Source organism: Bacillus sp. AFS040349, from assembly GCF_002577655.1.
Taxonomy (GTDB): Bacteria; Bacillota; Bacilli; order Bacillales; family Bacillaceae; genus Metabacillus.
In genome coordinates, this window is sequence record NZ_NUMC01000144.1 from 1 (window position 1) to 44,963 (window position 44,963).

Below are 44,963 nucleotides of genomic sequence, written 5' to 3' on the forward strand. Positions count from 1 at the left end.
AGAAGTTTTGACAATACGTATTTAATAAAGGAGGGGAAGAAATGAATTGGAGAACAAGAGTAACTGATGTTTTGGGGATTCAATATCCAATTATTCAGGGGGGGTTAGCGTATTTAGCCTATTCAGATTTAGCTGCAGCTGTTTCAAATGCTGGTGGGTTAGGGCAAATTACAGCTATGTCACTTGGAACAACCGATGCACTCCGTAATGAAATTAAAAAGATACGTGATAAAACATCAAAACCGTTTGGCGTGAATTTTGCAATCGGCCAACACGGAAAAGGGTATGAAGAGCTAGTACAAGTAGCGATTGAGGAAGATGTTCCAGTGATCTCTATGACAGGTGGAAATCCCAGTCCTATTTTTGATTTACTTAAAGGCACGGAAATAAAAAAACTGGTCTTAGTAGCAGCAAAACGGCAGGCAATCAAAGCTGAAGAGTTGGGTGCAGATGCTGTAATGGTAGTAGGACAAGAAGGCGGAGGACATCTTGGAAGAACAGATGTAGGTACTATGGTGTTAGTTCCTCAAGTAGTCGACGCTGTCAATATACCTGTTATTGCTTCAGGTGGGATTGCTGATGGTAGAGGGCTAATGGCTGCTTTAAGCTTAGGAGCTGAAGGAATTGAAATGGGCACTAGATTTATTGCTACGAAAGAATGCATTCATGCACACCCTGTTTATAAGAAAGCATTAATTGATGGAGATGAAAACAGTACAGTTGTTATTAAAAAGTCACTTGGAGCAACTGCTCGGGCAATTGCTAATGAATGGACGGACAGAATCTTAGAAATTGAAAAGAATTCTGGTGGGTATGAAGAATTAAGAACTTATATTAGTGGGGGAGCTAACAAAAGATACATATATGATGGTAAGATAAATGATGGGTTTGCATGGGCAGGGCAAGTAATGGGGTTAATATCAGACATACCTTCTGTACAAGAGCTGGTTAGTCGAATTATTAAAGAGGCGGAAACAATCCGTAAAGAATGGACATAATGTTCATAGACACAGTGGAAGTGAGGCATTATACATGGAATATCAATATCCTATTTCTCTAGACTGGAACACAGAGGAAACAGTTGATGTGATTCATTTTTTTGAATGTATTGAGAAAGCATATGAAAATGGAATCGATCGGACAGTACTAATGACAGCATATCGAAGATTTAAAGAGATTGTGCCAAGTAAGGCGGAAGAAAAGACAATATGCAATGAGTTTGAAGAAGTGAGCGGTTATTCATCTTATCGCGTGATCAAAAAAGCAAAAGATGCTGAAGAAGTTCACTTATTGAAAATGTAAGAACAAAACGTCCAAAGTAGTAAAAGTACTTTGGACGTTTTGTTATCACAAACGATTTGTTTTTTTTATTTATCGAACGACAGCTTATAAAGAGGAAGTAATGTCTCATATGTTTCACGAATGACTTCATATAGCTTATCTCCGTCTCGTACAATTGGGTCTTCCGCCCGGAAATGACGACCAATAAGAAATTCCGCTTTTTTTACATCTCTAAATCTTTCTAAAGCTTTTTTTAAATCAGTTTCCTGAAGTGGCTTAGCATCTTTTTTTGTATGATCTAAAGAAACATAGTATTCTTCTGGTGTAATATCTACAACTTTATCAAGATGTTCTAAGAATTTTTTTGCAATATTTTCCTTGTTTGGTAATTCATAAATAAATGCCAGCCAAATAAAAAGATGGTCATCAAATAATCCAACCTGAAAGTGAGGATGCTGTTTATATCCACGTTTATTATCCGCAATAGCCAACCATGTATCTTTAGGTGGATTTACCGTTCTTCTTGCATGCTTTGCTATATGTAAAAACATTTCTTTTTGCAGCAAAGAAGCAAGATCATCTGTTAAAGCTTGTCCTAACTCATGGAATTTTGGTTGAATACGTCCTCGAATTGCTTCCATCCGTTCATCCAGACCATCTATTGTAAATGTTTCAAAATCTTCATTTGTGAACCCATTAAACTTCATCGATCAAAGTTCCTCCTAGTTTATATCTAATTTTAATTTATAATTATTATAAACAATTTCCGTCCTCTTTCCCAGTTATATGTCTTCCTTAAGTTTACCTTAAAAACGATTGATTATTTACTAGTTAAAACTACCCGAACATACATTCTTGATACTCTCTTTTTAAAGTTTTAAAAAATAATTTGGTGGTATAGATTAGGTAAATACACAATTTTGTCTAATTGGTTCCAACTTTTTTTACGATCACATATTATATAAAAAAACTATTAAAACATTAAATGATTCTTTGAAATCGCTTTGTTGGTTACCTTGTTATAAAAAAGATGAAATGAAAGGGGCGGTAAAAAATGAAACAAATAGTTAAAACGAGTGGTCAGAAAATGATTAACAATCGTATTGGGGTGTTAAGACTCGAACTCGATTACGAATTAGCCTCCCTTTACGAAGCTATGCAGAATAAAGATCAAAAGAAAAAAATAGAGTGTAAGCAAAAACTAGAAAAGTTAAGAAAAGAGTGGATGAAACTTCAAGCTTAGTAGAGAAGAATATCTACAAACGAACCTTAGGTTAGGTTCGTTTTTATCTGCGCGACAAAGTGTCAGATACTTGATTTCCGTTAATTCCATACAGTATGCTTAATATAGAAATGGTGATTTATTACATAGAAATGAGGTTGCTTAATGACGAACTGGAAGGAATTAGATCAAAGGGCAAAACAGTGGGTGGAAGAAGCCGGTGAATTAATTAGAAACTCTTTTGATTCTGCCCTTTCTATACAGTACAAGTCAAACCCAAATGATTTGGTTACAAATATGGATAAAGAAGTAGAACAATATTTAATAAGTAAAATTCAAGAAACCTACCCTGATCACAAAATCCTTGGTGAAGAGGGATATGGTGATAAGGTGGAAAGTTTAGACGGAGTCGTGTGGATTATTGATCCAATTGATGGCACGATGAATTTTGTCCATCAGCAAAGAAACTTCGCTATATCTGTAGGAGTATATGGAGATGGTGTTGGTTACATAGGGTTAATCTATGATGTTGTACATAAAGAGCTTTATCATGCTTTTAGAGGAGAGGGTGCTTATATGAATGAGTTACCTTTGCCTAAACGTGATGAAGTGAAAATCGAGCAAGCTATATTAAGTGTAAGTCCGATGTGGGTAACAGAGAATAAACGGTTCGATCACCAATTAATTACCCCTATTGTTAAAAGGGTACGTGGTACAAGGTCTTATGGATCAGCAGCGCTTGAATGTGCATATGTTGCAGCGGGACGTTTAGATGCTTATATGACGATGAGATTGGCACCTTGGGACTTTGCGGCGGGTTTGGTTCTGCTAGAGGAAGTTGGTGCAAACGCATCAACATTATCAGGAGAAAAACTTGATCTATTAAATAAGAATAGCTTTTTTATTGGTGAACAATCATTACATCAATATATCCTTAAAGAATTTTTGGTAAAATGACAAAATTAACATCTCGTATACTTGAAACTAGTGATTATCCATTTTTCATGGATTTAGTTAGGACAAGTCTAGAATGGCAAGAGGAAGAATGTAAAGTCGAAGACATTACTGAATACCTATCATCATACAAAATGTACAACGGTGATTGGAGGGTATGGTTGGATGAAAATCACCTTATAGGTATATCATATGTTTTGGAATGGTCTCCAGCTAACGAGAAGCCTTGGATTGGTACGATTATTGTTCATGAAAACTTTAGAGGAAAAGGATATGGAAAAGCCATACTGAATGAAATCGGAATGGTTTTAAGTGATAATGGCCATAAAGCAATATTTGCGGGGTGTCCTATTCAGAGAGATTCCTGGCTTCTATTTCTTGGGAAATGTGGATTTGAGCAATTTAAGGTTGAAGAGGATGATACAACTCATAAAAAATTTATGATCTCTGTTAAGCCATTATAAAGAAAACTCGCCGAAGGTGGCGAGTTTCTTTAATTTCTAGAGAAAAGGAGAGGATCTTATATTAAGCCTTTTTCTCTCATTCTTTTTTTCATAATAAAACCAGTAGCCATTACAGCATTTAGACCAATGATGGCTAAAATAATTCCCAGGATGCTTCGTTCACCAACGGCCACTCCAATTCCAATCATAAAAAGGGCTGCTAATACAGCTAATACAAGAAAAATCCATTTACCTTGTTTCATTAAAAATGACAGCTCCCAACCATGGCTTTGCCTAATTTTTGATTACTTCTTATAGTTTACTTAAAATCATTCGGCTTTTCTAGATTGTTTATGGTATAATATCGAAGGTGATTTTGAAATAATGAAAGTATTAACTCAGAATACTACAGGAATGAGCATTTTAAAACCATTTAGATAGCCTCTCATTCTTTGGTTATTATATATTTTTAGGAGATGAAATTGTGAAACTTCGAAATGATATTCGCAACATTGCTATTATTGCCCACGTTGACCACGGTAAAACAACTTTGGTTGACCAACTTTTACATCAGTCTGGAACATTCCGTACGAACGAGCAAGTTGCTGAACGTGCAATGGATTCAAACGACCTTGAGCGTGAGCGTGGAATTACAATCCTTGCAAAAAACACAGCAATAAACTATAAAGACAAACGTATTAACATTATGGATACGCCAGGACATGCTGACTTCGGTGGAGAAGTTGAACGTATTATGAAAATGGTTGACGGTGTATTACTTGTTGTTGATGCTTATGAAGGGTGTATGCCACAAACACGCTTCGTATTAAAGAAAGCATTAGAGCAAAACTTAACACCGATTGTTGTCGTAAACAAGATTGACCGTGATTTTGCACGTCCATCAGAAGTAGTCGATGAAGTGTTAGATTTATTCATCGAGCTTGATGCAAATGAAGATCAATTAGAATTCCCGGTAGTGTTTGCTTCAGCTATTAATGGTACAGCAAGTACAAGTCCTGACCCAGCTGAACAAGAAGAAAACATGGCTTCATTATTTGATGCTATTGTAGATCATATTCCTGCACCAGTTGATAACAAAGAAGAGCCTCTTCAATTCCAAGTAGCTTTGTTAGATTACAATGACTACGTAGGTCGTATCGGGATTGGACGCGTATTCCGTGGAACAATGAAGGTTGGACAACAAGTTTCATTAATGAAAGTTGATGGTTCAATTAAAAACTTCCGTGTATCAAAGATTTTTGGTTTCCAAGGATTAAAACGTGTTGAAGTAGAACAAGCTGTCGCAGGGGACCTTGTTGCAGTATCAGGTATGGAAGATATCAATGTTGGTGAGACAGTATGTCCAGCTGAACATCAGGAAGCTCTTCCTATTCTACGTATAGATGAGCCTACATTACAAATGACTTTTGCTGTAAATAACAGTCCGTTTGCTGGTCGTGAAGGTAAATTTGTTACAGCACGTAAAATTGAAGAGCGTTTATTAGCTCAATTACAAACAGATGTAAGTTTACGTGTTGATCCAACAGATTCACCAGATGCATGGGTTGTTTCTGGTCGTGGAGAGCTTCATTTATCAATCTTAATTGAAAACATGCGTCGTGAAGGATATGAATTACAAGTATCCAAACCAGAGGTTATTGTTAAGGAAATTGATGGAGTAAGATGTGAACCAGTAGAACGTGTACAAATTGATGTTCCTGAAGAGCACACTGGTTCTGTTATGGAATCTATCGGAGCTCGTAAAGGTGAAATGCTTGATATGATAAATAACGGTAATGGTCAAGTACGTTTAATATTTAATGTACCTGCTCGAGGATTAATTGGATATTCAACTGAGTTCATGTCTTTAACTCGTGGATTTGGTATCATTAACCACACATTCGACAGCTACCAGCCAATGCAACCTGGTAAAGTAGGAGGACGTCGCCAAGGTGTTCTTGTTTCAATGGAGAATGGCAAGTCTACAACTTACGGTATTCAAGGTGTTGAGGACCGTGGAGTGATCTTCGTTGAAGCTGGTGTTGATGTATATGAAGGTATGATTGTTGGAGAACACACTCGTGAAAATGACCTTGTTGTTAATATTTGTAAGATGAAACAACAAACAAATATTCGTTCTGCTACTAAAGATCAAACGAGTACAATGAAAAAACCTCGTATTATGTCATTAGAAGAAGCCCTTGAGTATTTAAATGATGATGAATATTGTGAGTTAACTCCTGAATCGATTCGATTGAGAAAGAAAATTCTTGATAAAAATGAACGTGAAAAAGCAGCTAAAAAGAAAAAACTAGCTGGCATGTAATTTGAAAGCTAATTTGAAAGGCTGATTCTATTGTGTAGAATCAGCCTTTCACTTAAAGTAATGTTCATAGTTCAATTTGTGGATGGATGGTAACCTAACATAACTAGACTCCAATTTACTAAAATGATGTAACAATTTATGTGTTAGTATATAATTAGAGTTTTTATACAGTTAGTAACTAGCAAGTAAACTTGTGAGGAGGGGACATGATGGATGTTTCAGAAAGACTTTCGTTTTTTCCTAGCCTGTACCAAGTTGTCGATAACCCGAAGCTTGGGATGTGGATGTTATATTTAACAATCTTATTTTTATCGATTCTTGTTTACAAACTTGGGTTTGCTAAAAAACTTCCAATTTTAAAATCGGCTGTTATTTATACCTTTTTAGCCTTTGGTAGTACGGTATTAACATTTTTAGGAATATTTTTACCAGTTGCAGAAGGTCTAGTAGTTGCAGCACTTATTTTAATTATTTATAAAATCAGGCTATATCAGTCAAAAAAACAAGAAGCAGAAGAAGTAAAATAAAGGTTCTGACAAAAGTCAGAACCTTTATTTTATGGTTAATTTAAAAAGTCGTAGTGGAATTGGTAGGATTAAGGCGTATAGTAAGTGTCCTAATGTCCACCAAAGTATAGCTGTAAAGTCAAGTAACTCAGGTGTTTCTTTTATGGAAAGTATTGTTAAAGGGAAATATAAAAAAACAGTTGGTATAGTTAAAAAACATGAGAGAAGAACTTGCTGCTTCACCTTTACTAGCTTAAGGAAATGAGTTAAAAAAACAAAGATTATACCGATCATAACAGATACTGCTAGATGAACAATAAATTCTAAGATTTCAGGAATATAACCAATATAAATAAAATCAATATTTAGCAATAGTGTGTAAACCTTTAGATTTGTTATTGTTTCGACTAATTTTAAAAACAAGCCCAATACTGTTCCGCTTATAAGTCCGGTAACGGCTCCTTGAAAAATTCTCACCAGGTGTCTTCAGTCTTTTTATCTTGATAAAGCCGAAACTTACCGGTTGCAATTCGCTCATTTGTTTTTTCTGTAATTCTGTTTTGACAAGGATTACACATATATGTATGAATTGGACGGTTTCTAAGTCGTTTTGCAACTAATGTTTCATCGTCAATGTTTTCCACTGTATCACAGATAACACACTTTACTCTCATTTGGCACCTCTTTATTATATTAATATCTTTTACTAATTCTATTGGTCATATTATAACATAAGCCTTTAAAAGAATAGAGAAGGAATGTTTTTAGTTGGAACCTTTTAGAAAAAAAGGTATGATATTTGTATATAAAATGGAAAGGGAGGATTCAGATGGCAAATAAAGTTGAACCAGTGTTAATTGAGCCCTTATTTAATGCTTTGCAGCAAGAGCGGTATGTAACTTTGGCAACAATTGATAATGAAACGGGTTCTCCAAACATAAGTGCCATTTCTTGGGTTTTTGCTCCGGAAACTAATCGAATATTATTAGCAGTAGATGAACGCTCACGAATCATCGACAATATAAAGAAACATCCTGCAATTGTTTTAAATTTAATCGCTAACGAATCTACATACTCCATTAACGGAAATGCACATGTTAAAGGGGGAAGGTTGGAAGAAGTTCCGCTGAAACTTGCTTTAATTGAACTATCTATAATCGAAGTTCGTGATGTTATGTTCTATGGTTCAAAAATTTCAGCCGAACCAAAATATGAAAAAACGTATGATGAAAAAGCGGCATCAAAGTTAGATAAACAAGTATTAGAGGCCTTAAAAAAACATCATTGAAAAGTGAATATATTATAGTCGGATTAGAAAAAAGACTGCTTGAAACAAGATGACCCTAACACCGCTAACTCGTATTAGGTATTCATAAATTGTTCCAGGCAGTCTTGTTTTAATTTAAAAAAGTAACTGATTTACTTATCGTTTAAATGACCATTCGATTGATCTTGCTGTACTTTTTCTAACGACTTTTCTTCTTGCTCATTTAGTTGATTTTTACCTTGCTCTGTTGGTTGTTTTTGCTGGTTATCTAAGATTTCAGACGGTACTTCTGGTACGACACGTCCTACAATGGCTGCTAACTCGTCTAAGATACCAACAACTGGTCGTCCTTTCTGAATTTCGTTGGCCATTTCACGTAGTCTAACGTTTGTATCTGCATCTGCAATGACGATTGCTCTTGCTCCATATGGATCATGCATTAAGCTTTCTGCAACTGTATATTTTATTGTTTCTACTTTATTACGATCAAGCTTTGAATTAACGTCAATACCAATAACTGCAAATTGTCCAAGCACAACAGCTGTTGCATCGTTAACTTCAGGTATTTGAGTTGCGAGCTCCACAAGATGCTTTGAGATTTCTTGTCCTGTTTTACGATCAACATGCTCTTCTACGCTGTTTTTAACATTTATTGGTGTTTCGTTTCCGCCATTTTTTTGCGTATCATTGGCACCCTGGTCTTGATTGCAACCGGTTATGATGAGGAACGATAACAAAAGAATTGTAATGAATTTCATGAGATCACTCCTTAAGATTTTTTAGAATTTAGTGTTATTCATTGAATTTAATTGTTCATTTGACATCAGAATTTCAGTTGAAAAGAAGTTTTTTTACTGCTTTTTAATTTTATTGTCTAATAAACCTTCTATCTTTATTCATTCTTTCATATATTTTAGCAACGCTTCATTCACAGCTTGACTTTTTTTCACCACCTAATTGTATAAACTCCATAAAAAAATAGGAACGGAGTAGGAGGCGGAGGTTTGAGGAAGATTTATGTTTTAGACACAAATGTATTATTGCAAGATCCGAATTCAATTTTTTCTTTTGAAGAAAATGAAGTAGTAATTCCAGCAGTGGTTTTAGAAGAGGTTGATTCAAAGAAGCGGTATATGGATGAAATAGGTAGAAATGCAAGACAAGTTTCAAAATTGATTGATCAGCTTAGAGAAACAGGCAAACTTCATGAGAAAATTCCTTTACCAAATGGTGGGTCATTAAGGATAGAATTAAATCATCGGTCTTTTCACCAATTACAAGAAATTTTTGTTGAAAAAACAAATGATAACCGAATACTTGCAGTTGCAAAGAATTTATCTTTAGAGGAACAAACGAAAGAAAATGGCCGAGCAGTTATTTTAGTAAGTAAGGACACGCTCGTTCGAGTAAAGGCTGATGCGATCGGTTTAATAGCTGAGGATTTTTTAAGTGATCGAGTAGTTGAAATTGATCACATCTATTCAGGCTTTCTCGACTTGTATATTAGCAATGAAAATTTAAATCGTTTTTATGAAAAAAATGAGTTAATATTATCAGAAATAACGAATCATCCTTTTTATCCAAATCAATTTGTGATCATGAAAGATGCACTTGGAGGTTCTTCATCTGCGATTGGTAAGGTGGATCATTCAGGTAAAAAAATCCAAAGACTTGTATTTGATCATGACCACATTTGGGGAATTAAACCTAGAAATGTTCAGCAAACGATGGCTATGGAGCTTTTACTTAGAACGGACTTGCCTTTAGTTACATTAATTGGAAAAGCAGGAACTGGAAAAACATTACTTGCTTTAGCGGCAGGCCTTATGCAAACTGAAGATCTTGGTTCTTACAAAAAGTTACTTGTTGCAAGACCGATCGTACCTGTTGGAAAAGATTTAGGATTTTTACCTGGTGAGAAAGAAGAAAAGCTTAGACCGTGGATGCAGCCAATATTTGATAACCTTGAATATCTCTTTAATACCAAAAAGCCAGGTGAGCTTGATGCGATATTAGCTGGTATGGGGTCAATTGAAGTAGAAGCTTTAACGTATATTCGTGGGAGAAGTATACCTGAGCAAATTATTATTATTGATGAAGCACAAAATTTAACAAAACATGAAGTGAAAACAATTCTTACGCGTGTTGGTGAGAGAAGTAAAATTGTTCTAATGGGGGATCCTGAACAAATAGATCATCCTTATTTAGATGAATATAATAATGGACTAACCTATGTTGTGGAAAAGTTTAAAGATCAGCCTATAGCCGGTCATGTAAGGCTGGTAAAAGGAGAAAGATCTGGGTTAGCTCAGCTTGCGGCTGACTTACTATAGTGCTCTACAATTAGTCAAAAAGAAAAGGGCTTTGATCAGCCCTTTTCTTAACTCATTAAGAAACTATAATTTCCTTTACATGTTTTATTGGTGAATCAACATTTGATCCATCACCATAATAAACGTGAATAGGACCATCTTCTTTAAGAGGTTTTCCTTTCTTGCTAAACCCTAAGATCATCTCTGAAGCATCTCCAAGTGAAACGATGTATTTCTGATCTTTTGTAATAAATTGAACCTCTTTTGCATCATCTTGGGTCTCTGCATTTTGAAGGAAGGGTTTAAAAGGAATTCCAAAGGTTCCGTTCAAAATTTTTTCTTTTTCATATGTACGTTCTGTCTTAAGTGTTGGAGGGTAAATAGCTCCTTCACGAATTTCACGTTCCCAGTGTTTAGATACCGCTTTCGTATACTCTTCTAACTCATCTTTTGATTCCTGTTCCGTATGAAAATATGTTGTTAAATCAACTTTTCTATCATCGAAAATCCAAACTCCTGGATCTAAGGTAACTTGATAATTTACCTTTCCTTTTATAATAATAATTGAATTCATTATGAACACCCCTTTACAACGCTAGTATAAGCTTTTATGGAAAATTTGTCACATGTTAAGAAAGCAATCCTTTCAATGAGGTTTACAATTAATTCCATTGCGAAAGTGAACATCATTTGTGTAAAAATACATTGGCTTTAACTTATAAAAATCTAATTCCATTATGATAATATTTAAGAATTAGCAAATAGGCTTAAATTTTAGAGGATTATTTAATCTTTAGTCTGTTTGTCCTTGCTTTTTTCTTTCAATGGATTTAATATTAATACATAGAATAGGGTAATCGCTCGGAAACGGAGGGATTAAATTGGCGTCTGAGATTGCTGTTAATCATCGAGAAAAGGCACTTGCGGTACTTAAGGCAGATGCTGATAAAATCATGAAATTAATCAAGGTTCAAATGGATAATTTAACGATGCCTCAATGTCCACTTTATGAAGAGGTTTTAGATACACAAATGTTTGGTTTATCTAGAGAAATAGACTTCGCTGTAAGGCTTGGTTTAGTTGAGGAACGTGAAGGAAAAGAACTTCTTGATTCGCTTGAAAGAGAGTTGTCTGCATTACACGATGCATTTACAACAAAATAGTTGACTAAAAACTCAAACTCACATGTAATAGTTTGAGTTTTTTTAGTTTATTGATAAAAATATGATGATTTTAAAGGATTTTCCTCTATAAAAAGCGAAGATATAGTAAAATAAAGGTACAACTAGATTTACTTCATGTTTTTAAGTAAGGAAGAGATAATTATGATGAAAAAAATAATAAAATCATATGATTATTCATTAATATTGGCTGTTATCCTGTTATGTTCATTTGGACTTGTTATGGTTTATAGTTCTAGTATGATCACAGCAGTTGCACGATATGGCTTTGAGCCAGATCATTTTTTTCAAAGGCAAAAAATGGCTCTTATTGGAGGCGGTCTTGCATTTATTGTAATGATGATTTTTCCTTACAGAGCATTTTTAAATAGTAAAATTTTGAAATTTATTGTCTTTGGATCTATTGGACTCTTAGTCTCTTTATTTTTCATCGGGCATGTAGCAGGTAACGCTCAAAGTTGGATCAAGTTGGGGGGTTTCAGCCTTCAGCCTGGGGAGTTTGTGAAGCTAAGTGTAATCATTTATCTTGCAGCTGTTTATGATAAGAAGCAGTCTTATATAGATGAATTTGGACGAGGTGTTCTTCCTCCGCTTATTTTCACAGGACTTATTTGCTTTTTTGTTGTCATTCAACCTGATTTTGGAACTGCTTTTATAATTGGGATGATTGCTATTTGTATGATTGTCTGCTCAGGAATGGCGATAAAAAGTATGTTAAAGCTAATATCTCTATTCGGGCTGTTTTGCTTATTGATGCTGCCGTATATCATTCTTAAAGGATTTTTTAGCGATGAACAGATGAGTCGTTTTACTGGTGTGCTAGATCCTTTCGGAAACGAAGGGGGAGCTGGATATCAACTTGTAAATTCTCTTTATGCAATTGGTTCCGGTGGCTTGACAGGATTAGGTTTGGGACAAAGTGTTCAAAAGTATGGATACTTACCTGAATCACATACTGATTTTATAATGTCTATCATTGCTGAGGAATTAGGAATTTTAGGAGTCCTATTTGTATTGATTCTACTATCATTTATTGTAATAAAAGGGTTCTATATTGCAAGGAAATGTCAAGATCCTTTTGGTACCTTGCTTGCCGTTGGTATTTCAAGTATGATTGCCATTCAATCTATGATTAATTTAGGCGGGTTAACGGGAATGCTACCGATTACAGGTGTTCCTTTACCGTTTATAAGCTACGGAGGTTCTTCTATTCTTTTGCTCCTTATTTCTATGGGGCTACTTATAAATGTTTCAATGTTTACAACATACCGTGATACGTATAAGAAGCCTGTTAAAGTGGATAATCAACCATTACAAGAAATCAAGCCTATTCAAACAACAAAGAATACTTCAATAAGATAAAATTTACTTAAATACCCATCAGTCACAAATGTCTGTCTGACGGGTATTTTATTTATATTCTGAAGATAACTACCTGCTGTGTTAGTCTAAAAGGCCAAATAGCCATTGATTTTCTGTATAACATTTTTATTCAATGTGTTATACTAATTGCAAACTAATTGTTTGTTTTAGGAGGGGAAATGATTTAATGGGTAAAGTGAATAAGCTTTTAGTTGCAAACAGAGGGGAAATAGCGATTCGGGTTTTTCGGGCATGTACAGAGTTGAATATTAGGACAGTAGCGATTTATTCGAAAGAAGATACAGGATCATATCATCGCTATAAAGCTGATGAAGCTTATTTAGTAGGAGAAGGAAAGAAACCAATTGATGCCTATCTTGATATCGAAGGAATCATTGAGATCGCAAAAAATAATCAGGTTGATGCAATACATCCAGGTTATGGTTTTTTATCTGAGAATATTCATTTTGCTAGAAGATGCGAGGAAGAAGGAATCATTTTTGTCGGTCCTAAATCTGAGCATTTAGATATGTTTGGAGATAAGGTAAAGGCAAGAAAACAAGCAGAACTAGCTAATATACCTGTTATTCCGGGGAGTGATGGTCCTGTAGCAAACCTTGATGAAGTGATTGAATTTGGAGATACATACGATTATCCTTTTATGATTAAGGCCTCACTAGGAGGCGGTGGAAGAGGTATGAGAATTGTAAGAAGTAAAGAAAGCTTACAAGAATCATATGAACGAGCAAAATCTGAAGCGAAAGCAGCTTTTGGGAACGATGAGGTTTATGTAGAAAAATTTATTGAGAATCCTAAACATATTGAAGTTCAAATATTTGGAGATCATGACGGGAAAACTGTTCACCTTTATGAAAGAGATTGTTCTGTCCAGAGACGTCATCAAAAGGTTGTTGAGGTAGCACCTAGTGTTTCTTTATCGGAGGACCTTCGTATTAGGATTTGCGATGATGCTGTAAAGCTTATGGATAATGTGAAATATTTAAATGCAGGAACAGTTGAATTTTTAGTTTCAGGAGATCACTATTATTTCATTGAAGTAAATCCACGTGTACAGGTTGAACATACGATAACTGAAATGATAACAGGAATTGATATTGTCCAAACTCAAATTCTAATAGCTCAGGGTCATAATCTGGCAAGTAAAGAGATTGGCATTCTATCTCAAGATCAAATTAAAGTAAATGGTTATGCAATTCAATCAAGGGTAACGACAGAAGATCCTTTAAATAACTTTATGCCTGATACCGGTAAAATTATGGCATACCGATCTGGTGGCGGCTTTGGTGTTCGTTTAGATGCAGGTAATGGGTTTCAAGGGGCTGTTATTACTCCTCACTATGATTCATTACTAGTAAAGCTTTCGACTTGGGCTTTAACATTTGAACAAGCTGCATCTAAAATGGTCAGAAATTTAAGGGAATTTAGAATAAGAGGAATTAAAACAAATATCCCTTTCTTAGAAAATGTAGTAAAGCATGAGGACTTCTTAAGTGGAAAATATAATACATCCTTTATCGACTCATCACCGGAGTTATTTGTTTTTCCAAAAAGGAAAGACAGGGGAACAAAAATGCTTTCATACATTGGAACTCTTACTGTAAATGGATTCCCTGGAATAGATAAACAAAAGAAGCCTGTGTTTGAGAAACCTGTTGTTCCAAAAGTCAAGTACTCTGAACAAAAATTAAATGGAACGAAACAAATTTTAGACAAACAAGGAGCTTCAGGGCTTATTAAGTGGATAAAGGATCAAAATCAAGTGCTGTTAACAGATACAACATTTAGAGATGGACACCAATCCTTACTTGCAACACGAGTGCGAACAAATGACTTAAAGAATATAGCTGAACCAACTTCGCAATTGTTACCTCATTTATTTTCTTTGGAAATGTGGGGCGGGGCAACTTTTGATGTTTCTTACCGTTTTTTAAAAGAAGATCCTTGGGATCGTTTATTAACAATTCGTGATAAAGTGCCAAACGTATTGTTACAGATGCTACTGCGAGCATCAAATGCAGTTGGGTATAAAAATTATCCTGATAATGTCATAAAGGAATTTGTTGAAAAATCAGCATATGCAGGTATTGATGTTTTTAGAATTTTTGACAGTTTGAACTGGGTTAAAGGAATGACATTGGCAATTGATGAGGTAGGTAAATCTGGGAAAATTGCAGAAGCTGCTATTTGCTATACAGGAGATATATTGGATTCAAGCAGACCTAAATATAATCTGGAATATTATAAAAATATGGCAAAAGAGCTTGAGCGAGCTGGTGCGCATATTCTAGCGATTAAGGATATGGCAGGTTTACTTAAACCTAAAGCAGCCTATGAACTCATATCTACCCTTAAAGATGCAGTTGATCTCCCAATCCACCTTCATACCCATGATACAAGTGGTAATGGAATTTTTACCTATTCAAAAGCAATTGAGGCTGGGGTAGATATAGTTGATGTAGCGGTAAGTTCAATGGCAGGGCTTACCTCACAACCAAGTGCGAATTCCCTTTATTATGCTTTAGAAGGATATGAGCGACAACCAAATATAGATATACAGTCATTAGAACAGCTTTCACAATATTGGGAGAATGTTAGGAAATATTATGTTAACTTTGAGAGTGGTATGAACGCACCACATTCAGAAATTTATATGCACGAAATGCCAGGAGGTCAATATAGTAATCTTCAGCAACAAGCAAAGGCTGTTGGACTAGGTGATGAATGGGATAAAGTAAAAGAGATGTACCGCAGAGTAAATGATCTATTCGGTGACATAGTCAAAGTTACCCCTTCGTCTAAGGTTGTTGGCGACATGGCACTATTCATGGTTCAAAATAAACTAAATGAAGATGATATTTTTGAAAAGGGCGAAACTCTGGATTTTCCTGATTCAGTTATTGAATTGTTTGAGGGGTATTTAGGGCAACCGCATGGAGGGTTTCCTAAAGAATTACAACGAATCATTTTAAAAGGTCGCACTCCTATAACCGAGCGACCTGGTGAAAAACTTGAACCAGTAAATTTTCAAGCTATGAAAGAAGAGCTATTTCATAGTTTGGGAAGACCTGTAACTAATTTTGAACTAATTTCTAATGCTCTTTACCCTAAAGTCTTTTCTGAATATATTAAAACATGTGATATGTATGGTGATATTTCTGTCCTTGATACCCCAACTTTTTTATATGGAATGAGGTTGGGTGAGGAGATAGAGGTTGAGATTGAACAAGGTAAAACATTAATAGTGAAACTTGTTTCAATTGGTGAACCTCAAGCTGATGGACATAGAGTTGTTTATTTTGAATTAAATGGTCAGCCCCGTGAAGTGTTGATTAAAGACGAAAACATACAATCTACGGTAGTGTCAAAGCTTAAAGCTGATAAAAGCAATGGAGAACATATTGGTGCGACTATGCCGGGAACAGTTATTAAGGTGTTAGTTGTAAAAGGTGAAAAAGTGAACAAAGGTGATCATTTAATTATTACAGAAGCTATGAAAATGGAAACTACAGTTCAAGCTCCCTTTACAGGAGTTGTTAAAAGTATTCATGTTACTAATGGTGAGGGAATTCAATCTGGTGATTTGTTAATAGAAATTTCTAAAGGGTAATCTACCAATACTTTAGAGAAAATAAAAAAGAGGCGAAGGCCTCTTTTTTTATTTGGAAAATGAATGTTCAGTTGTTGAACTAACCTCAGTATTTAAATTACTACGACTAACTAATAAAAGGAAATAGCTGAATAGTCCAAACAAACATGAAATTATAAGTGCATGAGCTAACGATACAAAAAGATTTAACCCTGATAAAACAACAAATGCTCCGGATGTTACCTGCATACATACTAAAATAAAGGCAATCATCCAACCTTTATAAATAATTTTTTGATGTTTGTGATACTTAAATGCACGCCATGCGGTATATGTTATCCAAATAAAAATAATGCCCGCAGCCATTCGATGTCCCATTTGAATCCATTCATGCAGTGTAGTCGGCAGTTCACCTGCTCGTCCGCTGCACATCGGCCATTCTGGACAGGCTAGACTTGCACCTTTATGTCTAACATATGCGCCAGTGTAAACGACAACATATGAATAGACGATAATGCCAACCATATGAAATTTCATAGTCTTATCAATTATTAATGTCTTTGAGTCAAATTTCTTATCAAATTCAAATATTAATAGTGTTAATAACAATACAGATGCAAAGGAAATAAGCGATATACCGAAATGAAGAGCAAGAACGGCATCTGATTGGCCCCACATAACAGCAGCAGCTCCAATTAAGGCCTGCAATACTAGAAAAAACATTGATAGTATAGCTAAAAACTTTGTTTCTCTTACATGACCTATTTGTTTCCAGGACCATATTGAGAGAATTAACACAGCTATACCAGCAAGTCCACTAACCAAACGATGACTAAGTTCTATAACGAGTTCAAAAGTGATTTCACTCGGTACAAGCTCGCCGTGACATAGCGGCCAAGAATCTCCACATCCTGCACCTGACTCAGTTTTCGTAACAAGAGCTCCGCCAATTAAAACACACAACATAATCACTGTTGTCAAAACGGCGAACCATTTAAGAGCACGTTGCAACATGTTCACCTACTTAAGTATAGTCAATTGAGATAAATATTAGAAAAAAATACTCCACCGTATCGTACACAATGTATAAGAAAAAGACAATAAATAACGTAAAATGTTCACAAAGTTCTTAAGTTTTATGAAAAGGGTGTCAAATATAGTCGTCACAATTTATTGCTCCGTTAAAGGGGTTGAATATGTATTAGGAGTTTACTAGAAAAATAGAAGGTACCATTATTTTTATTACAATAACTATTTTTTCCTAAGAATTGAAATGGAAATTATGATAAAATAGGAAGGCTTGGTATAGTAGTATAGTTCAAGGGAGATGTATCGCTTCACAATTTCGACAAAAATACTTCATAAATTATTCACAATTTAAGAAAGAATTATGTTTTAATATCAAGTAGACCGTTTTTAAATGTTTATTTTTTTAGTATGATAAGATATAGAAAATTAGCAGGTTGCAACCGCCTTCATCTTACTTCTCTTAACTATGTTATCATATGTAATAGAAGAGACTGTTTATTTCAAAAGCAAGTATTTTAAAGACAGGTGAAGGAAATTGAAATAGCCTAAATATTTTAGGTTATATTGGGTAAGGAGGTAATGAATTGGCAGATACAAAAGTTTTGGATGAGGCTGCAATTAAGCATCATTCAAATGATATACGTGAGACGACACTCTGGAAGGATTTCCTTTCATTAATTAAAGTAGGGATTGTTAACTCAAATGCAATAACTACCTTTACTGGTATTTGGCTTGCTCTTTACTTTAGTGGTAAAGGATTCCTAGCTAATATTGATGTCGTACTATTTACATTGCTTGGTTCTTCATTAGTAATCGCTGGATCCTGTGCAATTAATAATTATTATGACAGGGATATTGATCATTTAATGGAAAGAACAAAGGAACGTCCAACAGTTACTGGAAAAATGAACCCAATGCATGCATTGTGGATTGGAATCTTTCTGTTAACTATAGGATTTGCATTAATGCTTATGACAACGATCACTGCGACAATTATTTCGTTGGTAGGGGTTGTTACTTATATCTTTTTGTATACAATGTGGTCTAAGCGTTTATATACCATTAATACTGTTATTGGAAGTGTTTCAGGTGCTGTTCCACCTTTAATTGGATGGGCGGCAATTGACTCTAACTTAAGTGTTATGGCATGGGTACTATTTTTAATTATGTTCATTTGGCAACCACCACATTTTTTAGCCTTAGCAATGAGAAGAACCGAAGAGTATCGAGCTGCTAATATTCCAATGCTTCCTGTTGTTCATGGGTTTGATGTTACTAAACGTCAAATTATGGTATGGGTTGCATGCTTAATACCGTTGCCATTTTACTTATATGAACTTGGTGTGGGATTTCTGATTCTAGCAACCATTCTTAATATTGGGTGGGTAATAATTGGAATAAAAGGCTTTAAAAATAAAGAAATTGAAATGAAATGGGCAACTAAAATGTTCGTCTATTCAATTAACTACTTAACAATTTTGTTTGTATCAATGGTGTTATTCACCATTATCTAATTGTGAAATTCTTTCTTTAAAAAGAATTTATTTATACAAGAGTTCCTGTAAAATTGATAGGACTTTAATTTACTGAAAGAGGGGTTTGATTTGGCTATGAGAAAATGGCTGACAAAATGGCGTCTGTTTTCACTTTTCGCAGTTATGACGCTTGTCTTAGCCGGCTGCGGTGAACCGTTTCTTTCCACGCTTAAACCTGCTGGTGAAGTAGCGGATATGCAGTACGACATCATGGTATTAAGTACTTTAGTTATGGTCGTCGTTATTGCAATCGTAACGGTAATCTTCATTTATGTTGTAATGAAATTCCGTAGAAGCAAAATGGGAGAAGACAACATTCCTGTACAAGTTGAAGGGAATCATAAGCTAGAAATCATTTGGACTGTTATTCCTATTTTGTTACTTCTTGTCTTAGCTGTGCCTGTGGTATCTGCAACATTTAAACTTGCAGAGGTGGATGCTATCGATGATGAGAACCGTAAACCAGAAGACGCGATCGTTGTTAATGTTCGTGCAAATCTATACTGGTGGGAATTTGAATATCCTGATTACGGAATAGTTACGAGTCAAGATTTAGTCGTTCCAACTGATGAGAGAGTTTACTTTAACTTGATTGCTTCTGATGTTAAGCACTCATTCTGGATTCCATCAATTGGTGGAAAGATGGATACGAACGTAGACAATGTAAACCAAATGTGGTTAAAGTTTGATTCAGCAAGAGCTGACCAAGCTGGTGAGTATTTCTATGGTAAATGTGCTGAACTTTGTGGACCTTCACACGGATTAATGGACTTTAAAGTAAAAGCTATTTCCAGAGACGAATTTGACCAGTGGATCTCTGGCATGGAAAATGCTAATGCAGTTGCTTCAACTGATTTAGCAAAACAAGGTGAGCAATTATTTGAAGAAAAAGGATGTATTGCTTGTCATGCTGTTTCTCCTACTGATGAGAGACCAGCAGCTGCAAGAACTGCTCCTAACTTAGCAACATTTGGAGAGCGTGCTCGTGTAGCAGGTGTTCTTGAACACAATGCTGAGAACGTTCGTGCTTGGTTAGAAGATCCTGAAGCATACAAGCCAGGAAATAAAATGACTGGTACTTATCCAGAATTGAATGATCAAGAGTTGGATGCTCTAACTGAATATTTAATGGGACTTAAAGTCTCAAGTAATTAATTAAGAGCTAAATGAAAAGGGAGGTAACACTGTGAGCACGTTAACTCAGAAAAAAGGGGTCGGCGCTGTTCTTTGGGACTATCTCACAACGGTAGACCATAAGAAAATCGCTATCCTTTACCTGATATCCGGTGGCTTCTTCTTCCTTGTTGGTGGATTAGAAGCAATGATGATCCGCATTCAGCTAGCCGTTCCGAACAATGATTTTGTTAGTGCTGGTTTATACAATGAAGTGTTAACAATGCATGGAACGACAATGATATTTTTAGCTGCAATGCCTTTATTATTCGCATTAATGAATGCGGTTGTACCATTACAAATTGGTGCTCGTGACGTAGCATTTCCATTCTTAAACTCTTTAGGTTTTTGGTTATTCTTCTTTGGTGGAGTTTTCTTAAACTTAAGTTGGTTTTTAGGAGGAGCACCTGACGCAGGTTGGACGTCATATGCATCTTTAGCGTTAGAATCACCAGGACATGGTGTTGATTTTTACTTATTAGGATTACAGGTTTCAGGTCTAGGTACGTTGATAGCTGGGATTAACTTCCTTGTAACAATCATTAACATGCGTGCACCTGGAATGACTTACATGCGTATGCCATTATTTACATGGACTACATTTGTAGCTTCTGCACTTATTTTATTTGCTTTCCCTGCATTAACAGTAGGTTTAGCATTTCTAATGTTTGATCGTTTATTTGGTACTGCTTTCTTTAACCCTGCTTTAGGCGGTAACACTGTAATTTTCGAACATATCTTCTGGATTTTTGGACACCCTGAAGTATATATCTTAGTATTACCTGCTTTCGGTATCTTCTCAGATATTCTTCCGGTTTTTGCAAGAAAGCGTTTGTTCGGATATTCATCAATGGTATTTGCTACAGTTTTAATCGGTTTCCTTGGGTTCATGGTTTGGGCTCACCATATGTTTACAACTGGTTTAGGACCAATTGCAAATGCTATTTTTGCGGTAGCTACTATGGCAATCGCTGTACCAACAGGTATTAAAATTTTCAACTGGCTATTTACAATTTGGGGTGGATCTATTAAATTTACGTCCCCAATGGTATGGTCTGTAGCATTTATTCCTACATTCGTTATGGGTGGAGTAACAGGTGTAATGCTTGCTATGGCTGCAGCTGACTATCAATACCATGATAGTTACTTTGTAGTAGCTCACTTCCACTATGTAATTGTAGGTGGGGTAGTATTCTCATTATTTGCTGGTGCCATTTACTGGTGGCCAACAATGTTTGGTAAATTGTTAAATGAAAAATTAAACATGGTAACCTTTGTTTTATTCTTTACTGGTTTCCATTTAACTTTCTTTATCCAACATTTCTTAGGCTTAATGGGGATGCCTCGTCGTGTATTCACATTCTTACCTGGTCAAGGGTTAGATACAGGGAACTTTATTAGTACAATCGGTGCTTTCTTAATGGCAGCTGGAACAATTCTTTTACTTATTAATATTGTCTACACGGCAGTAAAGGGTAAAAAAGTTGGAAGAGATCCATGGGGAGACGGTCGTACACTTGAGTGGGCGATTTCATCACCACCACCTGAGTATAACTTTAAACAAACTCCACTTGTTCGTGGATTAGATGCTCTTTGGATTGAGAAGATGGAAGGAAATAAAGAAATGACACCAGCAGAACCACTTGGTGACATTCATATGCCTAACGGATCAATCCTACCGTTTATTATGTCATTTGGATTATTTATTGTATCATTTGGATTAATGTACCGTGAAGATTACAGTTGGGGACTTCCTGCGATCATTGTAGGTTTCATTATTACTTTCGCTTGTATGTTCTTACGTTCTGTTATTGATGATCATGGATATCATATCCATAAAGAGGACTTACTTAATGAAGATAAAGGAGGGAAAGCGTAATGGCATCTGTTGAAGAAAAATTAACAGCAGAAAATTTCCCTGCTTCGCCTGAAAAGTCAACCCTTGAAGGCAAAAATAAATTTACTGGCTTTTGGTTATTCCTTGGTGGAGAGACAGTACTCTTTGCAACTCTTTTTGCAACATTCTTAGCTTTAAGAGAATCTACTGCAGGTGGGGCTACCACACAAGAGTTATTTGAAATTCCTCTTGTATTTGCAGCAACGATGTTACTTTTAACATCAAGTTTAACTAGTGTATATGCAATGTACCATATGAAAAACTTCAATTTTGGTAAAATGCAACTTTGGTTAATCATTACTGTTCTATTAGGATTGGCATTCCTGATTTTGGAAATTTATGAGTTTAATCATTATGTCCATGAATTTGAATTCACAATTACTAGTAGTGCACTTGGATCTTCTTTCTACACGCTAGTAGGAACACACGGACTTCACGTTGCTTTTGGTCTATTATGGATTACTACCTTAATTGTTCGAAATGCAAAACGTGGCTTAAGTTTGTATAATGCACCTAAATATTATGTTGCAAGTTTATATTGGCACTTTATTGATGTTGTTTGGGTGTTCATTTTCACTGTTGTATACTTAATGGGAATGGTGGGATAAACTGATGGCAAATAATCATAATTCAACAAACCCTAAAGTAGATCTTGCTTATCGTCGTAAAAAAAATGCAGAGGATATGAAACATCAGGTTGTAACATTTGGCATGATGATTTTCTTAACAATTGTCGCATTTATTGCTGTAGGATATGATGGAATTGCTGAATGGTTCAAGATTCCTTTTATCATTACTCTTGCGGTTATTCAAGTCATTTTCCAGCTTTACTACTTTATGCATATGAGTCATAAAGGACATGAAACTCCAGCATTATTTCTTTTTTCAGGTGTAGGAGTTGCTGGCTTAACAGTTTTAGCTTTCGTTACGATCATTTGGTGGTAATGAAAACAATGAAGAGCAATTGGCGTATATGCTGATTGCTCTTTCTTTATTCGTTAATCCTTAAATACCCACTTAAACGGGATATAATTATTGGTTAGTTGTATATAAATAATTAAATTATCCCCTTAATAGCAAATGTATTTAGATATATATTAGGCTCTCTTAGAGTGTTATCATTAATAAACCTCTAATGTATTTGTCATAGAACGTTCATTGATACGCTATGAACTAAAAGTGTATAATAATCCTGAAAGACTAGCTTAAGGAGCTGACTTAAAGATGAGCTTTGATATATTTGGATTTCGTGCCTTGTGGAGTCCGTATTTTTTCATTGTTTTACTTGTGATTGTAGCCATCTATTTTTTGATCATTGGACCTTGGCGAACTAAGTTTAAAGATAGTTCTCCTGTTTCAAATAAACAAAAATTACTTTTTGTCACGGCTATACTGTTTATCTATATTAGTAAAGGAAGTCCTGTTGATCTTCTTGGGCACATTATGTTTAGTGCTCATATGACACAGATGGCAATATTATATTTAGTTGTACCCCCATTTATTATTTTGGGAGTACCGGATTGGCTATGGAGATCAATAATATATCGTCCAGTAATAAAGCCTATAATGAAAGTATTAACAAATCCAATAATAGCTTTAATTGTATTTAATGGAGTTTTTTCACTTTATCATGTTCCGCTAGTTTTCGATTTTGTGAAAACTGATTCATTGTATCACGCGATCATGACGACAGCTATTTTCATCGGTGCTATGTGTATGTGGTGGCCGTTATTAAATACATTATCAGATTGGAAATCGCTTACAGGTATAAAAAAAGTAGGATATATTTTTGCTGATGGAGTTTTATTAACACCTGCATGTGCACTTATTATTTTTGCTAATGATCCACTTTATTTAACTTATTCCGAGCCACAAGCATGGATTAATGCATTACAATTATGTGTTCCAGCTGATATGCTATCTGGATTAAATCTTACAGGTCCTGATATGTTTAATACATTACCACTTGTTGAGGATCAACAGCTTGGCGGAGTGTTGATGAAAATCATCCAAGAAATTGTTTATGGGACAATTCTTGCTTATATCTTTTTTAAATGGGCAGGTAATGAGAGACGAAGAGATGAACTTGAGTTGAAAAAGAACCTGTCTCCAGAACCAGTAAAATAATATATGAATTATTGGAGGCTGACATCTTATATCAGTCAGCCTTACATAAGTATTTTAAGTTATAAGAGAGGAAGAGACATGAATACATCACTACCGATTTTACCAACAATAAGTACCTCCTTTATCGTTATTAGTGCGATTTTTGTAGCAATTGGTTGGTACCTAATTAAACAACGAAAAATTGAAGCACATATGAAGGTAATGTTTTTAGCAGCTATATCAGCTATCATTTTCTTTGTTATATATGCTTCTCGCACGATTTTTATCGGCAATACAGCTTTCGGTGGACCAGATGAGTTAAAGATTTATTATACAATTTTTCTTATCTTCCATATAACATTAGCAACAATTGGAGCTGTACTAGGTATTATTTCTTTAATTACTGGTTATAAAAAGAACTATGCAAAACATCGAAAACTTGGTCCGGTAACAAGTATTGTTTGGTTTTTTACAGCCATCACTGGTGTTGCAGTTTATTTACTTTTATATGTTTTTTATCACGGTGGAGAAACAACGTCAGTCATTAAAGCAATCTTAGGGTTTTAAACATATTTTAAGGGTGGGTTAGAATAAAATGTTCTAAACCGCCTTTTTTTATTGTCTTGAAACAAGAAAAATATTGTTTAAGGTAACATATATGATAAGTGCGTAATCCACTTAGCATTTACTTCTTTTCATGATGTTAAAATCAATCAGAGGGGAGAGAATGGCTTGATTGAAATTTTAACAAACCGGTTAATGATTGTCCCATGTTCACTTGATATTGCAAAATCATTAGTATTTCATAGAAAAGAATTAGATAAACGTTCACCTATTGAAATCCCTAAAAGCTGGCCATCTTCATATGTACGAGGATTTTTACCTTTCTATATTGAGAGTTTGGAGAAGAAGGAAAAAGAATCTGAATGCGGATTGTGGATGATTATTATGTATGAGGACAAGAAAATTATTGGTGATATTTTATTGCAAGGAAATCCTTCTAAAGAAGGAAAAGTTCACTTATGTTACCATGTTGAAGATAAGACTTTAGACGAAACAATTGCATATGAAGCAGTTGATGCTTTTATTGATTGGCTAACGTATCAAATGTCTGTTAAGAAGGTTGTGATGGAGTGTGAGATGAATGAAACACATTCGATTAGACTATTTGAAAAGCTCGGTTTTATCTGCAAAGAAAAAGAAGGCCAGTTTTTAATGTGGGAAATCCAAAAAGATGAATAGCTTAATGTTTTGGCTGAAATAGGTTTTTAAAGTGTTTTTCTATTTCAGCTATCTTAAAGGAGATTTTTATAAACTACATAATCATGAGGTAGTTTAGAGTCATTCCGTTTTAAAAAGTCTTAGTTTCAAGCTTGTTTTTTCAGAGATGTGTAAAAAGACAATGCCTTTTATAAAGTGAAGGAAAGTTGATTACTGAATAAAACAAAAAAGAAAGAGCATGGGCTCTTTCTTTTTATAATTTAAATTTAATTTTGATTAAACCTGCTTCTCTTGCTGAATTGTAAACAATTAAGATCATTGGACCAATGAAAAATCCAAGCACACCAAATAATTTTAACCCTAAATACATGGAAATTAATGTGGCAAGAGGAGATAATCCAATATGAGTTCCCATTACCTTTGGTTCAATTGTTCTTCTAATAACTAAAAGGATTATGGTTAAAACACCGAGTTTTGCTGCTATTGCCATATCACCAGTAACCAAATGATATAGAGTCCATGGTCCCATAATAATAATGGATCCTATTAATGGGATTACATCAATAATCCAGATAATTAAAGACATAATTAGTGCAATTTCAGGTGCAATAAACAATAAACCAATTAAAGATGCAACAAAAATGATAATACTAACTAAAAATTGTGCTTTGATAAATCCCATCACAACGTAAGTTAAGCGGGAAATCATAAAAGTTACTTTTTCAGCTGTTTTATCTGTTAAATAAGAGTATGCTTTTGTTTTTAATCTAGGTAACTCCAGCATAAATAAAAAAAGAGCAATTAAATAAACGATTAAATTTACTAAATAGTTTGGTATGTTTGTAAAAATTGCCTTTACATTCTCAATGTTTACAGAGCTTGTTAATTCTAATCTGGTCTTTTGTAAAAAACTTGTTACTTGGTTACTAACCTCTTCAACAAAGATTGGTGGAAGATCTTGGGCAGTATTTGAAATATCATCTTCAAAGTTTTCCCAAACCTTAGTAATCTCATTTATATAGGATGGAGCATTATCTGCTATTTGAACAACCTCTCCAACTACCTTAGTGGTTAAGATATAACCACTAACACTTATGAGAATTAGAAATAACAAAAACACTATTAAAACTGATAAGTGTCTGTTTAATGTTCCTCTCCGCTGAAGCAACCGGATAGCTGGTTCAAGAAATAGGGCAGTAATAAAAGCGACAATCAGTGGAACAGAAATTGGTAGAATGTAAAATAGGATTACACCCACAATGATAATTGATACAATTGTTAAGAGAATTCTTTTGTTTAAAATAGTGGTCAAATTTGTGCCCCTTTCTAAAGAAACATTTCTTATCTCATTATAGTACGAAACTCGATGAAAACAAAGAATTTTCAATCGCTTTAAAGGTGCAATAAGAACGTTTGGAAGCTATTTTTAAGGTGAAATAGCCTTTTAAAAATCGGTAGGAATGGGACCACTTTTACTTAGGTTAAATGTATATCCCTAAATTAATGTTTAGCTATAAAGTAAATAACAAAACTTTAATTTAAACAAAAATAAAAAAGCATGGACTAGTCCGGTGCTTTTTTATTTTTGTAGGTTTATTTATGCTTACTGAACCTTTTTTAATTCTTCAGATAATCTTTTTAATAGATTTTTACTAGTATCGACTACAGCTGATGGAAATACTTCTCCTTCACCGTACTCAACACCGTGAGGATAGTAGTGCTTGCCTAAAAGAGGAGTAATAAGCTTCATAACAGCATGACGTCCTCCAACATCTCCTTCAACAGCATAAGCAGGAACACGTAGATAGTAGATATCCCCTTTAGCTTCAATCTTACGATCGTAGGTAGCACGCTCATAATCCCATTGTCCCGCTCTTACTAACCCAAGATCGTCCATTATCTCATCTAAACGTGCAAGATCTATTGTAATTCCCTCTAAACCAGTGCCTTCAATTTTCATATGTAATTTCCCTCCTAAAGCCTTTTCACGTTATTTATTATAGCTTAAAACAACATAAAAGTTAAAGTGAAACTTTAACTCATTCATAGTTAGTTGAGCTTATTAAAAAAATATTATTGGAAAAAATATAAAAAAAGGAGGTATACACATGAGTTTGCAATTCACTCAGCGTAATATTCTACTATTTATCATGATTTGTATTTTGTTGTTATCTCCTCTTCAAGTGAGAGCAGAGGAATTTAATCACACAGTCAAAAAAGGGGAAACTTTATGGAGTATTGCTCAATCTTATCAAGTCGGATTATCAGAAATTCTTGCCTCGAATCGTCATATAGATAATCCTCATTTAATTTTCCCAGGACAGAAGCTGCATATTCCACAATTAAACGAAATTAAATTAATAGAAAAGCAAGTAATTACTTTAACAAACCTGGAAAGGAAGGATGCTGGTCTCCCACCATTACAGACCAATTGGGAGCTTTCCCGGGTTGCAAGATTTAAATCAAAGGACATGAAAGAGTTGAACTATTTTAGCCATGATTCACCAACATATGGCTCTCCCTTTACGATGATTAATAACTTTAATATTTCTTTCCGAACAGCAGCTGAAAACTTAGCAGCAGGTCAGAGAACCCCAAAAGAAGTAGTAAGTGCATGGATGAATAGTCCGGGACATCGTGCTAACATACTTAAAAAGGAAGTTTCGGAAATTGGAGTAGGGTATGTTAATGGAGGTGAGTATGGCCACTATTGGACACAAATGTTTATTAGCAGGTAAAGTGTTATATAATTTATTTGTAACAACTTTCTTACTAATTATTTGATACAATTAAAGTTATCAAAAAGTTTTAACATTAAGTTTCCAGGGTAATAATGATAAGACAGTTTAGGGCTTCTAGAACAATTATTGTGCATACTTGTTCATTTAAAGTAGAAAGAGAATAACAAGTATGTTGTCTCATATAATGAAAGAAATGGGAGAAGCATAAGGAGGAGGTTTTTTCACTGCATATACTGATTCGGAGCATTTTAATTTTTTGTATTATTTTTGTTAGTTATACGTTATTTTTTCATTATGGAAAATATACTCCAAATGAACAACTTAAAGAAGAGAATGTTCAAATATCAAATGAAGAATCAACGAATTCTGAAAAACAAGTTGCTGAAGGTGAAACAGCTCCAAATGAGGGTTTATTATCATTTATGGAGAAATCATCTGAAGAAATCACTGCAATACTAGGTGAGCCTGACCGTATCGATCCCTCTGCTTATGATTATGATTGGTGGATTTACGAACAAGAAGACAATCAATATATACAGGTGGGAGTTTTAAATCAAAGGGTCGTATCAGTTTATGGAATAGGAAAAGAATTAAACGCTAAACCGTTTGTGATTGGACAACCTATTCAAGAAGTCTTTAAAATACAACCTGTTTCATCTAGTTTATCACTAGAGTATGAAGGTAATTCATATCGTTTTGAATTTTCGGAGGAAGATATGAATACCAGACCAACAGTAAAAATAGGTGATGTGTTTGTGCAGTTATATATTGATAAATTTGACGGAATTTTATCAAGCATTCGGGTGATAGATGCTGAGACATTTATCAAACAACGCTCCTATGAGGTTACATACAGAGGTGAGCTCATTGAACCAAAAGAAATAAGTGAAGATAAATGGGAAAAGATTGAAGCTGGTGCTGAACAACAGATCTTGTCAATAACGAATATGTTAAGAGCAAGGCATGGTTTATCAGCTGTTCAGTGGCATGAAGATACGTCAAAGGTTGCTTTTTTACATAGTAAAGATATGAAAGAGAATGAATATTTTTCTCATGAATCGCCAACAGAAGGTACTCTTGTTAATCGTCTTGCACAATTGGATATCAAGTATCAGATGGCAGGTGAAAACATAGCTGCTCAATATGTAGACGCTATTGCAGCAAGTGAAGGGTGGCTAAACAGTAAAGGTCATCGTGATACTATGCTAAACGAGGAATTTACACACTTAGGAGTTGGAGTAGACGGTCTTTATTATACACAGAATTTTATTACAAATTGGGATTTAAACCAATAAACATAGTAACAAGCAAGACCCTTTTTCTTTGTTGGCAAGGGTCTTGTTTAATTTAATTTACTTTACGATACGCTCTTCTTTCAGCATAGCTAATGCAAAGCGCGCACACATAAATCTCTTGACCAATATCATTGAGATAAAATAAACCTTTGTTATTCTTCTTATTACATATTTTACATTGCTTTTTCAGAAAAAACTTTTTCATCTCACTCACCCATAATTATGTTCTATTAATAATAAAAAAACTTGCTGTACTATGTGCAATTAATGTTCCGTCATCACGAAAAACTTTTCCTTCCGTAACAACCGTTTTATTGCCTTTATGAATCATCCCGGCAACACATGTCAGTTCCTTGCCAACCCCTGGAGCCACATAGTTAATTTTAATTTCAGTTGTAACGGCTGCTTTATCAGGGGGGAGGATATGATGGACAAGCCCTCCCATAGCTGAGTCTAATAAAGTAGCGGTTATTCCGCCATGTACTATGTTTAGTGCATTCTGAATAATTGGTGTGTTTGGAATGGTAATTTTAAATTCATGTTCCTTGTACTCGCCCTCAGCATGGAGAAGCGCACCTATGTAGGAACCTTTTTCATGAAATTGCTTTTTCTTCAATCCATTAAGTAGAAGTTCTAAAACATATTGATCCTCTTCATTTGCATTTTGTAAAACTTCGGAACTTAATTTTAATAATTCATCCTTTGTCATACTGTTACCCTCTCCTTTTTAGATAGTGATATTTTACCAAAAATTTGTTACATTTAGTTATTTTTCTAATAATAAATAGATTTACTTTGTTTTATTTTTTTCTAAATATGGGCGAACAGTCTAATGGTTTCTTAAATAAGATATTATAGGCAAATGTATCAATGAGGTGAGAATAATGACATCTAAAAAAACGCATCCATCTGTACAACAATTTAAGGAATTTGTTAAAAAACATCCCAAACTTGTTCAAGAAGTCCGTAAGGGTAATAAAGAGTGGCAGGAAGTGTTTGAAGATTGGTATTTACTTGGAGAAAATGATATTGTTTGGAAACAGTATAAAGGAGATCAGGCAGAGGATTCTTCTGAAAAGGAAACAAAAAGTAAATCTGATTTTATGACACAAATATTTTCAGCTGTTAAGCAAATGGATATGGATACTGTAAACCATCATATTAACAACATGAGTAGTACTATTTCTACCATTCAAGGTCTTTTCGATCAGTTTGGTGGTTCAAAAGGCTCTAATCAAAAGTCTGCAACAGCAAGTCAGCATCCCTTTTCATTCAGAAAGGATTAGTGACCAAATCGTGACTCCGAATGGAGGAGAATGATGAGAAAAGAAGTTCAAGATTATATATTTGCAAATGATGAACGAAAGAAATTTGTACGTGAACAACCATATTGGTATAGGAAACTGTCAAGAAACCCTAATGATATAAACGATATGGAAATTAGTATGATGAACTATTATCAAAAGACAATTCCTCATAAAGTACAGCAGTTTTCAAACTCGATACAAATGGCGTCGATGATGGTAGCAATGTTTCAATCTATGAGACAGCAGGATTAGAATGGTGATTAACACTTACAGGCAAGGTGATTAGTTATAATTGCCTGCCTGTTTTTTTTATCTCCTTACATAAAGAGACATCTGAAAAGTATTCATGAATTTCTACGCCTCTGTAAACACTAAGAAAAAGGAGGCAGATAGGATGAAGCGATTTTTTTGTACGGTTTTTTTATTAGGTATTGTCACTGGATGTGTTGAAGATAAACCAAGACCAGAAGGAAACTTAGAGGTTGTACCTCTTCAAGTGGTGAACCATTCATTTGAGGCAATGGAAGTGATAAATCAACAGCGTAAAATGAATATATCTGTTAAACATCATATAAGAGATCAAGATGTTTATGTAGAATGTTATATACCTTCATTTACCTTTAAAGAAAAAGGAGGAAAAAAGGTAGATGGTGAGGGTCATTTACAGTTATCTGTTGATGGCAAGGTTGTTGATCATATTCAAACGGCTGCTTTTGTTATAAAAGGATTAGAAAAAGGAACCCACACATTTGAAATAGAGGTTGTTCATAATGATTCTACTAGCTATGAACTAAAAAAATCATGGAATGCTACCATTCAATAAATAAAAGGATTATCATGTTAATATTTTAAATTTCTCATTTGACGATATTCATGATAGAATGATTATCGGAGGTGCATATACTCTATGTTTGCTACACTTGAGAGCACATTATTAGTAGATCAAGCTGAAGAACTTGCTAACTTGGTACTTCAATCAGAGACTGTTGAGGAGTATCGTCGTAGTTTCAATATATTAAAAAAAGATCAAGAAGCTCAACAACTAATTCAGGAATTTACTAAGATTAAGGACCTGTACGAAGATGTTCAACGTTTTGGTAAATATCATCCTGATTATCGTAAAATTACAAAAGATTTGCGTGATATTAAGCGTGAGGTAGATTTGAACGAAAGTATATCTAATTTTAAGAAGGCTGAGAATGAAGTACAATCTCTTCTTGATGAAATTAGTGTGCAAATCGGTCAAGCTGTTTCCATCCATGTTAAAGTTCCTACAGGTAACCCATTTTTTGAATCTAGTTGTGGCGGGGGATGCGGATCTGGTGGAAGTTGTGGGTGTAAGGTATCCTAAAACGAGTATTACTGCTCGTTTTCTTTTTTTGCTAAAATGTACAGATGATTAAAATAATACAGATTTAACTGACATTTTTTAAAAATTAGCTTATACGAGTTAATTTCATAATAATAACTCTTAAATCAAAAAACGAACATTTTTCTTCATCCGGAACTTGTTAATAAACAATACACGGATAAAAATACTAATAAAGGTGAAATTCATACGTTTTTTGGTAACAAATGATACATTATGAAATTGATTCATACAAATATTGTTTATAAAATGAAAATTTGCTAGACTTTTTATTGGAAATAATGATGTTACTAATGTTGTTTAGATAACCTGAGGGAGACAAGAGTATGTTTGAAAAGCGTCAAGGGATAGTTGTTTGGCTCCATACATTAAAACAATTAAAAATGCTTAGAAAATTTGGGAATGTTCATTATGTTTCAAAAAAATTAAAATACGTTGTCCTGTATTGTAATATGGATGTAACAGAGCAAACGATTCAAAAGCTCTCTTCCTACTCCTTTGTTAAACATGTTGAGCCCTCTTACAAACCCTTTCTAAAGCTGGAATTTGAATCAAAAATTGATAAAGCAAAAGAATATGATTACAAAATTGGCTTGTAGTTATTAAACTGCATCCAAAAAAGGCTGACAATAGTGTCAGCCTTTTTCCATTTGTTGAAAGTAAGGTCGTAAGATCGTAGTGACCAGTTTTAAGGGTGAATGATATGCTATTGAAGAGGAGGGATAAGATGGTTTAGTCTTAAAATCCCAATCAGATATTGGTAGTAAAGATCAGTTTCATTAAACATACTTGATGGTTTAACATCAAACGAAATAATATTCTTCTGCAATGTTTTAGCCAATTCATTAAATAAATCATATCGTTTGTTTTCTAATTGGTTCGGATTAGGTATCCCTTCCCTACATATATATAAGGCTTGGAAATTCCCCGGATCAGTAGGCTTCATAATTACCACAACGGAAGTAACATCTTTGTCATTCAATTTTGTATGTAAAGCTAGTAAATGAGTTACTCGATGTTTATTAGCCATTGCTGTTTCAATTAACTCATAAATATCAGAATAACCCTCACCTAATTCAATAAAACGCTGTATCATAAAAACTTCCCCCTGAAAAAAATTTAACAATATTTCATTTAACCGATCCAACTATAACATGTAAATAGTAAAAAGAGAAGTTGGATAGTAGCTTATATGTTTTCTTGAAAAACATGGATTTTCAGCTAGTACTAATCCTAAATCCTTAGTCCAGTCTATAAATTCCTATTAAAAAAACCCTACAGAAATTAATCTGTAGGGTCCTTCAATACCTTTTATACTAAAGGCTGAAGGCAAAGGGAGAGGAGAAACCGGAGGAAGAACTTATGGGGAAACGTAAGTCTTCTCCGCGGTTGGCAACAACATCAACGAATCGATGTTGTTACTAATCATTATCACCAAATGGTTAATCAGTATACATCATTATGTAATTTTTTCTTAACTTTTTATCCAACTGCAATTCAAAAAGAGAGAACTTGAGGATAAGAGTATAGGAAACAATATTAATTGAAGAAAATATTACTAATAAGTTTAGATATTGTAACAAACTGAAGGCCTATGGTAGGATTAAGTGAAAACTTTAAAAAATCATGTTTTTATCTTTATTTATATCATGTAAAATTAAAAAGTAGTGGTGAACGTAATGAGAGTAGTATCTGGAAACTATAAAGGGAGACAGCTTAAAGCTGTACCTGGAACAACAACAAGACCAACAACTGATAAAGTTAAGGAAGCTATTTTTAATATGGTTGGTCCATATTTTGATGGGGGCTTAGCGTTAGATTTATTTGCCGGTAGTGGAGGGTTAGGAATTGAAGCACTTAGTCGGGGAATTGAACGCTGTATCTTTGTTGATCGTGAGCCAAAAGCGATACAAACAATACATAAAAATTTAGAGATTTGTCAAGCTACCGAATTTGAGGTATATCGTAATGATGCAGAAAGAGCATTAAAGGCTATAATAAAAAGGGAGTTACGTTTTCAATTAATCTTGTTAGATCCACCGTATAAGCAACAAAAATTGAAAGCGCTTTTAAAAATGATAAGTGAAAATGGTTTATTAGACAAAAACGGTTTTATTGTTACCGAGCATGGTTCTGACATAGTACTTACTGAAGAAGTTGAGGAACTTGTTCAAGTAAAACAAGAAACCTATGGTACGAGTTCAATTACAATTTATAGTAACAAGGAAGCAATTGGGGAGGATGAATAAATGGGTAGTATTGCAGTATGTCCAGGTAGTTTTGACCCTATTACTTATGGACATTTAGACATTATCAAAAGAGGAGCAAAAGTATTTGAAGAGGTATATGTTTGTGTCCTAAATAATGCTTCAAAACAACCATTGTTTACTGTGGATGAACGATGTGAGCTTATCCGGGAAGTGACCAAAGAAATGCCAAATGTCATTGTAGAATCATATCGTGGTCTTCTTATTGATTATGTTCGAGAAAAAAATGCACAAGCCATTTTACGTGGCTTACGTGCAGTTTCAGATTTTGAATATGAAATGCAAATTACTTCCATGAACAGAGTACTAGATGAGAATATTGAAACATTCTTCATGATGACAAACAACCAATATTCCTTCCTAAGTTCGAGTATTGTTAAAGAAGTTGCAAAATATAAAGGAGATATTTCTGAATTGGTACCAGAAGTTGTAGAAAAGGCACTTAAAACTAAATTTGTAAATGAATAAAAGGTGAAAAGGTGAGGGAGCTCCTCACCTTTTTTAGATATTTGAGTATTGTTTTATGATAACTTCGTGAAAACATTCCTTTTTCCATAAAGAATGATATATAGCAATAAAGATGCTAATGTAATGATGGGACCAGTATGGATAACTATTTCCCAATAGATTTTTGCCCATTCGGGTCCATTTGTCATTAAAATAACTGGTAAATCACTCGTATTGTGAGCTTGTAGATTCAAGTACAATGGCTTGAACAACAAGTAAGCAATGAACGAAGAATAAAAACCTTGCAGAATTCTAGCGATGAAAAAGGGCTTAAATCTAATATCAGTGTCAGCTAAAATACTTGCAACTTGGGCCTGTATTGATAATCCTCCAAAAGCTAAAATGAAGCTTGCAATCATTACTTTATCTAAAAGATTTGCATTGGTTTCGCTCACTAACTGATTGCCTAGAGTAATTTCAAAGATGCCGGTAATAAGAGGTACGCTTAAATCAGTAGCGATGTGGAAAAATGCTAAAAATCCAGAGAAAATAAGACCGATTATCTCCGTAACAGAAATGATGGCTAAAATTTTATTGAATACCGAGAAAAGGATAATAAATCCGCCAATCATTAGTAATGTTTGAATTGATGATATGACGGCATCTCCAAGCATTTTTCCTAATGGCCTGGTTTCACTCACTCTTGTAGCATGCAGCTCCTTAAGAGCAATTGAAAGAGGTGAAAAGAAGGACTTCTTTTTCTTCGGTTGAATGACTGAATCGGATCCTCCATAAAATCTCATTGTCAATCCAACACCTAAATTCCCTAAATAATGTGATGCAGCTAATAATATACCAAGTGAAGGATTGTCAAAAAAACCAACTGCAACGGCACCAAAAATAAATAAAGGGTTTGAAGAACTTGTAAATGATACAAGCCGCTCTGCCTGAACTGTGGTTAGTTGTTTTTCCTGCCTCATTCTTGCCGTAAGTTTTGCTCCAGCTGGATTACCTGAAGCCATCCCCATTGCCCATACAAAACCACCTACACCCGGAACTCGAAAAATTGGTCTCATCAGTGGCTCTAAAAGAACTCCAATAAATTTGACAACACCAAAACCAATAAGAAGTTCGGAAACAATAAAAAAAGGAAGAAGTGATGGAAAAACTACTTCCCACCAAATTGATAGTCCCCTTGTTGATGCATCAAGAGACTCCTTAGGATTAAGAATAATGGCAACTGTTAAGCCGCTAATAAAAATAGCTAAGATAATTGTTTTAAGTTTTGAAAGACTCAAAATGTGACGCCTCCTAAATTAAACACACATGTATGAAAATAAGGATCATACAGCTTTTCCAAACAATTGTACAATCCTTACTAATTCAATATACGTGAATAGGTGGACATTTTAGACCATAAGAATGTCATAGGAGCTTAAATAAACACTGGGGTACACTCCATAAGTATTTTCTCTAACAGAACCCTAATTATAGTCAGAGACCCTGGTGCAGTGAAGATCAAGGTTTAAATGTAGCAACTTGCTTAAATATAAATCAGTTGCGAAATATTACTAATAAGGTAATCATATATTTTATTCTATTCCAGTGAAAAAGGAGGAACTCTCCTTGAAAAAAGAACCCAAAATCGGACTAGCGCTTGGCTCAGGAGGTGCAAGAGGATTTGCTCATTTAGGAGTATTAAAGGTTTTAAAAGAAAATGGTATACCAATTGATTTAATAGCCGGTAGCAGTATGGGAGCGGTCGTTGGAACCTTGTATGCAGCAGGAACGAGTATAGAACGACTTTATCAGTTTGCATTAGCGTTTAAGAGGAAATATTATTTAGATTATACCGTACCTAAAATGGGGTTTATTTCAGGAAATCGTGTAAAAGAGCTTATTCGGTTATTTACACACCAAAAAGACTTTCATCAATTAAATATTCCTGTTGCAGTTGTTGCAACTGATTTATATGATGGGAAAAAGGTTATATTTAAAGAGGGGCCAGTTGCAGATGCTGTCCGTGCAAGTATTGCCATACCAGGAATTTTTGTACCTGAAAAGATAGATGGAAGGTTGTTAGTGGACGGTGGAGTTGTTGATCGGGTGCCCGTTTCGGTTGTAAAGGAAATGGGTGCTGATATCGTCATTGCTGTAGATGTGTCACATGTAAAAAGGAATGAAGACATTACATCAATTTTTGATGTTATTCTCCAAAGCTTAGATATTATGCAAGATGAACTAGTTCATCACAGGGAAATAGCATCTGATGTGATGATAAGGCCACATGTTGAACAGTATAGTTCAAGAGCTTTCACGAATATTAAAGAAATCATTGAGATTGGGGAAACAGAAGCTCAGAAACATGTAGATAAAATTCAAGATCTTATCGTAAAGTGGAAGGAGACAAATTTTTAATGAAGAATAAATCACTGCTTAGATCTAGTCTAATTGTTTTAATTATTATCCTTATCATATCCTTCATTAAACTTCCGTACTACATTACTCAGCCAGGTATGGCATCTGAATTGGAACCAATTATTAAGGTTGAAAATGGTGATGAAAATGAGAAAGGAAGTTTTTCTTTAACAACTGTCCGCTTCGGCAGGGCAAACCCTTTTACATATATATGGGCCAAGCTTCAAGACTACCATTATATCCATCCATTAGAAGATATTAAAAGAGAGGATGAAACAGATAAAGAGTACTTTAACAGACAATTACATATGATGGAGGTTTCACAAGAATCTGCCATAACAATTGCCTATCAAAAAGCAAACAAAAAGGTAGAGTATACATTTCATGGAATATATGTTGATGGAATAATTAAGGAAATGCCTGCAGGAAGTATATTAGAAGTTGGAGATCGCATATACAAGGTAGATAATAAAGAATTTCAAACAGCTGAAGAATTTATAGAATATGTTAGTCAGAAAAAAGAAGGAGAAGAAGTAACAATCACATTTGAACGTGAAGGGAAACAGGACCAAGCTACGCTGCCATTAACGTCATTCCCTAATGATCCCGATAAAGTAGGGATTGGAATATCGTTAGTGACAGATCGACAATTAGATGTAGACCCTGATATTGAATTGAAAACTGAGGAAATTGGTGGGCCTTCAGCTGGTCTAATGATGTCACTAGAAATTTATAATCAATTAACTAAAGGTGATTTGACCAAAGGTTACGAAATAGCTGGGACAGGAACAATTAGTTCGTCAGGGGAAGTAGGACCTATTGGTGGTATTTCGCAGAAAATTGTCGCAGCAGATCGACAAGGAATTGACGTATTCTTTGCTCCTAATGAAAAAGACAGCCCAACATCAAATTATAAAGAAGCCATTGAAACAGGTGAAAACATACAGACTAAGATGGAGATTATTCCGATAGACACTTTTGATGAAGCGGTAGAATATCTACTAAACTTAGAGGAGAAAGGATGAATTTTATCCTTTCTCTTTCTTTATTAAAAAATAATAACCCTCAAAACGGAAAGAGGTACAACTTAGGTATTGAGATTAAAGGAAGTTATTCTATGGCTTGTATTATCTCACTCTAATGGGTGGAGTGGAGAACTCTTCTTTTAATCGTTTCGTTCGAATTGGTTCATTATAAATCATTTGATAGGCATGTGCAGCTTTAATATCTAAATCCAGCAATGGATGGTCAAAGGAAGTAACTTTAGATAGTAGCGGCAGCATTAATTGTTTTTTTATATGACTTAAATAAGCCTGACCTTCTGAAGACATACCTAGAAGTCTAATATATGGTGACGTTTGGCCTTCATTCATACATTTCATTTGTTCTTTTGTTGTGTTAGTTAATAGATGAGTACATAGTCTTTGAAGTCTTGTCCATGTATAACGTTTTGTTTTTAACGATTCCATAAACTCTTGGAAACTTGAAGAACTTTGAATGAATCTTTTTATTCTATGCTCTAATCCTTCTTCAACTTCGTAGATTGAACCGATTTCCTCGGTTGTCATCGTCATAATCCGATATTTTAATAAATGAAAGTAAAGTTCCCAACGGTGTAAGTGATAATTCTTTTTATTTTCTTGCAGGAATTGTAAAGTGACTTCAGGTACATAACTTTGAATGGGATGATTTTCTGAAAACAATGCTTTACGAATACTAGTTGCACTTGCAATTGTAGGTGATCGAAACTGCTGATCATGATATCCTGCAGAGGTACGTTTTATTGTTAAAGGCTTTATTTTTGAATGCTGCTGAAGAATTGCGCGAACATAATAAAACCCTAAAATATTATTAGGTAATGAAAGATCTAATAATTCTTTATCACCGTTCAAATTTTTGTATGCCAGAGTTAATGCCTTCGGATAACTAACCCCAGTTTTTACATACTGTTGAATTAAGTCTTCATACTCTGCTTTGGATTGTTCTAGAAAATGATTTGTAGAAATAAAAGGATTGATATCTCCTAATTCACTGCCAAAGCATAAATAATCACAACCTAGAGCATCAAGAATAGATACAGCACCACTAGCAAATGTTTCAGCCTTTTGTGTTGCAAATGCGTAAGGTAATTCTACAACAAGATCAACACCACAATATAAGGCCATTTTTGTACGAGTCCATTTTGATACAATTGCTGGTTCGCCCCTTTGCAGGAAATGACCACTCATTACAGCAATTACAACAGAAGCATTTGACTTTTTAATCGATTCTCTCAAGTGATATAAATGACCATTATGAAATGGATTATATTCAACAACTAGACCTACTACACTCATGTAATCACCACTCTTTTTCATTCTACTATTTTCATATGGATAATTTTTATAATATTATAGGGTATAAAGAACAATCTATAAACCTTTGGAAGGAAATTAACATGTAAGTTAGGAGATAAATAATCATGATTTCAGAGTAAGCAATAAATTTAAGGTGAAAATATATAATAAACTATAGCTCTAAAAACGAAAAGTAAGCTTGATATTTCAACACAAATTTTAAATAGGGTATCGATATGATTAAAGATGGTTTTGTTTTGAAAATATAGGTTTATCATGTATACTTACACTGTAAAGAAAAAATATTGACAAATATAATTGCGAAGGCTATAATTACCTTTGTTGCCTTGAGGTGATACGATTTGAAATGGACAATTAGTCAACTACATCAATTACAAAGCAAGGGATTAAAATTTGATGAAGAAATTGATTTAAGCGAATGGGTCAAAAGTCAATCTGACATTCGTGATATTTCGCCAGTAAATGTTAAAGGAAGAGCCGATATAAGCTCCACTAAAGTAACATTCCATCTGTCAATTTCAGGTTCAATGGTTTTACCTTGTTCACGAACATTAGTGGATGTTCCGTATCCATTTTTAATTGATACAACGGAAACATTTTTATTAAAACCCGCAGACTATGAAACGTCAGAGGATTTCTACTTACCAGAGGGTGAAATCGTTGATTTAACTCCTATAATAAAAGAAATTCTTCTTGTAGAAATTCCGATGCAGGTATTCTGTGATGATGTAAGAAATGAAGAAGGAGCAGCTCCACAATCTGGTAAAGACTGGGAAGTTATTGCTGAGGAAGATCAGCAAAACAAGGTTGATCCACGATTGGCTGGACTAGCTAAATTCTTCGAAAATGAAGAAAGCTAATGATTTTTTGAATAGCTTAAAAAGCAAATGAGCTGATGCATATTGTATCGGTCTCACAAATGCGTAATGCTCTTTAAGGAGGTGGGAATAATGGCTGTACCTTTTAGAAGAACTTCTAAAACGAGAAAACGACTACGTCGTACACATTTTAAATTACAAGTACCTGGTATGGTAGAATGCCCAAACTGCGGTGAAAGCAAACTTGCTCACCGTGTATGTAAAGCATGTGGAACATACAAAGGAAAAGATGTTGTAAGCAAATAATAATTTGTTTCAACGAGGCGTAAGGACATTGTTCCTTACGCCTTTTATTTTTGTTTAGGAAATTATAACCCTCTTTAATTGAAGATAACGCTTCGACATCCAGCTCCAGTAATCTGATTTTTTGGCAAAAAAGTCAGATGCCTAACCTCTAAGGTCATAAGCCAATTTAGAATATCAGGCCAAAAAACGCCTTCTATTCTAATCGTCTTATTTCGGTCGGCTAGTTTTTCAATCATAAAAAAAATTTTTTGTTGTGTTGCATTTAAAAATTTTATCTAATAGATAATAAGAGACCTAAAGCAACAAAGAGTATTTTTCCTGAGTTTAAATTTTTAAATGGGAGGGTATGGAAGAATGAGTAAGTTAATTGTAAGTGAAATTGAGGATGGTTTGGTTGAATTACGTCTAAACCGACCGATTAAGCATAATGCTATAGATTACGAAATCATGGATGAAATAAAGAGAAATTTACAGTCACTTAAAACAAAAAAGAGCTTAAGAGCATTAATATTAACAGGAGAAGGAGATAAAGCGTTCTGCTCCGGTGGTGATGTTAAAGCATTTCAGCACCTTAAAACAAGGGATGAAGCATATTTTATGCTATCTAAAATGGGTGATGTTCTTTATGAACTCATGACTTTTCCTTTACCTACATTCGCTATAATAAACGGTATTGCTTTAGGTGGAGGGTGTGAAATTGCAACTGCATGTGATATTCGAATTGCGAGAAAAGGTGCCACTCTTGGCTTTATACAAGGTCAATTATCTATTACTACAGGTTGGGGTGGTGCAACACTGTTATATGAAAAGCTTTCATACGAGCATGCGATTTCCTTTTTATATTCAGCAAAAAAAATATCATCTAACGATGCGGAACATATGGGGTTTGTACAAAAGACTGTTTCTGATGAAAATTATAAAGAACAAAGCTATTCATTTATTAAAGAATCGCTAGTTAAAGACCCAAATGTTTTGAGAGCTTATAAAGCAGTGAAGGTTAGTCAATGGGAGCAATCGAATTTATATTCACGTATGATGTCAGAGATTAATCGTTGTGCAGAGCTCTGGTCTTCTGAGGAGCATCATCATGCAGTATCTGCCTTTCTTACAAGAAAAGGGAAGAGCTAATAAAGCTCATAATCATTACATACAATTTCTACCATTTCCTTCTGTATGATGGTCTATTTAATTGTGTGATTCATTCCTTATTAAGCATCTTCATTCCCGTCCTATTATCACCTTTTTCTAATGTAATAGAGTGTATTTAGTCTATCTACTCTACTAGCTGCATATGTATAGAAAAAAAGTGACTATTGGAGGGAATTTAAATGACAACTACGCGTCAAGATGCATGGACACATGATGAAGATTTATTATTAGCAGAAGTGGTATTAAGGCATATTCGAGAAGGTGCAACACAGCTGGCTGCGTTTGAGGAAGTAGGTCGTAAATTATCTCGTACAGCGGCAGCTTGTGGATTTAGATGGAACTCTCATGTTCGTAAACAGTATAAAACTGGAATCGAGGTTGCAAAAAAACAAAGAAAAGAGTTGCGAACTCTTAATTCACAGGAAAAAGTAGAGGAGCAAAAGGAAGTTAATGTAAAAGAGACTGCTTTAGAGGTGGAACATACAGAATCAACACAACCCACTCAGTTATCTGAACCAACTCAATCAAACCAACCTAGTACTAATTCGAAAAATGCTATTAAGGATCTTATTTCGTTCCTTCAGCAATATGAAGATGCCCCTTCTATAAAGGAGGTTCAAGAAGAGAATCTCCAATTAAGAAATAAAATTCAAGAATTACAAAATGAAGTTGAAAAGCTAAAAGATGAAAAGCAGTCTTTAACTAATCATTTGCAGGTTGTCGAAGAAGATTACCGCGCGTTAATTGAAATAATGGATCGAGCAAGAAAAATGGTTATTTTACAAGAGGATGAAAGAAGTAGGAAAGTTAAATTTCAGATGGATAAAAATGGTAATCTAGAAAGAGTGGAAAAGTAAAAAGGTTCATCTTATTATAAAAATGAAAACAGCTCATGAAGGATCATTTTCCTTTCATGAGCTGTTTTTTTGAGTTAGCATTAAAAAGTTTATTCTTGAATAGTAACGCCACTTGGATACCAAACTAAAGGGTTTTCCCCTTTATCCCGATCCATATCGTATTTTACAGGCTCAAATTGCATTTTTGACCAAAAATCACTGGATTTCACTCTAGGGTTTGTTTTGATTGGTAGGTTAAATGATTTTGCGTATTCCACTAACGCTCTACCATAACCCTTTCCTTGATAATTTGGTAATACTTCGAGTTTCCAAAGTTCTAAATAATCCTGTTTAGGTTCAAAATATTGATCAAATTTCATGTCAACACGGTATAAGCTCATTCTTGCCACCAGCTTGTCACCGTAATAAATCCCATAAAACGGTGAATCACTGTCATTTTCAATAATATTTGATTGAAGATCTTCTAACATTGAAAGTTCTTGAATACCATATTCTCTGAATTTTTTAAATTCTTCCAGGGTTTTGTAATTAACTAATAATTTCTCAACTTTTAACATACCTTTTCCCCCTTGGTGCAAATTCTACAATAATAAAATTACATTCACATGATAAAAAGACTAGTTCAGAGTGTTTGTTGTTTGATTATTTATAAATCCTATAATCTTCAAAGCAGCATTATTTTGACAACAAATCTTTTAATGTAAGTCTTTATAAGATATTGTTATTATACCATGATGAGTGTGAATAGTGGTATGATTTAGTTAACGCTTACACAAAATTAGCTAGAATTGTCAATTAGGCAAAATTCTAGTAAAAATACTGTTGGTTTTGTTATGATATTGATTAAGAGTGAACGATTTGTTAAGTATATATTGGCTTTAAGGGGCCTTATTTCAGAAGGTGAAGTTTATGGAAATTGGAATTATTGGTTCTGGATCATTAGGGTTACTTTATTCATTTTACCTTTCAGAAACCAATAAAGTTACTTTATATACCAGACGGGAAGAACAAGCAAATAAAATAAATAAACATGGTATTACTTTGGTTCAAGGAAATACAGAAATAACGAAGAAAGTGGAAGCATCATATGAGAAGAATTATAAAGAGCCAGTATTAATAATCACTGTTAAACAATACAGTCTCAACTCCATTATCGATACTTTAACAGGGCTTTCTCCACGAACCATTATATTTCTTCAAAATGGCATGGGGCATTTACGTTTTCTGAATCACTTGTCACATCATAATCTTATATTGGGTGTATCTGAGCATGGAGCATTAAAAGTGAGTGATTCTGTTGTACATCATACAGGAAGTGGAATAACAAAAATTTCAATGTATAAAGATTGTGAAATGGATGTAATGAACCAATTAATAAGAAATCAATCAGAAGTTTTTCCTTTTATACATAAATCTGATTGGGAAACAATGCTGAAAGAGAAATTAATTGTCAATGCTACCATTAACCCTCTAACAGCACTTTTTAGAGTCAAAAACGGAGAGCTTTTAACAAACCCTTATTTTCATAAACTTTTTTATGAACTTTTTGAAGAAGTGGCCGATCTACTTAAAATAGAGAATAAAGAATTATCTTGGAAACAAGTGCAAACTATATGTGAAAATACTTCGGAAAATCAATCTTCTATGTTTAAGGATATTTACAATGGTAGACAAACCGAAATTGATTCAATTCTCGGATATATGATAGAGCATTCTAATGAAAAATCCTGTCCTCGCATTTCATTTCTGTATCAAGCAATAAAAGGGATTGAGAGAGGAAAGGAGGGCGTATGAGCGGTTTCTTTACTTGGATTGTCTCAGTGGCGATTACGTTACCGATATTGAGTTTGTTATTCATTTATTTTCTTGTTCGAATTTTTGTTAGAGGAAAGAAAACAATTTTGTGGACTGTTGATTTATCAACAGCAGTTTTCATAGTATCCGTGCACTTTCATTTGTTAACCATATTTGAGCAATCATTTCTTCTTTATATTATATTACTACTTACTTTTTTAGCACTGGTTGTCTATTACTTTGAATATAAAAGTTCGAGGGAGCCTTCTATGTATGTGGCTATTAAAAAAATGTGGAGACTTTCATTTTTCCTTTTTTTCATAAGCTATGTAGGTCTTACCATTGGTGGTATTTTAACAGGAGTTTTTAAAAGTGCATTCCTATTATAGTTTTTAATTTTAAGCTATGTTAAACAA

At 34.3% G+C, this 44,963-nt stretch carries 51 protein-coding genes; 37 read left to right on the forward strand and 14 right to left on the reverse strand.

Going from position 1 to position 44,963, the window contains the following annotated elements; genetic code table 11:
* Nucleotides 1-41 precede the first annotated feature (41 nt).
* Both COD11_RS23805 and COD11_RS23810 read left to right on the forward strand, forming a co-directional pair.
* A complete protein-coding gene (locus tag COD11_RS23805) occupies nt 42-998 on the forward strand; it encodes an NAD(P)H-dependent flavin oxidoreductase (protein WP_098799386.1) in 957 nt (318 codons plus the stop codon).
* Nucleotides 999-1,032: 34 nt separating this feature from the next.
* Nucleotides 1,033-1,302 (forward strand): UPF0223 family protein, encoded by a 270-nt coding sequence (locus COD11_RS23810; protein ID WP_098799387.1) that lies wholly within the window; start codon nt 1,033-1,035, stop codon nt 1,300-1,302.
* Nucleotides 1,303-1,367: 65 nt separating this feature from the next.
* Here COD11_RS23810 and COD11_RS23815 read toward each other — a convergent pair whose 3' ends face one another.
* On the reverse strand, nt 1,368-1,988 hold the full coding sequence (locus COD11_RS23815) for a YktB family protein (protein ID WP_098799388.1): 621 nt from the start codon (nt 1,986-1,988) through the stop codon (nt 1,368-1,370).
* Between the two features lie 347 nt (nt 1,989-2,335).
* Here COD11_RS23815 and COD11_RS23820 point away from each other — a divergent pair, with 347 nt between their 5' ends.
* The 3 genes from COD11_RS23820 to COD11_RS23830 all read left to right on the forward strand — a co-directional run bounded on the left by COD11_RS23820 (nt 2,336) and on the right by COD11_RS23830 (nt 3,921).
* Nucleotides 2,336-2,524, forward strand: coding sequence for a hypothetical protein (locus COD11_RS23820; protein ID WP_098799389.1), 189 nt, complete (start codon nt 2,336-2,338; stop codon nt 2,522-2,524).
* A gap of 144 nt (nt 2,525-2,668) precedes the next feature.
* Nucleotides 2,669-3,460, forward strand: a complete 792-nt coding sequence (locus COD11_RS23825; RefSeq protein WP_098799390.1) for an inositol monophosphatase family protein — start codon at nt 2,669-2,671, stop codon at nt 3,458-3,460.
* Nucleotides 3,457-3,921: a GNAT family N-acetyltransferase gene (locus COD11_RS23830; RefSeq protein WP_098799391.1), complete on the forward strand. Its 465-nt coding sequence runs from the start codon at nt 3,457-3,459 to the stop codon at nt 3,919-3,921. The genes COD11_RS23825 and COD11_RS23830 overlap by 4 nt, the downstream gene beginning before the upstream one ends.
* Before the next feature lie 56 nt (nt 3,922-3,977).
* On the opposite strand, the gene COD11_RS23835 is transcribed toward COD11_RS23830, so the two are convergent.
* On the reverse strand, nt 3,978-4,163 hold the full coding sequence (locus COD11_RS23835; protein ID WP_098799392.1) for a DUF5325 family protein: 186 nt from the start codon (nt 4,161-4,163) through the stop codon (nt 3,978-3,980).
* A 221-nt stretch (nt 4,164-4,384) separates the two neighbouring features.
* Between COD11_RS23835 and typA the strand changes: the two genes are divergently transcribed.
* Nucleotides 4,385-6,226: a translational GTPase TypA gene (gene typA / locus COD11_RS23840; RefSeq protein ID WP_098799393.1), complete on the forward strand. Its 1,842-nt coding sequence runs from the start codon at nt 4,385-4,387 to the stop codon at nt 6,224-6,226.
* Between the two features lie 206 nt (nt 6,227-6,432).
* Nucleotides 6,433-6,753, forward strand: a complete 321-nt coding sequence (locus COD11_RS23845) for a YlaH-like family protein (RefSeq protein WP_231309446.1) — start codon at nt 6,433-6,435, stop codon at nt 6,751-6,753.
* A gap of 24 nt (nt 6,754-6,777) precedes the next feature.
* Here the strand turns inward: COD11_RS23845 and COD11_RS23850 are convergent, their stop codons facing one another.
* The gene (locus COD11_RS23850) at nt 6,778-7,209 is read right to left on the reverse strand and encodes a hypothetical protein (protein ID WP_231309447.1); all 432 of its coding nucleotides are present in this window, start codon (nt 7,207-7,209) and stop codon (nt 6,778-6,780) included.
* Nucleotides 7,206-7,406, reverse strand: a complete 201-nt coding sequence (locus COD11_RS23855) for a YlaI family protein (RefSeq protein WP_098799396.1) — start codon at nt 7,404-7,406, stop codon at nt 7,206-7,208. The genes COD11_RS23850 and COD11_RS23855 overlap by 4 nt, the downstream gene beginning before the upstream one ends.
* Before the next feature lie 155 nt (nt 7,407-7,561).
* Here COD11_RS23855 and COD11_RS23860 point away from each other — a divergent pair, with 155 nt between their 5' ends.
* On the forward strand, nt 7,562-8,020 hold the full coding sequence (locus COD11_RS23860; protein WP_098799397.1) for a pyridoxamine 5'-phosphate oxidase family protein: 459 nt from the start codon (nt 7,562-7,564) through the stop codon (nt 8,018-8,020).
* Nucleotides 8,021-8,151: 131 nt separating this feature from the next.
* Here COD11_RS23860 and COD11_RS23865 read toward each other — a convergent pair whose 3' ends face one another.
* Nucleotides 8,152-8,757: a YhcN/YlaJ family sporulation lipoprotein gene (locus COD11_RS23865; protein ID WP_098799398.1), complete on the reverse strand. Its 606-nt coding sequence runs from the start codon at nt 8,755-8,757 to the stop codon at nt 8,152-8,154.
* A gap of 246 nt (nt 8,758-9,003) precedes the next feature.
* Between COD11_RS23865 and COD11_RS23870 the strand changes: the two genes are divergently transcribed.
* Nucleotides 9,004-10,332: a PhoH family protein gene (locus COD11_RS23870; RefSeq protein WP_098799399.1), complete on the forward strand. Its 1,329-nt coding sequence runs from the start codon at nt 9,004-9,006 to the stop codon at nt 10,330-10,332.
* 55 nt (nt 10,333-10,387) lie between these two features.
* Here the strand turns inward: COD11_RS23870 and COD11_RS23875 are convergent, their stop codons facing one another.
* Nucleotides 10,388-10,885, reverse strand: a complete 498-nt coding sequence (locus COD11_RS23875; protein ID WP_098799400.1) for a hypothetical protein — start codon at nt 10,883-10,885, stop codon at nt 10,388-10,390.
* 307 nt (nt 10,886-11,192) lie between these two features.
* Between COD11_RS23875 and COD11_RS23880 the strand changes: the two genes are divergently transcribed.
* From COD11_RS23880 to pyc, 3 genes are all read left to right on the forward strand, one after another.
* On the forward strand, nt 11,193-11,474 hold the full coding sequence (locus COD11_RS23880; protein WP_098799401.1) for an Fpa/YlaN family protein: 282 nt from the start codon (nt 11,193-11,195) through the stop codon (nt 11,472-11,474).
* Between the two features lie 162 nt (nt 11,475-11,636).
* Nucleotides 11,637-12,854 (forward strand): FtsW/RodA/SpoVE family cell cycle protein, encoded by a 1,218-nt coding sequence (locus COD11_RS23885; protein WP_098799402.1) that lies wholly within the window; start codon nt 11,637-11,639, stop codon nt 12,852-12,854.
* Nucleotides 12,855-13,041: 187 nt separating this feature from the next.
* Entirely contained in the window at nt 13,042-16,482 is a 3,441-nt protein-coding gene (gene pyc, locus COD11_RS23890) for a pyruvate carboxylase (RefSeq protein WP_098799403.1), read from the forward strand.
* Between the two features lie 48 nt (nt 16,483-16,530).
* Here the strand turns inward: pyc and COD11_RS23895 are convergent, their stop codons facing one another.
* Nucleotides 16,531-17,472: a COX15/CtaA family protein gene (locus COD11_RS23895; RefSeq protein ID WP_098799404.1), complete on the reverse strand. Its 942-nt coding sequence runs from the start codon at nt 17,470-17,472 to the stop codon at nt 16,531-16,533.
* A 602-nt stretch (nt 17,473-18,074) separates the two neighbouring features.
* Here COD11_RS23895 and cyoE point away from each other — a divergent pair.
* The 8 genes from cyoE to COD11_RS23935 all read left to right on the forward strand — a co-directional run bounded on the left by cyoE (nt 18,075) and on the right by COD11_RS23935 (nt 25,443).
* Entirely contained in the window at nt 18,075-19,004 is a 930-nt protein-coding gene (gene cyoE, locus COD11_RS23900) for a heme o synthase (RefSeq protein WP_098799405.1), read from the forward strand.
* A 96-nt stretch (nt 19,005-19,100) separates the two neighbouring features.
* A complete protein-coding gene (coxB, locus tag COD11_RS23905) occupies nt 19,101-20,180 on the forward strand; it encodes a cytochrome c oxidase subunit II (protein WP_098799435.1) in 1,080 nt (359 codons plus the stop codon).
* Nucleotides 20,181-20,211: 31 nt separating this feature from the next.
* Nucleotides 20,212-22,077, forward strand: coding sequence for a cytochrome c oxidase subunit I (gene ctaD / locus COD11_RS23910; protein WP_098799406.1), 1,866 nt, complete (start codon nt 20,212-20,214; stop codon nt 22,075-22,077).
* Complete coding sequence (gene ctaE / locus COD11_RS23915) at nt 22,077-22,703, forward strand: cytochrome c oxidase subunit III (protein ID WP_098799407.1); 627 nt, start codon at nt 22,077-22,079, stop codon at nt 22,701-22,703. Before ctaD ends, ctaE begins: the two co-directional genes overlap by 1 nt.
* A gap of 4 nt (nt 22,704-22,707) precedes the next feature.
* A complete protein-coding gene (ctaF, locus tag COD11_RS23920) occupies nt 22,708-23,040 on the forward strand; it encodes a cytochrome c oxidase subunit IVB (protein WP_098799408.1) in 333 nt (110 codons plus the stop codon).
* Between the two features lie 279 nt (nt 23,041-23,319).
* Entirely contained in the window at nt 23,320-24,222 is a 903-nt protein-coding gene (gene ctaG, locus COD11_RS23925; protein WP_098799409.1) for a cytochrome c oxidase assembly factor CtaG, read from the forward strand.
* A gap of 78 nt (nt 24,223-24,300) precedes the next feature.
* Nucleotides 24,301-24,768 (forward strand): DUF420 domain-containing protein, encoded by a 468-nt coding sequence (locus tag COD11_RS23930; RefSeq protein ID WP_098799410.1) that lies wholly within the window; start codon nt 24,301-24,303, stop codon nt 24,766-24,768.
* A gap of 165 nt (nt 24,769-24,933) precedes the next feature.
* Entirely contained in the window at nt 24,934-25,443 is a 510-nt protein-coding gene (locus COD11_RS23935; protein WP_098799411.1) for a GNAT family N-acetyltransferase, read from the forward strand.
* A gap of 232 nt (nt 25,444-25,675) precedes the next feature.
* On the opposite strand, the gene ytvI is transcribed toward COD11_RS23935, so the two are convergent.
* Complete coding sequence (ytvI, locus tag COD11_RS23940; protein ID WP_098799412.1) at nt 25,676-26,734, reverse strand: sporulation integral membrane protein YtvI; 1,059 nt, start codon at nt 26,732-26,734, stop codon at nt 25,676-25,678.
* 291 nt (nt 26,735-27,025) lie between these two features.
* Nucleotides 27,026-27,382, reverse strand: a complete 357-nt coding sequence (locus COD11_RS23945; RefSeq protein WP_098799413.1) for a YugN family protein — start codon at nt 27,380-27,382, stop codon at nt 27,026-27,028.
* Between the two features lie 148 nt (nt 27,383-27,530).
* Between COD11_RS23945 and COD11_RS23950 the strand changes: the two genes are divergently transcribed.
* Complete coding sequence (locus COD11_RS23950) at nt 27,531-28,160, forward strand: CAP domain-containing protein (RefSeq protein ID WP_098799414.1); 630 nt, start codon at nt 27,531-27,533, stop codon at nt 28,158-28,160.
* Nucleotides 28,161-28,387: 227 nt separating this feature from the next.
* Entirely contained in the window at nt 28,388-29,458 is a 1,071-nt protein-coding gene (locus COD11_RS23955) for a CAP domain-containing protein (protein ID WP_098799415.1), read from the forward strand.
* A 220-nt stretch (nt 29,459-29,678) separates the two neighbouring features.
* Here the strand turns inward: COD11_RS23955 and COD11_RS23960 are convergent, their stop codons facing one another.
* A complete protein-coding gene (locus COD11_RS23960) occupies nt 29,679-30,167 on the reverse strand; it encodes a PaaI family thioesterase (protein WP_098799416.1) in 489 nt (162 codons plus the stop codon).
* A gap of 175 nt (nt 30,168-30,342) precedes the next feature.
* Here COD11_RS23960 and ylbD point away from each other — a divergent pair, with 175 nt between their 5' ends.
* From ylbD to COD11_RS23985, 5 genes are all read left to right on the forward strand, one after another.
* Nucleotides 30,343-30,744, forward strand: coding sequence for a YlbD family protein (ylbD, locus tag COD11_RS23965; protein WP_098799417.1), 402 nt, complete (start codon nt 30,343-30,345; stop codon nt 30,742-30,744).
* A 33-nt stretch (nt 30,745-30,777) separates the two neighbouring features.
* On the forward strand, nt 30,778-31,017 hold the full coding sequence (locus COD11_RS23970) for a YlbE-like family protein (RefSeq protein WP_098799418.1): 240 nt from the start codon (nt 30,778-30,780) through the stop codon (nt 31,015-31,017).
* A 142-nt stretch (nt 31,018-31,159) separates the two neighbouring features.
* Nucleotides 31,160-31,588 (forward strand): hypothetical protein, encoded by a 429-nt coding sequence (locus COD11_RS23975; RefSeq protein ID WP_098799419.1) that lies wholly within the window; start codon nt 31,160-31,162, stop codon nt 31,586-31,588.
* An 84-nt stretch (nt 31,589-31,672) separates the two neighbouring features.
* The gene (locus COD11_RS23980) at nt 31,673-32,116 is read left to right on the forward strand and encodes a YlbF/YmcA family competence regulator (RefSeq protein WP_098799420.1); all 444 of its coding nucleotides are present in this window, start codon (nt 31,673-31,675) and stop codon (nt 32,114-32,116) included.
* A 344-nt stretch (nt 32,117-32,460) separates the two neighbouring features.
* A complete protein-coding gene (locus COD11_RS23985) occupies nt 32,461-32,733 on the forward strand; it encodes a YlbG family protein (protein ID WP_098799421.1) in 273 nt (90 codons plus the stop codon).
* Between the two features lie 107 nt (nt 32,734-32,840).
* Here COD11_RS23985 and COD11_RS23990 read toward each other — a convergent pair whose 3' ends face one another.
* Nucleotides 32,841-33,230: a DUF7147 family protein gene (locus COD11_RS23990; RefSeq protein WP_098799422.1), complete on the reverse strand. Its 390-nt coding sequence runs from the start codon at nt 33,228-33,230 to the stop codon at nt 32,841-32,843.
* Nucleotides 33,231-33,813: 583 nt separating this feature from the next.
* On the opposite strand from COD11_RS23990, the gene rsmD reads away from it, so the two are divergent.
* Together rsmD and coaD are read left to right on the forward strand one after the other, a co-directional pair.
* Nucleotides 33,814-34,383 (forward strand): 16S rRNA (guanine(966)-N(2))-methyltransferase RsmD, encoded by a 570-nt coding sequence (gene rsmD, locus COD11_RS23995; RefSeq protein ID WP_098799423.1) that lies wholly within the window; start codon nt 33,814-33,816, stop codon nt 34,381-34,383.
* Nucleotides 34,384-34,869 carry a pantetheine-phosphate adenylyltransferase gene (gene coaD / locus COD11_RS24000; protein ID WP_098799424.1) on the forward strand — a complete coding sequence of 162 codons (486 nt, stop codon included), beginning with the start codon at nt 34,384-34,386 and terminating at the stop codon, nt 34,867-34,869.
* A gap of 53 nt (nt 34,870-34,922) precedes the next feature.
* On the opposite strand, the gene ylbJ is transcribed toward coaD, so the two are convergent.
* Nucleotides 34,923-36,146 (reverse strand): sporulation integral membrane protein YlbJ, encoded by a 1,224-nt coding sequence (ylbJ, locus tag COD11_RS24005; protein ID WP_098799425.1) that lies wholly within the window; start codon nt 36,144-36,146, stop codon nt 34,923-34,925.
* Nucleotides 36,147-36,474: 328 nt separating this feature from the next.
* On the opposite strand from ylbJ, the gene COD11_RS24010 reads away from it, so the two are divergent.
* Together COD11_RS24010 and COD11_RS24015 are read left to right on the forward strand one after the other, a co-directional pair.
* Complete coding sequence (locus COD11_RS24010; RefSeq protein ID WP_098799426.1) at nt 36,475-37,266, forward strand: patatin-like phospholipase family protein; 792 nt, start codon at nt 36,475-36,477, stop codon at nt 37,264-37,266.
* Nucleotides 37,266-38,291 carry a SepM family pheromone-processing serine protease gene (locus tag COD11_RS24015; protein WP_098799427.1) on the forward strand — a complete coding sequence of 342 codons (1,026 nt, stop codon included), beginning with the start codon at nt 37,266-37,268 and terminating at the stop codon, nt 38,289-38,291. Before COD11_RS24010 ends, COD11_RS24015 begins: the two co-directional genes overlap by 1 nt.
* A gap of 102 nt (nt 38,292-38,393) precedes the next feature.
* Here the strand turns inward: COD11_RS24015 and COD11_RS24020 are convergent, their stop codons facing one another.
* Nucleotides 38,394-39,602: a nucleotidyltransferase gene (locus COD11_RS24020; protein ID WP_098799428.1), complete on the reverse strand. Its 1,209-nt coding sequence runs from the start codon at nt 39,600-39,602 to the stop codon at nt 38,394-38,396.
* Nucleotides 39,603-39,964: 362 nt separating this feature from the next.
* Between COD11_RS24020 and COD11_RS24025 the strand changes: the two genes are divergently transcribed.
* The 4 genes from COD11_RS24025 to COD11_RS24040 all read left to right on the forward strand — a co-directional run bounded on the left by COD11_RS24025 (nt 39,965) and on the right by COD11_RS24040 (nt 42,753).
* Nucleotides 39,965-40,483 (forward strand): YceD family protein, encoded by a 519-nt coding sequence (locus COD11_RS24025; RefSeq protein ID WP_098799429.1) that lies wholly within the window; start codon nt 39,965-39,967, stop codon nt 40,481-40,483.
* 90 nt (nt 40,484-40,573) lie between these two features.
* Nucleotides 40,574-40,747: a 50S ribosomal protein L32 gene (rpmF, locus tag COD11_RS24030; protein WP_026560479.1), complete on the forward strand. Its 174-nt coding sequence runs from the start codon at nt 40,574-40,576 to the stop codon at nt 40,745-40,747.
* Nucleotides 40,748-41,101: 354 nt separating this feature from the next.
* The gene (locus COD11_RS24035; protein ID WP_098799430.1) at nt 41,102-41,875 is read left to right on the forward strand and encodes an enoyl-CoA hydratase/isomerase family protein; all 774 of its coding nucleotides are present in this window, start codon (nt 41,102-41,104) and stop codon (nt 41,873-41,875) included.
* Between the two features lie 200 nt (nt 41,876-42,075).
* The gene (locus COD11_RS24040) at nt 42,076-42,753 is read left to right on the forward strand and encodes an RsfA family transcriptional regulator (protein WP_098799431.1); all 678 of its coding nucleotides are present in this window, start codon (nt 42,076-42,078) and stop codon (nt 42,751-42,753) included.
* Between the two features lie 89 nt (nt 42,754-42,842).
* On the opposite strand, the gene COD11_RS24045 is transcribed toward COD11_RS24040, so the two are convergent.
* Nucleotides 42,843-43,310 (reverse strand): N-acetyltransferase, encoded by a 468-nt coding sequence (locus COD11_RS24045; RefSeq protein ID WP_098799432.1) that lies wholly within the window; start codon nt 43,308-43,310, stop codon nt 42,843-42,845.
* 352 nt (nt 43,311-43,662) lie between these two features.
* Here COD11_RS24045 and COD11_RS24050 point away from each other — a divergent pair, with 352 nt between their 5' ends.
* A complete protein-coding gene (locus COD11_RS24050; protein WP_098799433.1) occupies nt 43,663-44,547 on the forward strand; it encodes a 2-dehydropantoate 2-reductase in 885 nt (294 codons plus the stop codon).
* On the forward strand, nt 44,544-44,936 hold the full coding sequence (locus COD11_RS24055; RefSeq protein WP_098799434.1) for a DUF3397 domain-containing protein: 393 nt from the start codon (nt 44,544-44,546) through the stop codon (nt 44,934-44,936). Before COD11_RS24050 ends, COD11_RS24055 begins: the two co-directional genes overlap by 4 nt.
* The last annotated feature ends 27 nt before the right edge of the window (nt 44,937-44,963 follow it).

Bases quoted from the DNA above. Each gene is read 5' to 3' on its own strand.
- COD11_RS23805 (WP_098799386.1), top strand. From the start codon at position 42: ATGAATTGGAGAACAAGAGTAACTGATGTTTTGGGGATTCAATATCCA.
- COD11_RS23810 (WP_098799387.1), top strand. From the start codon at position 1,033: ATGGAATATCAATATCCTATTTCTCTAGACTGGAACACAGAGGAAACA.
- COD11_RS23815 (WP_098799388.1), bottom strand. From the start codon at position 1,988: ATGAAGTTTAATGGGTTCACAAATGAAGATTTTGAAACATTTACAATA.
- COD11_RS23820 (WP_098799389.1), top strand. From the start codon at position 2,336: ATGAAACAAATAGTTAAAACGAGTGGTCAGAAAATGATTAACAATCGT.
- COD11_RS23825 (WP_098799390.1), top strand. From the start codon at position 2,669: ATGACGAACTGGAAGGAATTAGATCAAAGGGCAAAACAGTGGGTGGAA.
- COD11_RS23830 (WP_098799391.1), top strand. From the start codon at position 3,457: ATGACAAAATTAACATCTCGTATACTTGAAACTAGTGATTATCCATTT.
- COD11_RS23835 (WP_098799392.1), bottom strand. From the start codon at position 4,163: ATGAAACAAGGTAAATGGATTTTTCTTGTATTAGCTGTATTAGCAGCC.
- COD11_RS23845 (WP_231309446.1), top strand. From the start codon at position 6,433: ATGATGGATGTTTCAGAAAGACTTTCGTTTTTTCCTAGCCTGTACCAA.
- COD11_RS23855 (WP_098799396.1), bottom strand. From the start codon at position 7,406: ATGAGAGTAAAGTGTGTTATCTGTGATACAGTGGAAAACATTGACGAT.
- COD11_RS23860 (WP_098799397.1), top strand. From the start codon at position 7,562: ATGGCAAATAAAGTTGAACCAGTGTTAATTGAGCCCTTATTTAATGCT.
- COD11_RS23865 (WP_098799398.1), bottom strand. From the start codon at position 8,757: ATGAAATTCATTACAATTCTTTTGTTATCGTTCCTCATCATAACCGGT.
- COD11_RS23875 (WP_098799400.1), bottom strand. From the start codon at position 10,885: ATGAATTCAATTATTATTATAAAAGGAAAGGTAAATTATCAAGTTACC.
- COD11_RS23885 (WP_098799402.1), top strand. From the start codon at position 11,637: ATGATGAAAAAAATAATAAAATCATATGATTATTCATTAATATTGGCT.
- pyc (WP_098799403.1), top strand. From the start codon at position 13,042: ATGGGTAAAGTGAATAAGCTTTTAGTTGCAAACAGAGGGGAAATAGCG.
- coxB (WP_098799435.1), top strand. From the start codon at position 19,101: ATGAGAAAATGGCTGACAAAATGGCGTCTGTTTTCACTTTTCGCAGTT.
- ctaE (WP_098799407.1), top strand. From the start codon at position 22,077: ATGGCATCTGTTGAAGAAAAATTAACAGCAGAAAATTTCCCTGCTTCG.
- ctaF (WP_098799408.1), top strand. From the start codon at position 22,708: ATGGCAAATAATCATAATTCAACAAACCCTAAAGTAGATCTTGCTTAT.
- ctaG (WP_098799409.1), top strand. From the start codon at position 23,320: ATGAGCTTTGATATATTTGGATTTCGTGCCTTGTGGAGTCCGTATTTT.
- COD11_RS23930 (WP_098799410.1), top strand. From the start codon at position 24,301: ATGAATACATCACTACCGATTTTACCAACAATAAGTACCTCCTTTATC.
- COD11_RS23945 (WP_098799413.1), bottom strand. From the start codon at position 27,382: ATGAAAATTGAAGGCACTGGTTTAGAGGGAATTACAATAGATCTTGCA.
- COD11_RS23950 (WP_098799414.1), top strand. From the start codon at position 27,531: ATGAGTTTGCAATTCACTCAGCGTAATATTCTACTATTTATCATGATT.
- COD11_RS23960 (WP_098799416.1), bottom strand. From the start codon at position 30,167: ATGACAAAGGATGAATTATTAAAATTAAGTTCCGAAGTTTTACAAAAT.
- ylbD (WP_098799417.1), top strand. From the start codon at position 30,343: ATGACATCTAAAAAAACGCATCCATCTGTACAACAATTTAAGGAATTT.
- COD11_RS23970 (WP_098799418.1), top strand. From the start codon at position 30,778: ATGAGAAAAGAAGTTCAAGATTATATATTTGCAAATGATGAACGAAAG.
- COD11_RS23975 (WP_098799419.1), top strand. From the start codon at position 31,160: ATGAAGCGATTTTTTTGTACGGTTTTTTTATTAGGTATTGTCACTGGA.
- COD11_RS23980 (WP_098799420.1), top strand. From the start codon at position 31,673: ATGTTTGCTACACTTGAGAGCACATTATTAGTAGATCAAGCTGAAGAA.
- COD11_RS23985 (WP_098799421.1), top strand. From the start codon at position 32,461: ATGTTTGAAAAGCGTCAAGGGATAGTTGTTTGGCTCCATACATTAAAA.
- COD11_RS23990 (WP_098799422.1), bottom strand. From the start codon at position 33,230: ATGATACAGCGTTTTATTGAATTAGGTGAGGGTTATTCTGATATTTAT.
- rsmD (WP_098799423.1), top strand. From the start codon at position 33,814: ATGAGAGTAGTATCTGGAAACTATAAAGGGAGACAGCTTAAAGCTGTA.
- coaD (WP_098799424.1), top strand. From the start codon at position 34,384: ATGGGTAGTATTGCAGTATGTCCAGGTAGTTTTGACCCTATTACTTAT.
- COD11_RS24015 (WP_098799427.1), top strand. From the start codon at position 37,266: ATGAAGAATAAATCACTGCTTAGATCTAGTCTAATTGTTTTAATTATT.
- COD11_RS24020 (WP_098799428.1), bottom strand. From the start codon at position 39,602: ATGAGTGTAGTAGGTCTAGTTGTTGAATATAATCCATTTCATAATGGT.
- rpmF (WP_026560479.1), top strand. From the start codon at position 40,574: ATGGCTGTACCTTTTAGAAGAACTTCTAAAACGAGAAAACGACTACGT.
- COD11_RS24035 (WP_098799430.1), top strand. From the start codon at position 41,102: ATGAGTAAGTTAATTGTAAGTGAAATTGAGGATGGTTTGGTTGAATTA.
- COD11_RS24040 (WP_098799431.1), top strand. From the start codon at position 42,076: ATGACAACTACGCGTCAAGATGCATGGACACATGATGAAGATTTATTA.
- COD11_RS24045 (WP_098799432.1), bottom strand. From the start codon at position 43,310: ATGTTAAAAGTTGAGAAATTATTAGTTAATTACAAAACCCTGGAAGAA.
- COD11_RS24050 (WP_098799433.1), top strand. From the start codon at position 43,663: ATGGAAATTGGAATTATTGGTTCTGGATCATTAGGGTTACTTTATTCA.
- COD11_RS24055 (WP_098799434.1), top strand. From the start codon at position 44,544: ATGAGCGGTTTCTTTACTTGGATTGTCTCAGTGGCGATTACGTTACCG.